General features: G+C 65.3%; 47 protein-coding genes. 27 read left to right on the top strand and 20 right to left on the bottom strand.

The window, feature by feature from the left end; translation table 11 throughout:
• Nucleotides 1-393 precede the first annotated feature (393 nt).
• The 3 genes from E4K09_RS05230 (at nucleotide 394) to E4K09_RS05220 (ending at nucleotide 6,050) form a co-directional block, all read left to right on the top strand.
• Nucleotides 394-810 (top strand): hypothetical protein, encoded by a 417-nt coding sequence (locus E4K09_RS05230; RefSeq protein WP_134495702.1) that lies wholly within the window; start codon nucleotides 394-396, stop codon nucleotides 808-810.
• 206 nt (nucleotides 811-1,016) lie between these two features.
• Nucleotides 1,017-3,731 carry an Ig-like domain-containing protein gene (locus E4K09_RS05225; RefSeq protein ID WP_134495701.1) on the top strand — a complete coding sequence of 905 codons (2,715 nt, stop codon included), beginning with the start codon at nucleotides 1,017-1,019 and terminating at the stop codon, nucleotides 3,729-3,731.
• Between the two features lie 135 nt (nucleotides 3,732-3,866).
• Nucleotides 3,867-6,050, top strand: a complete 2,184-nt coding sequence (locus E4K09_RS05220; protein WP_134495700.1) for a CHASE2 domain-containing protein — start codon at nucleotides 3,867-3,869, stop codon at nucleotides 6,048-6,050.
• 28 nt (nucleotides 6,051-6,078) lie between these two features.
• On the opposite strand, the gene ruvX is transcribed toward E4K09_RS05220, so the two are convergent.
• From ruvX to E4K09_RS05195, 5 genes are all read right to left on the bottom strand, one after another.
• Nucleotides 6,079-6,639, bottom strand: a complete 561-nt coding sequence (gene ruvX, locus E4K09_RS05215; protein WP_134495699.1) for a Holliday junction resolvase RuvX — start codon at nucleotides 6,637-6,639, stop codon at nucleotides 6,079-6,081.
• A gap of 198 nt (nucleotides 6,640-6,837) precedes the next feature.
• On the bottom strand, nucleotides 6,838-7,974 hold the full coding sequence (locus E4K09_RS05210; RefSeq protein WP_134495698.1) for an ABC transporter ATP-binding protein: 1,137 nt from the start codon (nucleotides 7,972-7,974) through the stop codon (nucleotides 6,838-6,840).
• 19 nt (nucleotides 7,975-7,993) lie between these two features.
• Entirely contained in the window at nucleotides 7,994-8,818 is an 825-nt protein-coding gene (locus E4K09_RS05205; protein ID WP_134495697.1) for a carbohydrate ABC transporter permease, read from the bottom strand.
• On the bottom strand, nucleotides 8,815-9,786 hold the full coding sequence (locus E4K09_RS05200) for a carbohydrate ABC transporter permease (RefSeq protein WP_134495696.1): 972 nt from the start codon (nucleotides 9,784-9,786) through the stop codon (nucleotides 8,815-8,817). Before E4K09_RS05200 ends, E4K09_RS05205 begins: the two co-directional genes overlap by 4 nt.
• A 2-nt stretch (nucleotides 9,787-9,788) precedes the next feature.
• Complete coding sequence (locus E4K09_RS05195; protein ID WP_134495695.1) at nucleotides 9,789-11,054, bottom strand: ABC transporter substrate-binding protein; 1,266 nt, start codon at nucleotides 11,052-11,054, stop codon at nucleotides 9,789-9,791.
• A gap of 236 nt (nucleotides 11,055-11,290) precedes the next feature.
• On the opposite strand from E4K09_RS05195, the gene E4K09_RS05190 reads away from it, so the two are divergent.
• The 7 genes from E4K09_RS05190 (at nucleotide 11,291) to E4K09_RS05160 (ending at nucleotide 16,040) form a co-directional block, all read left to right on the top strand.
• Nucleotides 11,291-11,992 (top strand): metal-dependent hydrolase, encoded by a 702-nt coding sequence (locus E4K09_RS05190; RefSeq protein WP_134495694.1) that lies wholly within the window; start codon nucleotides 11,291-11,293, stop codon nucleotides 11,990-11,992.
• 197 nt (nucleotides 11,993-12,189) lie between these two features.
• Nucleotides 12,190-12,477, top strand: a complete 288-nt coding sequence (gene gatC, locus E4K09_RS05185; RefSeq protein ID WP_134495693.1) for an Asp-tRNA(Asn)/Glu-tRNA(Gln) amidotransferase subunit GatC — start codon at nucleotides 12,190-12,192, stop codon at nucleotides 12,475-12,477.
• 106 nt (nucleotides 12,478-12,583) lie between these two features.
• Nucleotides 12,584-14,098: an Asp-tRNA(Asn)/Glu-tRNA(Gln) amidotransferase subunit GatA gene (gene gatA / locus E4K09_RS05180; RefSeq protein ID WP_134495692.1), complete on the top strand. Its 1,515-nt coding sequence runs from the start codon at nucleotides 12,584-12,586 to the stop codon at nucleotides 14,096-14,098.
• On the top strand, nucleotides 14,095-14,403 hold the full coding sequence (locus tag E4K09_RS05175; RefSeq protein ID WP_134495691.1) for a hypothetical protein: 309 nt from the start codon (nucleotides 14,095-14,097) through the stop codon (nucleotides 14,401-14,403). Before gatA ends, E4K09_RS05175 begins: the two co-directional genes overlap by 4 nt.
• 187 nt (nucleotides 14,404-14,590) lie before the next feature.
• Nucleotides 14,591-15,004 (top strand): NADH:ubiquinone oxidoreductase subunit NDUFA12, encoded by a 414-nt coding sequence (locus E4K09_RS05170; RefSeq protein ID WP_134495690.1) that lies wholly within the window; start codon nucleotides 14,591-14,593, stop codon nucleotides 15,002-15,004.
• Nucleotides 15,005-15,033: 29 nt separating this feature from the next.
• Entirely contained in the window at nucleotides 15,034-15,252 is a 219-nt protein-coding gene (locus tag E4K09_RS05165; protein ID WP_134495689.1) for a hypothetical protein, read from the top strand.
• A gap of 170 nt (nucleotides 15,253-15,422) precedes the next feature.
• Nucleotides 15,423-16,040 carry a DUF2155 domain-containing protein gene (locus E4K09_RS05160; protein ID WP_134495688.1) on the top strand — a complete coding sequence of 206 codons (618 nt, stop codon included), beginning with the start codon at nucleotides 15,423-15,425 and terminating at the stop codon, nucleotides 16,038-16,040.
• A 25-nt stretch (nucleotides 16,041-16,065) separates the two neighbouring features.
• Here E4K09_RS05160 and aat read toward each other — a convergent pair whose 3' ends face one another.
• From aat to E4K09_RS05135, 5 genes are all read right to left on the bottom strand, one after another.
• Nucleotides 16,066-16,731: a leucyl/phenylalanyl-tRNA--protein transferase gene (gene aat / locus E4K09_RS05155; protein WP_134495687.1), complete on the bottom strand. Its 666-nt coding sequence runs from the start codon at nucleotides 16,729-16,731 to the stop codon at nucleotides 16,066-16,068.
• A 178-nt stretch (nucleotides 16,732-16,909) separates the two neighbouring features.
• Complete coding sequence (accC, locus tag E4K09_RS05150; protein WP_134495686.1) at nucleotides 16,910-18,265, bottom strand: acetyl-CoA carboxylase biotin carboxylase subunit; 1,356 nt, start codon at nucleotides 18,263-18,265, stop codon at nucleotides 16,910-16,912.
• A gap of 8 nt (nucleotides 18,266-18,273) precedes the next feature.
• Entirely contained in the window at nucleotides 18,274-18,747 is a 474-nt protein-coding gene (gene accB / locus E4K09_RS05145) for an acetyl-CoA carboxylase biotin carboxyl carrier protein (RefSeq protein WP_134495685.1), read from the bottom strand.
• 25 nt (nucleotides 18,748-18,772) lie between these two features.
• Nucleotides 18,773-19,240, bottom strand: a complete 468-nt coding sequence (gene aroQ / locus E4K09_RS05140; RefSeq protein ID WP_134495684.1) for a type II 3-dehydroquinate dehydratase — start codon at nucleotides 19,238-19,240, stop codon at nucleotides 18,773-18,775.
• Between the two features lie 272 nt (nucleotides 19,241-19,512).
• Nucleotides 19,513-20,292 carry a DsbA family protein gene (locus E4K09_RS05135; protein WP_134495683.1) on the bottom strand — a complete coding sequence of 260 codons (780 nt, stop codon included), beginning with the start codon at nucleotides 20,290-20,292 and terminating at the stop codon, nucleotides 19,513-19,515.
• 178 nt (nucleotides 20,293-20,470) lie between these two features.
• On the opposite strand from E4K09_RS05135, the gene E4K09_RS05130 reads away from it, so the two are divergent.
• Entirely contained in the window at nucleotides 20,471-21,652 is a 1,182-nt protein-coding gene (locus tag E4K09_RS05130; RefSeq protein WP_244610366.1) for a pyridoxal phosphate-dependent aminotransferase, read from the top strand.
• Nucleotides 21,653-21,816: 164 nt separating this feature from the next.
• Here the strand turns inward: E4K09_RS05130 and E4K09_RS05125 are convergent, their stop codons facing one another.
• Entirely contained in the window at nucleotides 21,817-24,606 is a 2,790-nt protein-coding gene (locus E4K09_RS05125; RefSeq protein ID WP_134495682.1) for an Rne/Rng family ribonuclease, read from the bottom strand.
• A gap of 609 nt (nucleotides 24,607-25,215) precedes the next feature.
• Here E4K09_RS05125 and E4K09_RS05120 point away from each other — a divergent pair.
• The 3 genes from E4K09_RS05120 (at nucleotide 25,216) to prfB (ending at nucleotide 30,337) form a co-directional block, all read left to right on the top strand.
• On the top strand, nucleotides 25,216-26,460 hold the full coding sequence (locus E4K09_RS05120) for an N-acetylmuramoyl-L-alanine amidase (RefSeq protein ID WP_134495680.1): 1,245 nt from the start codon (nucleotides 25,216-25,218) through the stop codon (nucleotides 26,458-26,460).
• A 144-nt stretch (nucleotides 26,461-26,604) separates the two neighbouring features.
• Entirely contained in the window at nucleotides 26,605-29,040 is a 2,436-nt protein-coding gene (locus E4K09_RS05115; RefSeq protein WP_134495678.1) for a penicillin-binding protein 1A, read from the top strand.
• Nucleotides 29,041-29,208: 168 nt separating this feature from the next.
• Nucleotides 29,209-30,337, top strand: a protein-coding gene (prfB, locus tag E4K09_RS05110; protein WP_134495676.1) for a peptide chain release factor 2 whose coding sequence is annotated in 2 segments (ribosomal slippage) — nucleotides 29,209-29,277 and nucleotides 29,279-30,337 — 1,128 coding nt in all. Because the reading frame shifts where the segments join, the coding sequence is not laid out codon by codon here.
• A 145-nt stretch (nucleotides 30,338-30,482) separates the two neighbouring features.
• Here the strand turns inward: prfB and E4K09_RS05105 are convergent.
• Entirely contained in the window at nucleotides 30,483-30,947 is a 465-nt protein-coding gene (locus E4K09_RS05105) for a peroxiredoxin (RefSeq protein WP_134495674.1), read from the bottom strand.
• A gap of 157 nt (nucleotides 30,948-31,104) precedes the next feature.
• Here E4K09_RS05105 and E4K09_RS05100 point away from each other — a divergent pair, with 157 nt between their 5' ends.
• Nucleotides 31,105-34,578, top strand: a complete 3,474-nt coding sequence (locus tag E4K09_RS05100; protein ID WP_134495672.1) for a YhdP family protein — start codon at nucleotides 31,105-31,107, stop codon at nucleotides 34,576-34,578.
• Nucleotides 34,579-34,809: 231 nt separating this feature from the next.
• On the opposite strand, the gene tyrS is transcribed toward E4K09_RS05100, so the two are convergent.
• Nucleotides 34,810-36,072: a tyrosine--tRNA ligase gene (tyrS, locus tag E4K09_RS05095; RefSeq protein WP_134495670.1), complete on the bottom strand. Its 1,263-nt coding sequence runs from the start codon at nucleotides 36,070-36,072 to the stop codon at nucleotides 34,810-34,812.
• Between the two features lie 261 nt (nucleotides 36,073-36,333).
• Nucleotides 36,334-36,990 carry an alpha/beta hydrolase gene (locus tag E4K09_RS05090; RefSeq protein ID WP_134495668.1) on the bottom strand — a complete coding sequence of 219 codons (657 nt, stop codon included), beginning with the start codon at nucleotides 36,988-36,990 and terminating at the stop codon, nucleotides 36,334-36,336.
• Between the two features lie 234 nt (nucleotides 36,991-37,224).
• Here E4K09_RS05090 and E4K09_RS05085 point away from each other — a divergent pair, with 234 nt between their 5' ends.
• From E4K09_RS05085 to E4K09_RS05050, 7 genes are all read left to right on the top strand, one after another.
• Entirely contained in the window at nucleotides 37,225-38,397 is a 1,173-nt protein-coding gene (locus E4K09_RS05085; protein ID WP_134495666.1) for a cysteine desulfurase family protein, read from the top strand.
• Nucleotides 38,398-38,464: 67 nt separating this feature from the next.
• Nucleotides 38,465-39,937 carry a Fe-S cluster assembly protein SufB gene (gene sufB / locus E4K09_RS05080; RefSeq protein WP_134495664.1) on the top strand — a complete coding sequence of 491 codons (1,473 nt, stop codon included), beginning with the start codon at nucleotides 38,465-38,467 and terminating at the stop codon, nucleotides 39,935-39,937.
• A 114-nt stretch (nucleotides 39,938-40,051) separates the two neighbouring features.
• On the top strand, nucleotides 40,052-40,804 hold the full coding sequence (gene sufC, locus E4K09_RS05075) for a Fe-S cluster assembly ATPase SufC (RefSeq protein ID WP_134495662.1): 753 nt from the start codon (nucleotides 40,052-40,054) through the stop codon (nucleotides 40,802-40,804).
• A gap of 2 nt (nucleotides 40,805-40,806) precedes the next feature.
• Nucleotides 40,807-42,120: a Fe-S cluster assembly protein SufD gene (gene sufD / locus E4K09_RS05070; protein ID WP_134495660.1), complete on the top strand. Its 1,314-nt coding sequence runs from the start codon at nucleotides 40,807-40,809 to the stop codon at nucleotides 42,118-42,120.
• Between the two features lie 116 nt (nucleotides 42,121-42,236).
• Nucleotides 42,237-43,472 (top strand): cysteine desulfurase, encoded by a 1,236-nt coding sequence (locus E4K09_RS05065; RefSeq protein WP_134495658.1) that lies wholly within the window; start codon nucleotides 42,237-42,239, stop codon nucleotides 43,470-43,472.
• Between the two features lie 11 nt (nucleotides 43,473-43,483).
• Nucleotides 43,484-43,867, top strand: coding sequence for an SUF system Fe-S cluster assembly protein (locus E4K09_RS05060; protein ID WP_134495655.1), 384 nt, complete (start codon nucleotides 43,484-43,486; stop codon nucleotides 43,865-43,867).
• Nucleotides 43,868-44,115: 248 nt separating this feature from the next.
• On the top strand, nucleotides 44,116-45,336 hold the full coding sequence (locus E4K09_RS05050) for an FAD-dependent oxidoreductase (protein ID WP_134495651.1): 1,221 nt from the start codon (nucleotides 44,116-44,118) through the stop codon (nucleotides 45,334-45,336).
• On the opposite strand, the gene ybaL is transcribed toward E4K09_RS05050, so the two are convergent.
• Nucleotides 45,235-47,133 carry a YbaL family putative K(+) efflux transporter gene (ybaL, locus tag E4K09_RS05045; RefSeq protein ID WP_134495649.1) on the bottom strand — a complete coding sequence of 633 codons (1,899 nt, stop codon included), beginning with the start codon at nucleotides 47,131-47,133 and terminating at the stop codon, nucleotides 45,235-45,237. The two genes, E4K09_RS05050 and ybaL, sit on opposite strands and share 102 nt — an antisense overlap.
• Nucleotides 47,134-47,304: 171 nt before the next feature.
• On the opposite strand from ybaL, the gene E4K09_RS05040 reads away from it, so the two are divergent.
• Together E4K09_RS05040 and E4K09_RS05035 are read left to right on the top strand one after the other, a co-directional pair.
• Entirely contained in the window at nucleotides 47,305-47,685 is a 381-nt protein-coding gene (locus E4K09_RS05040) for a HesB/IscA family protein (RefSeq protein ID WP_134495647.1), read from the top strand.
• A 3-nt stretch (nucleotides 47,686-47,688) separates the two neighbouring features.
• Entirely contained in the window at nucleotides 47,689-48,081 is a 393-nt protein-coding gene (locus E4K09_RS05035; protein ID WP_134495645.1) for a TfoX/Sxy family protein, read from the top strand.
• Here the strand turns inward: E4K09_RS05035 and E4K09_RS05030 are convergent.
• Entirely contained in the window at nucleotides 48,078-49,541 is a 1,464-nt protein-coding gene (locus E4K09_RS05030) for a DEAD/DEAH box helicase (RefSeq protein ID WP_134495643.1), read from the bottom strand. The two genes, E4K09_RS05035 and E4K09_RS05030, sit on opposite strands and share 4 nt — an antisense overlap.
• Nucleotides 49,542-49,713: 172 nt before the next feature.
• Between E4K09_RS05030 and E4K09_RS05025 the strand changes: the two genes are divergently transcribed.
• Together E4K09_RS05025 and E4K09_RS05020 are read left to right on the top strand one after the other, a co-directional pair.
• On the top strand, nucleotides 49,714-50,412 hold the full coding sequence (locus E4K09_RS05025; protein WP_134495641.1) for an alpha/beta fold hydrolase: 699 nt from the start codon (nucleotides 49,714-49,716) through the stop codon (nucleotides 50,410-50,412).
• A 311-nt stretch (nucleotides 50,413-50,723) separates the two neighbouring features.
• Nucleotides 50,724-51,323 (top strand): outer membrane protein, encoded by a 600-nt coding sequence (locus E4K09_RS05020; protein ID WP_134495639.1) that lies wholly within the window; start codon nucleotides 50,724-50,726, stop codon nucleotides 51,321-51,323.
• Nucleotides 51,324-51,442: 119 nt separating this feature from the next.
• Here the strand turns inward: E4K09_RS05020 and E4K09_RS05015 are convergent, their stop codons facing one another.
• From E4K09_RS05015 to E4K09_RS05005, 3 genes are all read right to left on the bottom strand, one after another.
• On the bottom strand, nucleotides 51,443-51,793 hold the full coding sequence (locus E4K09_RS05015) for a DUF1236 domain-containing protein (RefSeq protein WP_134495637.1): 351 nt from the start codon (nucleotides 51,791-51,793) through the stop codon (nucleotides 51,443-51,445).
• A gap of 231 nt (nucleotides 51,794-52,024) precedes the next feature.
• Nucleotides 52,025-53,434 carry a type I glutamate--ammonia ligase gene (gene glnA / locus E4K09_RS05010; protein WP_134495635.1) on the bottom strand — a complete coding sequence of 470 codons (1,410 nt, stop codon included), beginning with the start codon at nucleotides 53,432-53,434 and terminating at the stop codon, nucleotides 52,025-52,027.
• A 65-nt stretch (nucleotides 53,435-53,499) separates the two neighbouring features.
• A complete protein-coding gene (locus tag E4K09_RS05005) occupies nucleotides 53,500-53,838 on the bottom strand; it encodes a P-II family nitrogen regulator (protein ID WP_009490961.1) in 339 nt (112 codons plus the stop codon).
• A gap of 179 nt (nucleotides 53,839-54,017) precedes the next feature.
• Here E4K09_RS05005 and E4K09_RS05000 point away from each other — a divergent pair, with 179 nt between their 5' ends.
• Nucleotides 54,018-55,502, top strand: coding sequence for an NAD(P)H-hydrate dehydratase (locus tag E4K09_RS05000; protein WP_134495633.1), 1,485 nt, complete (start codon nucleotides 54,018-54,020; stop codon nucleotides 55,500-55,502).
• Here E4K09_RS05000 and E4K09_RS04995 read toward each other — a convergent pair.
• Nucleotides 55,495-56,853 carry a multicopper oxidase family protein gene (locus E4K09_RS04995; protein WP_134495631.1) on the bottom strand — a complete coding sequence of 453 codons (1,359 nt, stop codon included), beginning with the start codon at nucleotides 56,851-56,853 and terminating at the stop codon, nucleotides 55,495-55,497. The genes E4K09_RS05000 and E4K09_RS04995 overlap by 8 nt on opposite strands.
• Nucleotides 56,854-57,016 lie beyond the last annotated feature (163 nt).

The following is a 57,016-nucleotide window of genomic DNA, read 5'->3' as shown; positions in this document are numbered from 1 at the left end:
TTTGTGTGACTCACATGCCACAGACAAAAAAATAGGCAGCCAAGCTGCCCTTTCGACATTGCCTCGTATGGGGGCAATCGTTACTTTTTGCATTGCAGCACAGCGATGGATGTCGCCCTGCTGCCGCCCTTCTTGGGCGTTTCCTCCCTAACCTTCGGGTCGCTGGCAACGGCGGCCTTTTTTCTTGTGATGGGAGATTAATGATCGGGCAGCGCCCGATCAACGCAGAAAATGCCCAACTTGTTTGTTAAAAAGTATTAGTGTTAAGGCGCAGCCCACCCAGGCACGGCGGTTCTCGCTCGAAGATGCGCTGCTTTCTCCACCCGCTGGCGAGACAAGCTCGACAGTTGCTGGTAGGTGATAATGCTCCTTCCGTTCGTCAGCGAGGAATCGATGGTCGGCCGAGCTTTATTCCCAGCCGTTGCGCTCATCCTGTCCCTGTCCGCCTGCGCGTCGCCCTCGGCACAGGGTTCATTGCATGAATACTGGGGCGTGGCCTACACGAACGTGAGCACCCGATGCGGCGGCGGGTATCAGGTGTATCGTAAGCCCGGGACATCGCGAATCCTCGTGAGAGCGTACGAACTCTCGGAGGCCCGCCAATCCTTTTGCGAGAGGTACAATGGAATCCAGCCGAGCGTTGGGGTCACCGGTGTGAGGCACGAGGAAGCCGTTGTGGAGTACATGGCCACGCGCGCGGATCTGAGAGAATGCAGGCTCGTGAGTGGGACCGAGATCACGTCGTTGCATTCCGAGTTCGTGATCGCATGCCCTGTCGCCCCGACGGGCGCGGTCAGGGCCAAGGGCTAGATCGTCCAGGCTGACGAAGACGGCATCCTGCTCATCCCGTTTGTTTTCGGAGCGGCGTTCATGCGGGACATCGGGCATGTCCCAAACTGACCCGCAGCCCGTTCGTGAGGGCTGCGAGCGGGAGAGTCTTCCGTGCCTAGGACTTCGTTCTATTAGGAAAGAACTGGCGAAAGGATTATGCTCGCAGGAGCCCAAAGGGGGTTGCTGTGTACCGATCCGGGGACGGCGCCAGTGTTCATCACATTCAGATCGACGCTGCCGAGGCGTCGAGGAGTGCGGCTGACCCGGACGCCGCAATCCTGTTCCCCGACAAGGATCTGCTGTTCAACGCTGGTTTCCGAAGGTCAGGAGCCGACCTTCTGCTCACAGGACCCGAGACGGATGCCGTCATCTCGGGATACTTCAAGGGCGAAAGGCGTCTCGGCATCACGACGCCGGAAGGGGCAAGCCTGACCGGCGCGACCGTCGAGGCGTTGGCAGGTCCGGATGCAGCAGGCCAGTACGCGCAGGCGGGCGGCGCGGCGGCAGTTCTGGCTCCGATCGGCCGTGTCGAGAAAGCGTCAGGATCGGTCACCGTCCTGCGGAACGGCGTCGCGATCACGCTGCGGCTTGGCGATGTCGTCGCGAAGGGCGACGTCGTGCAGACCGGGCCCAATTCGGCGCTGACGATCAAATTCAACGACGGAACGGTCTTCAGCCTATCGTCGAGCGCCCGAATGGTGCTGAACGACATGGTCTATTCTGCGGATTCCAGTGCGAATTCCGCGCTCCTGACGCTCGTTCAGGGCGTCATCGGGTTCGTGGCGGGACGCATCGCCAAGACCGGAGATCTCAAGATCGACACGCCGGTCGCGACGATGGCCATCAGGGGAACGGCCGTTCAGACGGAGATCGCCGCAGCCAGCGGAACCACGCGGGTTTCCCTGCTCACCGAACCGGACGGACGCGTCGGTTCAATCGTTCTTCTGGCCAAGAACGATCCATCCCGCGTGATCGCATCGGTATCGGACGCCCGCATCGCGACCCTCCTGACGCCGGTGTCCGGGTCCGATCCGCAGGTGACGCAAATCGCCAAGACGAATGACGAGATCCGGAGCGAAAACGACATCGTCAGGGAGTTGTTTCGGTTCTTCTCCACCGAGCTTCGGCAGAGGGGAGGCAGCAGCGATCCCGACGATGCTCTCATCGTCCCTGTGAACTTCTCCCAGCCCGTCGATCCGCCCGATCCTTTGGACTTCGCGTTGGTGCTTCCGACCTGGATGCGCAGCGTTGTCCCTAATGCGATTCCTCCTTCCCCCGTCGCGGTGCCGGCGCCGGCTGAGGGCAGCGCGGTGGAGGATGGATCCGTTGCCCAACTCAGCGCCCTGGCGGCTTTCGATCCATCAGCCGGGAGAACTCTCTCCCGTGTGGTCGTGCCCTCATCGTTACCCCCCGGGGTGACGTATCTCGAAAACACCCGGAGCTTTCGCCTGGACCCTGCGGATCCGGCCTACCAGCATCTGGGAGTCGGCGAAACGGAGACGGTGACCGTCAATTACAGCTTGGTGTTCGACAACGGCATCACAGTACCGACCTCGGTGAGCTGGATCATCGACGGCCGCAACGATGCCCCCGTCGCAAGGAACGATCGCATGGGCGCGGTTGACGAGAGCGGACGAACGGTCCTTGCCGTTCTCTCCAACGATCGCGACATCGATGGCGATTCCCTCCGGCTGGTTCGCTGGACCGATCCGAGCGAGGGTTCCGTCAGTCTGGATGCAACGGGTCGCCTCGTCTTCGATCCGGGCAGCGGCTTCGAGGCCCTCAGTGCCGGTGAGACGGCAACGGTCACGTTCACCTATACGGTGGCCGACGGCAACGGAGGAACCGATACGGCAACCGTGAGCCTGCAGGTCCGTGGAGAGGGAGCGTTCTCGTCGCCCCGTCAAGTCGCGTACGACAGCGACATCCTCGCGTTCAATCGTCAGGCCGTGTCGCTTTCGGTCGATGCGCCGAGGGCTACGACCTCTGCGACGGCGGATCTGGAATTGACCATCGGCCTCGGCCCGATCCTGCAGCCGCAGATGAACATCCTCTATCTGATCGACATCTCGGGAAGCACCTTGGACGGGTTCGAGGGAACACCCGTCGGCGATCTCAACGGGGATGGCCGCGCGAATACCGTTCTCGATGCGGAGATCGCCGGTCTGATTGCGCTCACCGAGCGGGTGAGGAGCCTCGGCTTCTCTTCCGCGGATGTCACGGTGACGGTCATACCCTTCAACGGGAGCGCCGATCCAGCCAGCTCCGGCGGCAATAATCAGAGCGGCGTGAATGCTGCAACCTTCAACCTGGGGCAGGCCGGCAACGGGGCCATCGCGACTTATCTCAGGGGCCTCGATGCCGGGGGCGCGACGAACTTCGCGAATGCCTTGAGGGCGGCCAATCAGCGCCTGGAGGGTCTCGACCAGGGAGGCGAGGCCAACTTCCTGTATTTCCTCTCGGACGGGAGGGGGCAGGGCTCGGTCGATGCCGAGACCGCAATCTTGGAGGACCGCTACGGAGCGAAGATCACCGCGCTTGGCGTCGGCGGGAATTCGGATGTGTCAGGACTGAACGAGATCGACAACACGGGTGGAGCCTCTCGGCTGACGTCGCCGGACCAGATCGACGTCTCGATCCTGGGATCGCCACTGCCACGCGGGACGATCGCCGATGTCGACGTGTTCGTGAACGGTCGAGAGATCGGCGAGATCGGTCCAGAGGATCTCGCTCTTACGTCAGGAGGATGGGTTCTCGACGCATCGGTCGGCGGCTTGGGACGGCGCGCAGGCGATCAGAACACCGTGTCGGCGACGGTCACGTTCGAAAGCGGTGAGGTGCTTGCGACCGAGCTGACGATCGCAGGCGCTCTGCCCCGCTCCACGGATAGCATCCTGTGAGGGAACATGCTCCGACAGCCGTCGCTTCGGTCCGCTCCATGAGGGCGTCAGCCGGCAGACCATGCGGCTGCGATCCGGCCGCTTTCAGGGCGGCCCAGCTCGATCACGAGACCCTGCTCCCATGGAACGACCCTCATGACGGCGATTCTCAATAGGACCCGGCGCTTCGGAACCGGCCGGATCGTCGGTCTCCTGCTTCTCGTCTGCCTGCTGGCGCTCCGGATCCTGGACCCGGGGCCTATCGAGACCGTTCGTCTGAAGTCGCTCGACATCTATCAGCTCATCTACCCGCGTGCCGAGCGCCAGGACCACGTGGCGGTCATCGATATCGACGAGCGGAGTCTGCGGGATCTGGGACAATGGCCATGGCCACGCACGATCATGGCCGAGATGGTGACGAGGATCGTCGAAGCGGGCGGAACGGTCATCGGGTTCGACGTGCTTTTTCCGGAGCCCGATCGCAGCTCACCGGAGGTCGCAGCCGAGGCCTTCCAGGGCTTGGACGACGCGACACGGGAGAAGCTCCGGCACCTGCCGAGCAACGACACCATCTTTGCCGAGACCATCCGATCCTCCGCGGTGGTTCTCGGACGTTCGGGGTATCGCGTCTCGGGCGCTTTGCCCACCGCGCAGGCAGGGATCCAGACGGGAATTGCCACCCTCGGGCCGGATCCGCGCCTCTTCCTGTTCGAGTTTCCGCACCTGCTGCGCAACCTCGCCGTTCTCGACGAAGCCGCGCGAGGCCATGGCATGTTCTCGGTGGCTCCCGACCGGGACGGTGTCGTTCGCCGCATCCCGGTCGTGGCAGTGGCCGACGGAACCATCGTTCCGTCGCTCTCCCTGGAGATGCTGAGGGTCGCGACCGGGTCGGAAGCCATTCTCGTCAAGACGGATCAAAGCGGCGTCCGAGGCGTCGGGGTCGGCGAATTCGAGATCCCGACGGACGGCAAGGGCCGGGTCTGGGTTCATTACGCACCTCCTGATCTGGACCGGTATATTTCCGCAATCGATCTTTTGCGCGGCAGAGTGCCGGCCGATGCCCTGGCGGGGAAAATGGTGCTCATCGGGACCTCGGCCGCCGGTCTTCTCGATCTCAAGGTCACTCCTGTCCACCCGGCGCTGCCGGGGGTGGAACTGCATGCGCAGCTTCTGGAGAGTGCTCTCGCGGGCTCGACCTTGAGCCGGCCGAGCTACACGGCCTTCATCGAGCTTGCGCTCGCGGCGCTGATGAGCGTGCTGCTGATCGCCCAGGCGCCCAAGGTGAATGCCGGAACTCTCTTCGTCCTCGGCGGCGTCACGGCCGGGGTGACACTGGGGGTGTCGTGGTACTGTTTCACAAGCCGCGGTCTTCTCATCGACTACACCTTCCCGTTGCTGTCGAGTTTCCTGGTTTATGCGGTGCTCGTGTGGACCAACTACATGACCGTTTCGGCCGATCGCTACCGGATCAGATCGGCCTTCAGCCAGTACCTTTCTCCCGACCTGGTCGAACAGCTGGCGCAATCGCCGGAGAAGCTGACCCTCGGCGGCGAACAGCGCGAGCTGACGGTCCTCTTCTCGGACGTGCGAGGCTTCACGGCCATTTCCGAACTCTACAAGGATGATCCGCAGGGGCTCACGGCGCTCATCAATCGGCTCTTCACCCCGCTGACACGGGACATCATGAAGCGCCGCGGCACGATCGACAAATACATGGGCGACGCGATCATGGCCTTCTGGAACGCTCCGCTCGCCGACCCCGATCACGAGGTGAACGCATGCGAGGCGGCGTTGGCGATGCTCGACAGTCTCACGGCGCTCAACGAGCAGCGACAGAAGGACATGGGCGACGGTCAGGAGGCTTTGCCGCTGAGGATCGGGATCGGGGTGAATACCGGTCGCTGCGTCGTCGGCAACTTCGGATCCGATCTCCACTTCAACTATTCGGTGCTGGGCGACACGGTGAACCTGGCGTCCCGTCTGGAAGGGCTGACGAAGCAGTACGGCGTTTCCATTCTGGTCGGCGAGAAAACCGCCCAGGCCGTCCGCGCGCGCTTCGCCGTGCTCGAGATCGACCACCTCCAGGTGAGGGGGAAGCGCGATCTAGAGCGGATCTTCACGATCCTGGGCGATGCCGATGTGCTTCGAAGCCCCGACTTCGCGGAGCTGGTCGAGCGAAACGGCGCCATGCTGGCGGCCTATCGCCGTGGCGACTGGCCGCGAGCCCTCGAATTGATCCTCCTCTGTCGGGAACTCGGCAAGACATTCGGCCTCGACGAGTACTACGAGCTCTCCATCCAGCGGATCCGGCATCGCGCCGATGCCGCGGCGTCGGGATGACGCGGCGCCGGTTGACGTTCGCTGGGGCTCAATCGTCCAGCGAGCCGCCCTCCGGGGGCTCGTCGAGACCGATGCGGGAGCGGTACTCGGCCTCGTCCTGCGCGGCTTCCGCATCCGCCGCGATCCGCTCGTAGCGGTCGAGCGCGCCCTGCAGGATGTAGGCGGCGGCCATCTTGTCCACGGCGTCGGCGCGCTTGGCGCGAGAGGCGTCTGCGTCGAGGAGCGTGCGGGTGACGACCATGGTGGACATGCGCTCGTCCCAGAACAGCACCGGAAGCGGGAGGAGGGGCTTGAGGTTGCGCACGAAGGCGCGGGTCGCCTGGGAACGGGGGCCCTCCGAGCCATCCATGTTGAGAGGAAGACCGAACACGAGCCCGCCGACCTCGTAACGCTCCGCCAGCGCCTTGATCTGCTGCGCGTCCGGGGTGAACTTCACCCGCTTGAGGGTTTCGAGCGGCGTTGCGATCCGCTTTTCCACGTCGGAGAGGGCAAGGCCGATGGTCTTCGTGCCGAGATCGACGCCCATGAGGCGCGCCCGGGGGCTCAGGGATTCGACGAAGGCGATCAGCTCGTCGTCGTTCGAGACCATGGGCGCCTCCTCATGCTACAGCATCCGACCCGAAGGTGGACTTGCACTTTTGGGATCAATCCGATGCTTCTTCTTAGGTTGAGAGCATCGTTCGTGCGGAAAACCGGATCCACTTTTCACTGACGTGGCCCTCTGGGTCCGCACGATGCTCTGGTGTCGCACGATAGCCACTATAGAGGAAGTCGCCTCGCGTCGAGATCAGGCGGCGTTGATGGCTCGGGCGGCGGGACGGCCCGTGGGTGAACCGGCGGGGGCGAGCAGGGGCAGGGCCCCCCCGGATTCCCGGAACAGGTGACAGAACGCCCCGTCGAGGGACAGGCCGATCTCCTGCCCGGCCTCGTGGCGCGAATCCCCCGGCTCGCGGACCGTCAGGGGGCGCTCCCGGCCGATATCCACATGGAGCAGGTGGCTCTCGCCCAGTTCCTCCACGAGCGCGATCCGCCCGGCGAGGGCGCCCTGGTCCAAGACCTTCACATGGTCTGGGCGGATGCCGAGCGTCACCGTCTCGCCCGCGCGCACCCCTGCCGGCGAGACGGGCACCGTGACCGTGCCGCCGTTCGGCAATTGCACCTGCACCCCGTCCGCATCGGTCCGCGAGACCGCGCAGGGGATGAAGTTCATCTGCGGCGAGCCAAGAAAGCCCGCGACAAAGAGATTGGCCGGGCGATGATAGAGTTCGAGGGGCGTGCCCACCTGCTCGACGCGTCCCGCGTTCAGCACCACGATCCGGTCCGCGAGGGTCATCGCCTCCACCTGATCGTGCGTCACATAGATCATGGTGGCGCGGGTGTCCGCGTGGAGCTTGGCGATCTCGATTCGGGTCTGCACACGCAGGGCGGCGTCGAGGTTCGACAGGGGCTCGTCGAAGAGAAAGACCTTCGGATCTCGCACGATGGCGCGGCCGATGGCGACGCGCTGGCGCTGGCCGCCGGACAGCTCGCGCGGCTTGCGGTCGAGCAGGCTCTCGATCTGCAGCATGCGCGCCGCCTCGCGCACCTTGGCGTCGATCGCGGATCTGGAGGACTTCGCCAGCTCCAGTCCGAAAGCCATGTTGTCGTAGACGTTCATGTGCGGGTAGAGCGCATAGGACTGGAACACCATGGCGATGCCGCGCTTGGCGGGCGCACGGTCGTTCACCCGCTCTCCGCCGATGAACAGATCGCCGGAGGTGACGTCCTCGAGACCCGCGATCAGGCGCAGCAGGGTGGATTTTCCGCAGCCCGAAGGGCCCACGAAGACCACGAACTCGCCGTCCGCGATGTCGAGGTCGACGCCGTGGATCACCTGAGCCCTGCCGAAGGACTTCCGGACGTTTTTGAGAACCACATCAGCCATTGCGCATGTTCCTCGAAGGCTATCCCTTGACCGCGCCCGCGGTGAGGCCCGCCACGATCTTGCGCTGGAACACGAGCACCAGCGCGATGATCGGTAGCGTCACGATCACCGACGCCGCCATGATCGTGCCCCAGGGCAGCTCGTAGGCCGTCGAGCCGCTCATGAGCGCGATGGCGGGCGGCACGGTGCGCCGCTCGTTCGTCAGGGTGAAGGTCAGGGCGAAGAGAAACTCGTTCCACGACACGATGAAGGCGAGGAGGCCGGTGGTCACGGCGGCGGGCATCATGAGCGGCAGGAAGACGCGGCGCACCACGATCCACGGCGTGGCCCCGTCGACGAAGGCCGCCTCCTCGATCTCCTTCGGCAACTCGCGCATGAAGGTGGTGAGCACCCAGACGGTGAAGGGCAGGGTGAGCATGAGATTCGCGAGGATCAGCCCGGGCAGGGTGTTGTAGAGCCCGAAGCCGCGGATCAGCTCGAACATGCCCGACAGCACCGCCACCTGCGGGAACATGGACACCGCCAGGATCGTCATGAGCAGCAGCGATCGTCCGCGAAAGCGGATGCGCCCGAACGCATAGGCGGCGGTGATCCCGAGCGCGAGCGACAGGGCCACGACCGAGGCCGCCACCACGATGGAGTTGAGGATGTTCGTGCCGAAGGGCTGGCGCTCGAACACCGCGACGTAGTTCGAGAGGTCGAGCCGCTCCGGCAGATAGGCCACCGAGAAAAGATCGTTTCCTGAGCGGAAGGACGAGATCACCGCGTAGTAGAACGGAAAAATCGAGAACAGGCCGATCCCCGCCACGAGAAGCCAGAATCCGATCCGGGCGAGAATCTTCATCGCGCCTCTCCGCTCGGGCGAACCCGGCCCGCCGCCATGGCGATCACGATCAGCAGGGCGATGATCAGAAAGATGAGGGTGGAGGCCGCCGAGCCGAGGCCCACCTCCTGGAAGTCCACGAGTTGCTGGCGCGCAAAGACCGACATCGACATGGTGTCGCGGGAGTTGGCGGTGAGCACGTAGATCAGGTCGAAGACGCGCAGCGCGTCGAGGGCGCGGAAGATCACCGCCACGACGAGGGCGGGCCTGATGAGCGGCAGCGTCACCCTGAAGAAGACCTTCACCGGATGAACGCCATCGACCTTCGCGGCCTCGTAGATGTCGCCCGGGAGCATCTGGAGGGCGGCGAGGATGAGAAGCGCCATGAAGGGCGTGGTCTTCCACACGTCCACCATCACCACGGTCCACAAAGCCGTATCGGGACTGGCCGTCCAGGTGATGGGCGCAGCGATCAGTCCAAGGCGCAGGAGCATGTCGTTGATCACGCCGAACTGGTCGTGCAGCATCCAGTTCCACATGCGGGCGGAGACGACCGTCGGGATCGCCCAGGGGATGAGGATGACGGCGCGCATGAGGCCGCGTCCCGGAAAGGACGCGTTGAGGATCAGGGCCACGATGGTGCCGAGCACGGTTTCGATGGACACGGAGACCCCTGTGAACCACACCGTGTTCCACACGGAATGCCACCAGTCGGGATCGGTGAGCAGGCCCAGCCACTCGCCGTCGTAATTGGCGAGGTAGTTCTCGAAGCCGATGAACTGGTAATCGTCGAGGCTGTTGAGGCTGGCATCCGTGAAGCTGAACCAGATGGTGCGCGCCAGGGGCCATCCGGCGATGAGCGCCAGCACGACAAGGGTCGGCGCGACGAAGATCCACGCGGAGCGGACCCGTGAGCGGGTGAGGGAGGAGCGGCCTCCCGGCACTCGCTCCTGCGCGGGGGCGGACGCCTGAAGGGCAGCGCCGGACATGCTCATTGCCAGCCGTTGCGCTTGATCCGTTTCAGGTCGCGGTCGAGGCGGTTGAGCGCCTGCTCGGGCTGGGCCCGCTTCGAGAGCACCGCATGGACCGTGTTGAAGAACTCGGTTGAGACCTTGTTGTAGTTCTGGCCCGTCACGCTCGCCGGGCGGGCGACCGCGTTCGAGAACACGTCGGCAAGCTCCCCGATGAAGGGGTTCGCCCTTGCGATATCGGCGTCGCCGTAGAGCGACACGATCGTGGGGTTGAACGAGCCCTGGACCGCCCGGCGCTTCTGCTCCTCCTGGCCCGTCAGGTACATGACGAGGTCGATGGCGGCATCGGCGTTCTTCGAATATTTCGAGACGGCGAGCAACTGGCCGCCCAGGGTGCCCACGTGGCGTCCGTCCGGGCCGCCTTTCGGCAGGGGCGCGATTCCGACCTTGCCCTTGATGCTGCTGTCGGCGCCCTGCGCCAACGCCCAGGCATAGGGCCAGTTGCGCATGAAGGCGGAATTGCCGGCCTGGAAAACGCCGCGCGCTTCCTCCTCCGTGTAGTTGAGCACCCCCTCGGGCGTGATGGTGCCGACCCAGCCCGCGGCGGTCTTCAGAGCCTCGGCCGCCTTGGGGTTCTCCACGGTGATCTCGCCCTTCTCGTCGACGATGGTGCCGCCGTTGGTGGAGGCGATCCATTCGAGGGCGACGGTGGTCAGGCCCTCATAGGCGCGGCCCTGCCAGACATAGCCCCAGAAGTCGCCCTTGCCGTCCTTCCTCTCGCCCTCCTGGATGATGCGCGCGGTCTCGGTTAGATCGGCCCAGGTCTGCGGCACCGGGCGCTTGTACTTGTCGAGCAGGTCCTGGCGGTAATAGAGCAGACCCGCATCGGCGAACCAAGGCATGGCCAGGACCTTGCCGTTCACCTGGCTCGTTTCGGCCATGGCGGGCAGGTGGCCGCCGATGTCGCCCCGGGCCTTCGCGGTGAGGTCATGAAGGTGATCGGCAAGGATGCCGGTCCACACCACGTCGATCTGGAACACGTCGATATCGCCCGCGCCGGCAGCCAGCAATTGCTGGTAGAGGGCGAGGCGCTCGGTGGCCGAATTGGGCGTCGAGACGATCTTGACCGTGTTGCCGGTTCTCGCAGCCCAGGCGTCGACGCCCTGCTTGCAGATTTCATATTCCTTGCCGAGTGCGCTGCACGAGATCGCGATTTCGACGGCAGATGCGCTCGCGCTGGCGATGAGGCCGGCGGCAAGGGCGAGACTGGCGATCAGGCGTGCCATGACTTTCCTCCAGCGTGATTCGTTTTTATTGCTGAGGTTGAAAAGACAAGGAGGCGCGTTTAGTTCCTCCAGGCGGTGGCCGAGTGCCGGCCGCGCCCCATCTTCATGCTCGCTCTCCCGCATCGGACGAGAAAAGTGGACCTGCTCTTTTGGAATCCATCCGATGCTTTCTTAAGGTAGAAGCATCGTTTGTTGCGGCCCTCCGGGTCCGCACGATGCTCTAGCGAAGGTGCCTCATGAAAATCACTTGGTTTGGACATTCGGCCTTCCGGCTCGATTTCGCCGACAATGCCGTTCTCATCGATCCGTTCTTCACCGGCAACCCGGCCTTCGAAGGGGACCGGGCGAAGGTCACCGAGGGCGTGAGCCATATCCTTCTCACCCATGGCCACGGCGACCACGTGGGCGACACGGTCGAGATCGCGAAGGCGACGGGCGCGAAGGTCGTCACCAATTTCGAGCTCTGCATGTACCTGGCGAAGCAGGGCGTTCAGAACGTCGATCCCATGAACACGGGCGGCACGACGGATCAGGACGGCTTCACCGTCACCCTGGTGCGGGCGGACCATTCCTCCGGCCTTGTGGAGATGGACGTGAACTTCCCCCTCGGCCCCGCCAACGGGATCATCGTGAAGGCTCCCGGAGAGCCGACCGTCTATCACATGGGCGACACGGACATCTTCGGCGACATGGCGCTCATCGCCGAGATCCACCAGCCGGAGATCGCCATGGTGCCGATCGGCGACCGCTTCACCATGGGCCCGGAGGTCGCGGCGCTCGCGGTCCAGCGCTATTTCGGCAACCTGAAGGCGGTGATCCCCTGCCACTACGCCTCCTTCCCGCCGCTCGTGCCGAACGCGGACCGGTTCGTGGCCGCCATGGAGGGCAAGGGCGTCCAGGTCGTGGTGCCCCACAAGACGGTGGCGGTGCGGATTTAGGCTCGTCGATCGTGGCGTTTCCCCGTCATGGCCGTCCCCGGACTTGATCCGGGGATAAGCCCCGGCAATCCCCGGATCAAGTCCGGGGTGACGATGAGCCGGATCCATGTCGGCCCGTGGCTTACATCCGCCGTTGCCCCCCGGCGCGGGCGGGTGCTATAGCCCGCCCATCGGAATTCCAAGGGGTATGACCATTCATGTCGGTCGATGAGAAAACGGTCCGCCGCATCGCCCATCTGGCGCGCATCGCCGTGACGGACGAGGAGGTGCCTCACCTCCAGGGCGAGCTCAACGCGATTCTGTCCTTCGTCGAGCAGCTCAACGAGGTGAACGTGGACGGCGTGGAGCCCATGACCTCCGTGACGCCCATGACCATGAAGAAGCGCCAGGACGGCGTGACCGATGGCGGCTATCCGGACAAGATCATCCGGAACGCTCCCGCCACCGAGGACAACTTCTTCCTGGTGCCGAAGGTGGTCGAGTAAGAGGCGGCCAGCCTTTTACGCGACCATCCCCGGGCAAGCGAAGCGCGCCCCGGGGATCTCCCGAAGAATATGGCGCTGTTCGCCGCCGAATAAGAGATCCAGCCCCGTGACCGAACTGACCCATCTCACGATTTCCGAGGCCCGTGACGGCCTGAAGGCCAAGACCTTCTCGGCTGCCGAGCTCGCGCAGGCCCATATCGCGGCCGTCGAGAAGGCGAGGGCGCTGAACGCCTATGTGCTCGAGACGCCCGAGAAGGCGCTCGCCCAGGCCAAGGCCTCCGACGAGAAGATCGCCAAGGGCGAAGCCCGTCCGCTCGAAGGCATCCCGCTCGGCATCAAGGACCTGTTCTGCACGGAAGGGGTGGTGTCCACCGCCGGCTCCAGGATCCTCGGCAACTTCACGCCGCCCTACGAATCCACCGTCACCCAGAACCTCTGGAACGACGGCGCGGTGATGCTCGGCAAGCTCAACATGGACGAGTTCGCCATGGGCTCCTCCAACGAGACCAGCGCCTTCGGGCCGGTCGTGTCGCCGTGGCGGCGCGAGGGCTCGAACGTGAGCGCGGGCGCGTCCGGCCAGATCGAGGGCACGCACCTCGTGCCCGGCGGCTCGTCCGGCGGTTCGGCCGCGGCGGTCGCCGCTCACCTGTGCCTCGGCGCGACCGCCACGGATACCGGCGGTTCGATCCGCCAGCCCGCCGCCTTCACGGGCACCGTGGGCATCAAGCCGACCTATGGCCGCGTCTCCCGCTGGGGCACGGTGGCCTTCGCCTCGTCCCTCGACCAAGCTGGGCCCATCACCCGTACGGTGCGCGATGCCGCCATCATGCTGCGCTCGATGGCGGGTCCCGACGCCAAGGACACCACCTGCGTGGACCTGCCCGTGCCCGATTTCGAGGCGGCGGTCACCCGTGGCGTGAAGGGACTCAAGATCGGCATCCCGAAGGAATACCGCGTCGACGGCATGTCGCCGGAGATCGAGGCGCTCTGGCGTCAGGGCACGGAATGGCTGCGCGCCGCCGGGGCCGAAATCGTCGAGGTGTCCCTGCCGCACACCAAATACGCGCTGCCGGCCTATTACATCGTCGCCCCCGCCGAGGCGTCCTCGAACCTCGCCCGCTATGACGGCGTGCGCTATGGCCTGCGCGAGAACGGCCGCGATATCGTCGACCTCTACGAGAAGACCCGCGCCGCCGGTTTCGGCCGCGAGGTCAAGCGCCGCATCATGATCGGCACCTATGTGCTCTCGGCGGGCTATTACGATGCCTATTACGTGCGCGCCCAGAAGATCCGCACCCTCATCAAGCGCGATTTCGAGGAGGTCTACGCCCAGGGCGTCCATGCCATCCTGACCCCCGCGACGCCCTCCGCTGCCTTCGGCATCGGCGAGAAGGGCTCCGGCGATCCGGTGGAGATGTACCTCAACGACATCTTCACCGTGACGGTGAACATGGCGGGCCTGCCCGGCATCGCGGTGCCGGCGGGGCTCGATTCGCAGGGCCTGCCGCTCGGCCTGCAGCTCATCGGCCGCGCCTTCGACGAGGAGACCCTCTTCGCCGCCGGCCAGGTCATCGAGGACGCGGCGGGCCGCATCGCCTTGCCCCAACCCTGGTGGGCGTGAGCCCGGTGGGACCGACCGTACCCGTCGTCCAGCTCTGGGACTGGCTGCCCGCCGCCTTCGATCCGGTGCTGATCGTCGTGGCCGTGCTGCTCGGCTGGAAGGCCGATCAGTTCGGCAAGGTCGCGATCGCCGCCATCGCGGCGCTCGGCCTGTCGATCCTGGTGTCCTACGGGATCGGCCTCCTGGGCCTCCCCTGGATCGCGCCCGTGCGGTCCGACGCCCTGACGCTGTTCCCCGTCCGCATCGCCGCGGCCCTGATCTGGGCGGGCGGGGCCTATGCCGCGCGGCGGGTCGTCCGGCGGTAGGACAGCCTCAAAGCTGAGCCAGTTTGAGGCCTACGGAGGCGTTAGGCTTATCCGAACTCGTGAGGGGCGCTCCACGCGCCCCTTTTGCGTGAGCACAGGAGAGCCGGGCGTGGGCGCAATCCTTCCTGGACTTCTCGGAAATCCGACGCCATATTCCGGCCAGCTTTCCGACCCCTATGGCAGACGCATGAAACAGTTTTGGACGCAGTTCTTCACCTGGTGGAACGGGCAGACCCTCGGCACCCGGTTCTTCACGTGGCGCAAAGGTCAGTTCGTGGGCCAGGACGAGTTCGGCAACCGCTATTACCGCTATACCCAGGCCGAGGCGATCGACACGAATGTAGGCGCCGAGCGCCGCTGGGTCGTCTACAACGGCGAGGCCGATGCCTCGAAGGTTCCTCCCGGCTGGCGCGCCTGGCTTTGCCATAACGGCGATGTGCCTCCGAGCGAGGAAAACTATCAGCCGCGCTCCTGGGAGAAGCCTTACGTGCCCAACATGACCGGCACGCCCCAGGCCTACCGTCCGCAGGGCTCCCAGCTCTCGACCGGCCAGCGCCCCGCCGCGACCGGCGACTATGTTCCCTGGACGCCGGGCGAGTGAGCCGCTGAGGCCTCGCTCCTGATCCTGTCATGCTGAAGCGCCTCGACATCCGCACCTGCATCGAGTGTGGCCTGCCCTATGGCCACGCCGCTTTCTCTTACCACGCCGGCAAGAGCGAGAACGGCCCTTCCTATTGGTCGGATCGCGGCATTCTATGCTCCGTCGTCTGCTCCACGGCTCATTTCGAGCGCCGGGAGCGTGAGGGCGACGTGATGAAGGCGCCCGCTCCCAATCCCCTGGAGCGGTGATTTCGGGACGAGGAGCCCCTCCGGACAAGGTTCGGGCGAAGGGGCTCCAAAGGGCCTCCATCTCCCGATTGCCCTTTTTCCATCACGGTTCGCGTGTTATCGCGTGGCCGGAACCCATAGGGAACGATCTTGGCTCCACAGCCGGCTCACAAGGGGCATGGATGACGACAATGAAGTTCGAATGGACGCGGGCTGCCCTGGTGCTCGCATCGACCATCGGCATGGCGGGTGCGGCCCAGGCGGACAGGATCAAGAACCCGACGGCGGTGTTTTCGGGCCTCGACAAGATCACCGGACGAATCGTCTCGTTCGAGGTGAGAATCGACGAGACCGTGCAGTTCGGCGCGCTTCAGATGACGCCGCACGTCTGCTTCACCAAGCCGGCGACGGAGACGCCGAACACCACCTCCTTCGTCGAGGTGGAAGAGACCGGCACCGACGGGAGCACCCGCAAGGTCTTCTCCGGCTGGATGTTTGCTTCGAGTCCCGGCCTGCACGGCATCGAGCATCCGGTCTACGACATCTGGCTCGTGGAGTGCAAAGGCGGCACCGAGGTGATCGCCGAGCCCAAGGAGACCCCGGAGGAATTGCCTCCGATCGAGCCGAGCACACAACGCACCTCGGCGGAGCCCGCCCGTCCCGGCGCCGTCGCGGCTCCGGCCGATTCCGCGCGACCCCTGCCGCCCGCGCCACCGCTCGGCGCCGCTCCGCAACAGCCCCGCCAGCCCGCCCGGCGAGCCACCCCGGATTTCAACCAGAACGCCCCCCTCATCAATACGGACCGCTAGTTGGATTCCCTCTGCGCCCGATGCGCTAGAGTGCGGCGAGGGCTTCCTCGCCGCTGACGGTCCGGCCCTTGGGCCAGGCGTACCAGTCGCCGTCGTGCTCCAGGGCCGTGCGCAGCATCTGCTTGTAGGCACGGCGGGGGATCTCGATCGCGCCGAACTGGGCGAGATGCGAGGTCACGAACTGCGTGTCGAGGAGGGTGAAACCGCCCCGCTTCAGCCGGGCCACAAGGTGAACGAGGGCCACTTTCGAGGCGTCGCGCTCCGTGTGGAACATGCTCTCGCCGAAAAAGGCTCCGTTGAGGCGCACCCCGTAGAGCCCGCCCACGAGGCGGTTATCCCGGTAGACCTCGACCGTGTGGCAGAAACCGGCATCGTACAACTGGCCATAAAGATCCCGGATGCGCCGGTTGATCCAGGTCTTCTCCCGGTCGGCGGCAGGAGCCGCGCAGCCGGCGATCACCGCATCGAAATCCCTGTCGACGCGAACCTCGAACTCATCCGAGCGGATCGTGCGGGTGAGCCGCTTGGGAACGTGGAAGGCGTCCAGGGGAATGATGCCGCGCTCCCGGGGCTCGACCCAGAACAGGGACGGATCGTCCGCGTCCTCCGCCATGGGAAAGATGCCGGCCGCATAGGCCTTGAGCAGGATCTCAGGCGTGATGGTGATGGTATCGTCGGCAGACCGGGTCATTCACCAACATGTCCAATCGTTCGGGCCTTGTCAGTAAACATAGAACGACCAGCACCCAAGGTTAGGCCGGGGCCCCGCAGATTTTGGGGCGCGATCATTCCCCCGGTTCGAGTCAGGGGCGACGAGGCCCGTGCCTGATCGCCTCGCCACCGTCGGCCGGGAGGAAGAGGGGGACCGGTCAGGCCTCCTCCAGCCCGCCCGTCTTCAGGAAGCTCTCGAGCCAGTGAATGTCGTACTGGCCGTTCTGAATGTCCGGGTTGCGCACGAGGGTGCGGAAGAGTGGCAGGGTCGTGTCGACGCCATCCACCACGAACTCGTCCAGCGCCCGGCGCAGGCGCATGAGGCACTCGTTTCGTGTGCGACCGTGCACGATGAGCTTGCCCACGAGAGAATCGTAATGCGGCGGGATGCGGTAGCCCTGATAGGCCGCTGAATCCACGCGCACGCCGAGGCCGCCCGGGGGATGGAAGTAGCTGATCGTACCGGGCGAGGGACGGAAGGTCGAGGGATGCTCGGCGTTCACGCGGCACTCGATGGCGTGGCCTTCGATCCTGATGTCGTCCTGCGTCACCGAGAGCGGGTGGCCTGCCGCGACGCGGATCTGCTCGTTCACCAGATCGATGCCGGTGATCATCTCGGTCACCGGGTGCTCCACCTGGATGCGCGTGTTCATCTCGATGAAGTAGAACTCCCCGTCCTCGTAGAGGAACTCAATGGTGCCGGCGCCGGCGTATTGCAGCTCCTGCATGGCTTTCGCCACGATGCCGCCGATGCGCTCGCGCATCTCCACGTTCAGGGCCGGCGAGGGGCCTTCCTCCCAAACCTTCTGGTGGCGCCGCTGGAGGGAGCAGTCGCGCTCGCCCAGGTGGATCGCGTTGCCCTTGCCGTCGCCGAGAACCTGGATTTCGATATGGCGCGGCTTCTCGAGATACTTCTCGATATAAACCGCATCGTCGCCGAAGGCGGCCTTGGCCTCCGTCTTGGCGGTCTGGAGCGCATGGACGAGATCGCCTTCGGTGCGGGCGACCTTCATGCCGCGTCCGCCGCCGCCGGCGGCCGCCTTGATGATGACGGGGTAACCGATGCTCTTGGCGACCTTCTTGGCCTCGTCCTCATCGGTGATGCCGCCCTCCGAGCCGGGCACGCAGGGAATGCCGAGCCGCTTGGCGGTGCGCTTCGCCTCGATCTTGTCGCCCATGATGCGGATGTGCTCCGCCTTGGGGCCGATGAAGGCGATGCGGTGATGCTCCAGCACCTCGGCGAAGCGGGCGTTCTCGGAGAGGAAGCCGTAGCCGGGATGGATGGCGTCCGCGCCCGTGATCTCGCAGGCGGCGATCAGGGCCGGGATGTTGAGGTAGCTGTCGCGGGCGGCCGGCGGGCCGATGCAGACGCTCTCGTCCGCGAGGCGTACGTGCATGGCGTCGGCGTCGGCGGTGGAATGCACCGCGACGGTGGCGATCCCGAGCTCCTTCGCCGCGCGCAGGATGCGCAGGGCGATCTCGCCTCGGTTGGCAATGAGGATCTTATCGAACATGTCGCGCCTTACTCGATGACGAGGAGGGGTTCGCCGTATTCAACAGGTGTTCCGTCTTCGACATAGATGGCGGTCACGGTGCCGGCGCGGGGCGCCACGATCTCGTTGAAGGTTTTCATCGCTTCCACGAGCAGGACCTTGTCACCGGCCTGGACCTTGGAACCGATCTCCACGAAGGCCTTCGCGTCGGGCGAGGGCTTGCGGTAGGCGGTGCCGACCATCGGGGAGAGCACAGTACCCGGATGCGGCGCGCCAGGCTTGGCAGCCGACGCGTCGGCCGCGGCCGGAGGCGGCGCGACCACCGGAGCCGGAGCCAGCGCCGCGGGAGCCGCGACCGGAACCGTCATGGCCGCATGGATCGTGCGCGCCACGCGGATGCGGAGGTCGCCCTTCTCCACTTCGATCTCGCTGAGATCCGTATCGGCGATCATATTCGCCAGCTCCCGGACGAGTTCGGGATCGAAAGGATTGTCCTTGGCCATGGGCTCACCTCTTTTTCTTGAGGAACTAGTGCTGGGAGGGCTTGGGAAGCCGGGCCCGCTCGACCATGACACGGTGAACCGCTTCCAGCCCGAGCAGGTAGCTCGTGGGACCGAAGCCGCAGATCACGCCGACTGACACGGGTGCAATGAGCGAGCGATGGCGAAAGCCTTCGCGAGCATGAACATTGGAAAGATGGATCTCGACCGTCGGAGCGCCGCTGCCGGCGATGGCATCGCGCAGAGCGATCGAGGTGTGGGTATAGGCGCCTGCATTGATGACGATGCCGGCACCCTGCGCTCCCGCCTCCTGGATCCAGTCGACCAGATGTCCCTCATGGTTGGACTGGCGGAACGTGATCGCCAGCCCCAGGGCCTCCCCCTTGTCGCGGACGAGCTTCTCGATGTCCGCCAGCGTGGTGCTGCCGTAAATCTGAGGCTCGCGGCGGCCGAGCAGGTTGAGGTTGGGTCCGTTCAGGACGTGGACGTTGATCATCGCGAAAGGAGCATTCCATGAAGCTCCGACAGGCGGAGCAGAGACGCCCTCTTAGCCAAAAGGCGAGCATGGGGGAAGGGGAAAACCAAGTCTTTCCAGAGCTTGGCGCCCTTTCCGTAAGGGCGTGCTGGAGGAAATGGCCCTCTTTCCCAGTCCTGACGCTCCGTCTCGTCATCCCCGGACTTGTTCCGGGGATCCCCGTTTCGGGCCGCTCAAGGCGTGGATGGCCGGGCCAAGCCCGGCCATGACGGGTCGTTCATGGCAGCGTGGAACTAGCCGCAGGTGGCCTTGCCACAGGAGCGGACATTGCCGATCAGCTGCTTGAGCGGCTCGATACCAACCGCGCCGGGGATCACGGCCTCGCCGATGATGAAGGCGGGAGTGCCGGTGAGGCTCAGCTTGTCGCCCAGCGCCATGTTCTCCTGCAGGGCGTTGCGCACCTCGGCGCTGTCCACGTCCTTCTGGAGCTTGGTCATGTCGACGCCCATCTCTTTGGCCACCGCCATGGCGCGCTCGCCGTTGACGCGGCCGCGGCTCTCCAGAACCTTCACGTGATAATCGAAGAGCTTCTGGCCCTGCAGCTGGTTCTTAACGGCGAGGGCCACGCGGCTGGCCTCCACGGAATCGGGCCCGAGAACCGGGAAATCCTTGAGCACGACGCGCAGCTTGGGGTCGCTCTTCATGAGCGTCTGCAGGTCGGCGAGGGCCTTTTTGCAGTAGCCGCAGTTGTAATCGAAGAACTCGACGAGGGTGATGTCGCCGGAGGGATTTCCGGTCACATAGGAATGAGGCGCGTTGAGAAGCGTCTGTTTCGTCTCCTGGACGGCGCTCGCTTGGGCGACCTGCTGGGCCTCGGCCTGGCGCTTCTCAAGCTCGCTGATGACCTCGGTCAGCACTTCCGGGTTCTTCAGAAGGTACTCCTTCACGATGTCGCCGATCGCCTGCTTCTGCTGCTCGTTGAAGACGGCGTTCTGGGCCTGGGCGGCCGGGGCGACGGCGAGGGCGCCCAACAGGGTCATGGCCCGGCAGGCGTTGAGAAGCGAGAAGCGCATATTCGATCCTTTTCGGCGTTTCCTATCCGAGCCCGGCCGGCGCGGTGGTTCGAGGCCCGGCTGGGCGACATATCTGGCGCGAGTTAGCGGCTTGGGGAGCGCGACGTCAAATCACGGCTTCGTTGCGCGGCTATGAAGCGTCTTGAGGCCCGCCTTCCAACGGGCTACGAGCCTTTTCATGATGAAATTGATCGCCGACTCGACCCAGCCCCTGGTGGCCCGCCGCATGGACCGGGTCTCTTCCTTCCTGGCCATGGATGTGTTGAGCGCTGCTGCGGCGAAAGAAAGGCGAGGGGACAGCGTGGTCCATATGGAGGTGGGCCAGCCCTCCGCCCCCGCTCCCCGCGCGGCCCGCGAAGCGGCCAAAGCCGCGCTGGATCTGGGACGGATCGGGTACACGGAAGCCCTCGGCGTTTCCACCCTGAGGGAGCGCATCGCCCGTCATTACCGTGACGCTTACGGCGTCTCGATTGCGGCCGAGCGCGTTGTCGTGACGACGGGCTCCTCGGCCGGATTCGTGCTGGCCTTCCTGAGCCTCTTCGATGCGGGCCAAAGGGTGGCCATCACCGCGCCGGGCTACCCGGCCTACCGCAACATCCTGGAGGCCCTCGGCATCGAGCCGGTCGTCGTTCCCCTCGCCAAGGCGGACGGCTGGATCATGACCGCGAAAGCCATCGAGAGGGCTCATGCGGAGAAGCCGCTCCACGGCATCCTGGCCATGAGCCCGGCCAATCCCTCCGGCACCATGATCGGGCGCAAGGCGCTGGCGGAGCTTGGCGAGACCTGCCGCCGTCTGGGGCTGTGGTTCGTCTCGGACGAGATCTATCACGGCCTGACCTATGGTGAGGACGCCACGACGGCGCTCGCTTCCGACGACGACGCTCTCGTCATCAACTCGTTCTCGAAATATTACTGCATGACGGGCTGGCGCATCGGCTGGATCGTGGTGCCGGAGCGGCTCGTGCGGCCCATCGAGCGGCTGGCGCAAAACCTCTACATTTCGCCACCTTATCTGTCGCAGGTGGCTGCGCTCGCGGCCTTCGACGCCACCGAGGAGCTGGAGGCGGTAAAGGCGGGTTACGCTTCGAACCGCGCCTTCCTGCTCGAGGAGCTGCCCAGGATCGGCCTCACCGAGATGCATCCGGTGGACGGCGCCTTCTACATCTATGCCGACATCGCCCGCTACACGAACGATTCCATCGGCTTCTGCAAGCGCATGCTGGAGGAGACGGGCGTCGCCGCCACCCCCGGCCTCGACTTCGATCCCATCGAGGGCTCGCATTACATGCGCCTGTCCTTCGCGGGCTCGGAAAACGATTGCCGCGAGACGGTGGAGCGGTTGAGAGGCTGGCTGAGGTAACGCCTCCTTCGTCATCGCCGGCCCTGTGCCGGTAATCCCGCCGCAGTGAGGCGCCGCGCCTCTCCAGGCAGGCGTAGCCGGACCTGTCCCGGCCATGACGTAAAGCAACGGCGACGCTCAAAAGAGAATGCCCGGCTTGCCGCCGGGCATTTTGCTTTGGGCTGTTACGATCCGCTCAGGACCGACTTGGCCTTCGACCACCAGCCGGCCCGCTTCGGGCGCTCCGGGTCGGGCGGGGTGAGAACCACCGCGACCGGTTCCGGCTCGGGCGTTACGGGGCGCGGCGCTTCCGCCGGCTCGGCGGCAGGCTGCGGCTCGGGCTTCATCTCGATGCGCTCTTCCGACGCGGCTGCCTCCGCGGCCGGGGCAACGGGCTCGGACGCAGCCAGCTCGGACGCAACGGGCTCCGGCGCCACCGGCTCGGGAGCGGAGGGCACGCCTGCCGGCTCATCGTCCAGCGTGCCGACGGCCTGAGCAACCGCCTCGGTCGCAGCCACGAAGCCTTCCTCGGTGGCGAAGGTTTCAATCGTCTCGTCGCGGCCACGGCCACGCCCGCCGCGGCGGCCCCTGCGGCGGCGACGGCGGCCATTGCCGTCAGAACCTTCGGAGCCTTCGGCGGTCTCGCCGTCCTCATCGGCCACTTCGACCTCAACGCCTTCCTGCTCGGCCCCCTCGAAGGCTTCGAGGGCGTCGCTGTCGGAACCGTCCTCGTCCTGGGCGGCGCCAGGGAAAGCCTCGCGGTCGCGTCCCCGACGACGGCGGCGGCGACGGCGACGGCGGCCATTGCCGTCGCCTTCCTCGCGGACATCATCGGAGGCGCGAGCCTCCTCGTCCACTTGCTCCTCGTCCTCCGCCTCGATCTCGGGCTCAACCTCCTCCGCGACATCGATCGGTGCGATCGCGTCGATCTGGATGCCGGTCGCGGCCGACTTGTGCTCGAGGCGCAGCGCGGGCTCGCCCCGGTCGATCACGTAGTTCGTGGTGCCGATCAGCGAGTCGTCCGCCACGATCGAGATGGCCACGCCGAAGCGGGTCTCCAGGTCGCGCAGGTGCACGCGCTTCTGATTGAGGATGTAGAAGGCCGCCTCCATCCGCGTGCGGACGACGAGGTTGTAGCCGGAATTCTTGATGAGGGTTTCCTCGATCGAGCGCAGCACATGGAGCGCAACGGAGGGCGTCGAGCGCACGAAGCCGGTTCCGGCGCAGTGCGGGCAGGGAACCGAGGAGGATTCGAGCACGCCGGTGCGGATGCGCTGACGGGACATCTCCAGCAGGCCGAAGGGCGAGATGCGGCCCACCTGGATGCGAGCGCGATCGTTCTTCAGGCACTCGTTCAGCTTCTTCTCGACCGCGCGGTTGTTGCGCTTCTCCTCCATGTCGATGAAGTCGATGACGATAAGGCCGGCCAAGTCGCGCAGGCGAAGCTGGCGGGCGATCTCCTCCGACGCTTCGAGGTTCGTGCGAAGCGCCGTGTCCTCGATGTTGTGCTCGCGGGTCGATCGGCCCGAGTTCACGTCGATGGAGACCAGCGCCTCCGTCGGGTTGATGACCAGGTAGCCGCCGGACTTCAGCGTCACCACATTGGAGAACATCGCGTCGAGCTGGGCCTCGACGCCGTATTTGGCGAAGAGCGGCTGCGGCTCGCGGTAGGGCTGGACGATCTTGGCATGGCTCGGCATGAGCATGCGCATGAAATCCTTGGCCTCCCGGTATCCGTCCTCGCCGGAGACCATGATGTCGTCGATCTCCTTGTTGTAGAGGTCGCGGATGGCGCGCTTGATCAGCGAGCCTTCCTCATAGACGAGCGCGGGGGCGGAGGAGTTGAGGGTCAGCTCGCGCACGCTCTCCCACAGGCGCATCAGATATTCGTAGTCGCGCTTGATCTCCGGCTTGGTGCGCGAGGCGCCCGCCGTGCGCAGGATGATGCCCATTCCCTCGGGCACCTCCAGCTCCTGGGCGATCTCCTTCAGGCGCTTGCGGTCGGCCGCGTTCGTGATCTTGCGCGAGATGCCGCCGCCACGGCCGGTATTGGGCATGAGCACCGAATAGCGGCCGGCGAGCGACAGGTAGGTGGTGAGAGCGGCGCCCTTGTTGCCGCGCTCCTCCTTCACGACCTGCACCAGCAGGATCTGGCGGCGCTTGATGACCTCCTGGATCTTGTACTGCTTGCGCGGGGTGCGGCGCTGGGGAACGTCCTCCATCGCGTCGCCGCCGCCGAGCTGCTCGACGTGGTCCTCGTCCTCGCCTTCAGTGTCCTCGCCCTCGGCGTCTTCGCCTTCGGCGTTCTCGTCCTCGGAGGCCGCTTCGTCCTCCTCGTCCTCTTCCTCGTCGCCGTCATCGGCAGCGTCGGAATCCTCGGACGAGGCCTCGTCGGCGGTCCGAGCCTCCGCTTCCTCGACGTCGGCGGAGGCCTGCGGCTCCATGGGGGAAGTGGACGCCTGGGCTGTCTCGGCGGGCTCGTCCGAAGCCGGTTCGAAGTCGCCTGCGGCGGCGATCAGGTCGATGGTCTCGTCCGTGCCCTCAGCGGGAGCGGGCGCCTCGACGCCTTCGGCCGTGCCGGCCTCGGCCTCGGAGGAGACGACCGTCTCGTGGCTGCTCGCGCGGCGCGGGGCCGACCGGCGCCGGCGACGGCGGCGGCGCTCCTCCTCACGCTCCTCCTCGGCCTGAGCCTCGGCTTCGGCCTCGAGCAGAGCCTGACGGTCGGCGACTGGGATCTGATAATAGTCGGGATGGATTTCGCTGAAGGCCAGGAAACCGTGACGGTTCCCGCCATACTCGACGAAAGCGGCCTGGAGGGACGGCTCTACGCGAGTGACTTTCGCGAGGTAGATGTTCCCGCGCAGCTGCTTCCGGTTAGCGGATTCGAAGTCGAATTCTTCGACCTTTTGACCACGTACCACCACGACCCGGGTTTCTTCCGGGTGGGAGGCATCGATGAGCATCTTGTTTGCCATGTTGAACTCTCGACATGGCGATCGAGGGCAGGACCTCAGGCATTGGCCGCAGTGAAGGCGGATGGCCACGCCGCGATAGGCGGCGGCGGGCTGGAATTGCGTTCGGAGTGCTGTCGATCGCCATCGTGCGCCTCGAAGGAGCGCATTCTGGGTTGAAACGGGTCGGCTGTGAGCCGGATGAGGTGAGGGAAGGGCGAGCACGAAAAGAAGCGCGCGCTTGGAACGGTGCCGGTACGAGAGTCAAAGCTGACTTCGTGTGCGCAACCATTCAAGACTGCCCTTTCTAGGAATCGATGGGCCGGACGAAATCCGGTCATCGGCAAATAAGCGGCGATCTGCATCGCCCACTGAACCCTTCCGAGCGCCTGTCGAGGGTGACGGGGTCCATGAGGACCGGTCAACACAACCATCTCCTCAGGTCCACCGTCAGATTCGGCCATGCCGGACGGGGTCATGATCATTACAGAGCGAATGGGGCTTTTGGCAAGACGTCGAGACCATGTGTCGTTAATGCAACACTATCTCGCTTTTAAAGATTTAGCGTGAACCTTCCTTAACCAAAAGCCGCTTAATGAGATAGGAAGGGAGCACGGAACTACCAGCGGCAGCATGAGACACAAACCCTTGATACGCTTGGTCTGCGCAGGTCTTCTGGCGATCTTCTTCGCCATGGCGGGCGGTCGCGCCTGGGCGAATGCCGATGTCGGGAAGACGGGTGCGCCGATCATCGCAGCCGACGTGACGGTCGAGGTGGACGGTCCCACGACCCGATTCAAGATCGCGCTGTCAAAGCCGGTGACGGCCCAGGCCTCGCTCATGGAGCGTCCCGACCGGCTCATCATCGACCTGCCGGAGGTGGCGTTCCACCTGCCGCCCGAAGCCGGGCGCCAGAAGGCGGGCCTGATTTCCTCCTACCGCTATGGCCTCTTCGCCCCGGGGCGGTCCCGGGTGGTGATGGAGCTGGCCCAGCCCGCCGTCGTCTCCGGCATGACCGTCGATGCGAACGCCCCCGGAGGCACGGCCCTTCTGACCCTCCAGCTCACGCGGGTCGAGCGCGACGATTTTCATCGCGCGGCGGTCGACAGCGCCGCAAAGGCCGCTCAATCCGCGGCCGCGGAGCCGGCTGCGGCGGCGAGGGACGCCCGCCCGGTCATCGTGATCGATCCGGGCCATGGCGGCATCGATCCGGGAGCCAATGCCTCGGGCGGGGTCTCGGAGAAGGACCTCGTCCTGTCCTTCGCCCAGAAGCTGCAGAAGAAGCTCGAGGAGGGCGGGCGCTACCGGGTCGTGATGACCCGCGACAAGGACGTGTTCGTCTCCTTGGGCGAGCGCGTGCGTGCGGCGCGCAGGGTTCAGGCGGATCTCTTCATCTCCATCCACGCGGATTCGATCTCCGGCGGGCAGCAGGTCCGGGGACTGACCGTCTATACGGGCGCCGATCGGGCGTCGGATGCCGACTCGGCCAGCTTGGCCGACCGCGAAAACAAGGCCGATGCCGTGGCGGGGCTCGAATCGTCCGACATGCCGGACGAGATTTCCGACATCCTTCAGGAACTGACCCTGCGGGAGACCCGAGGCTTCTCGCACAATTTCGCGACCCGCCTGGTCGGCGAGTTCGATTCGGTCGCCCGCCTGAACAAGAATCCGCACCGGCAAGCCCGCTTCCAGGTGCTGCGGGCCCACGACGTTCCCTCCGTCCTGGTGGAGCTGGGATATCTGTCCAGCAAGCAGGATCTCGACCTGATCATGTCCGAGGAATGGCGGGGAAAAATGGTGAACGCCATGAGCGTGGCCGTGGATCGCTTTTTTGCAACACGCCTCGCCCGGCAGGGCGCTGCCGCAGTTTTACCATAGATACAGTGTGGATACCCGTAGCGGGGGCGCGATTCCTCGGTTAACAGAGCGGGGCAGACTGGGCCGGCTTCTGTTCCGATGGAAACGGCGTTCGGGATATGCACAAACAGGTGCCTCGAGGCGCCGTCAACGGAATACCTTCGGATGCGCTTTGTCCTACGATTTTTCGGCTTCCTGTTCAGCGTCGGGGCGATCTTCTTCCTGATCGGCGCCGTGGCGGTGGCCTATGGCTTCTGGTTCTATTCCAAGGACCTGCCGGACCATGCGCAGCTCGCCACCTACGAGCCGCCGGTGATGACGCGCGTCCATGCCTCCGACGGCAGCCTGATGGCGGAATACGCCCGCGAGCGGCGTCTCTACGTGCCGATCCAGGCCATTCCGAAGCTCGTGAAGGTTGCCTTCCTGTCCGCCGAGGACAAGAACTTCTACAAGCATCCGGGCGTGGACCCGGAGGGCGTGGTCCGCGCGATCCTCGCCAACGTCAAGTCCGGCGGCCGGCGCGAGCAGGGCGCTTCGACCATCACGCAGCAGGTCGCCAAGAACTTCCTTGTCGGAAACGAGAAGAGCTACGAGCGCAAGATCCGCGAAGCCCTGATCGCCCTGCGAATGGAATCGACCTTCTCGAAGGACAAGATCCTCGAGCTCTACCTCAACGAGATCTATCTCGGCCTCGGCAATTACGGGGTGGCCGCCTCGGCCCTCAACTATTTCGGCAAGTCGCTCCATGAGCTGACCATCGCCGAGGCCGCCTACCTGGCCGCCCTCCCGAAGGCGCCGAACAACTATCATCCGTTCCGCCAGCGCCAGGCCGCCCTCGACCGCCGCAACTGGGTGATCGGACGCATGGTCGATAACGGCTACATCACGAAGGACCAGGGCGAGGCGGCCAAGAAGCAGCCTCTCGAGGTCACGCCGCGGGTCGTGTCCCCGAACAGCATCGCGTCCGGCTACTTCGCCGAGGGCGTGCGCCGCGACATCGCGGAGCGCTACGGCGAGGAGACGCTCTACGAGGGCGGGCTCCTGATCCGCTCGACCCTCGATCCCAAGATGCAGGCCATGGCCCGTAAGGCCCTGGTGGACGGCCTCGTGCGCTTCGACGAGGCGCGCGGCTGGCGCGGCGCCCCGCAGAAGCTCGATCTCGCCGGCCGTGAATGGGGTTCGGCCCTGGCCGAGGTGCCGTCCATGGGCGACGTTCAGCCCTGGCGTCTGGCCGTCGTGCTCGAGGTGTCCGGCGGACGGGCCCGCATCGGTCTGCAGCCGAAGAAGGAGGCCTCAGGCCAGCTCTCCCGCGACCGGGAGACGGGCTTCGTCACCGCCGACGGCGTGAAGTGGACCCGCCGCGCGGTGGAGAGGGCCCTGTCGGTCGGGGACGTGGTCTATGTGGAGCCCCTCGACGGCAAGCAGGGCCAGTACCGCTTGCGCCAGGTGCCCGAGATTTCCGGCGCCATCGTGGCCATGGATCCTCAAACCGGACGCGTCCACGCGATGGTCGGCGGCTTCTCCTTCGACCAGAGCGAGTTCAACCGCGCCACGCAGGCGATGCGCCAGCCGGGCTCCTCGTTTAAGCCCATCGTGTACGCGACGGCGCTCGACAACGGCTACACCCCCTCGTCGCAGATCATGGATGCCCCCTTCGTGCTCGACATGGGCCCGGGGCAGGCGGCCTGGGCGCCCTCGAACTACGACGGCAAGTCCGCGGGCCTGCGCACCCTGCGCTACGGCATCGAGCATTCGAAGAACCTGATGACGGTGCGCCTGTCCAACGAGATCGGGATGCCGGTCATCACCGAATACGCCCGCCGCTTCGGCGTCTATGACGACATGCTGCCGCTGCTCTCCATGTCGCTCGGCGCGGGCGAGACCACGGTCATGCGCATGACGGCCGCCTATTCCATGTTCGTGAACGGCGGCCGCCGCATCAAGCCGACCCTCATCGATCAGATCCAGGACCGCAGCGGCCGCACCATCTACCGCCACGACGACCGCAAGTGCGAAACCTGCAACGCGGACAAATGGGACGGCGGCGCCCCGCCCAAGCTCACCGATACCCGCGAGCAGGTGCTCGACCCGCTGACTGCCTACCAGATCACCTCGATCCTTGAGGGCGTGGTGCAGCGCGGCACGGCCCAGACGGTCAAGGCGGTCGGCAAGCCCCTGGCGGGCAAGACCGGCACCACAAACGACGCCAAGGACGTGTGGTTCGTGGGCTTCTCGCCCGACCTCGCCGTGGGCGTGTTCCTCGGCTACGACACGCCGAAATCCCTCGGCAATGCCGCCACGGCCGGCCAATACGCCGCTCCCGTGTTCCGCGATTTCATGCAGATGGCCCTGAAGGACAAGCCCGCGACGCCGTTCCGCGTCCCCCCGGGCATCAAGCTGATCCGCGTCAACGCTTCCACCGGCACCCGCGCCGGAGGCGAGGGCGGCGGCACGATCCTCGAAGCCTTCAAGCCGGGCCAGTCTCCACCGGAATACTATGCTGCCCAGGAGGAGGAGGTCCCGCAGGCCGAATATGCGCCGGCGCCTCCGGAGGCGATGCCCCGCAGGGCCGTGGGAGCGACTCCCGGCGGATTGTATTGATCCGCCTCCCGGCCCATATGAAACGCGCTTCCTGACAACGCATGAAGGCGCACGACCGCCGCGGGCCGATGCCCGCAGCGGTCGGCGGCCATGCGGGAAGAGCCGCTTTACACACCGGGGCGCTCCCCTTAAGACGCCCCCAACCCCAGGCACGGACCAAACGACGAAATGCGCGCCGAAATCGAACACCTCGTAGAAGAGACCAAGCAGTCAGTCGGGCTGCTGAGGAGGCATCTTTGACTGGGACAACGCCCAGCGCCGCCTCGCCGAACTGAACGCCCAAGCCGAAGACCCGAACCTCTGGAACGACGCGGAGGCCGCGCAGAAGATCATGCGCGAGCGCACGACGCTGGAGGATCAGATCTCCGCCATCAGGCGCCTCGAGCAGGAGCTCGATGACGCCATCACGCTGATCGAGCTCGGCGAGATGGAAGGCGACGAAGGCACGATCACGGAAGGCGAGGAGACCATCCGCAGCCTCCAGGAGGAAGCCGCCCGCCGCCAGGTCGAGACCCTCCTGTCCGGCGAGGCCGATGCCAACGACACCTATGTCGAAGTGCATTCGGGCGCCGGCGGCACCGAGAGCCAGGACTGGGCCAACATGCTCCAGCGCATGTATGCCCGCTGGGCCGAGCGCCGGAAGTACAAGGTCGAGCTTCTCGAAGTCACCGACGGCGAAGAGGCCGGGATCAAGAGCGCCACGCTTCTGATCAAGGGCCACAACGCCTATGGCTGGCTCAAGACCGAATCCGGCGTGCACCGCCTCGTGCGCATCTCGCCCTACGATTCCAACGCCCGCCGCCATACGAGCTTCGCCTCGGTGTGGGTCTATCCGGTGGTGGACGACCGCATCAACATCGAGATCAAGGAATCGGACTGCCGCATCGACACGTTCCGCTCCTCGGGCGCGGGTGGCCAGCACGTGAACACGACGGACTCGGCGGTGCGCATCACCCACATCCCGACCGGCATCGTCGTGGCTTGCCAGCAGGAGCGCTCGCAGCACAAGAACCGGGCGACCGCCTGGAACATGCTGCGCGCCCGGCTCTACGAAGCCGAGCTAAAGAAGCGCGAGGAGAAGGCGAACGCGGAAGCCGCCGCCAAGACCGATATCGGCTGGGGCCACCAGATCCGCTCCTACGTGCTGCAGCCCTATCAGCTGGTGAAGGACCTCCGCACGGGCGTGCAGTCGCAGACCCCACAGGACGTGCTCGACGGCGACCTCGATCCGTTCATGGAAGCTTCGCTCGCCCAGCGCGTCTTTGGCGGGGGCGAGGAGGTCGAGGACATCGACTAGAACTGTTTCCACTGACGTGGAAACAGCTCTCTTCTTTGGTTTGCCGCATTTTTGGTCAGCGAACCGGATCCACTTCGTCGAAAAATGCTCTAGCAAGGACAGGGGGCCGCTTCATCGAAGCGGCCCTTCTTCGTTGTCCAGCCTGTCAGAGCGCCCTGGCGGCGGACAGTACCTCCTCCGCGTGGCCCGGCACCTTCACCTTGTTCCAGACACGCGCGATCCTGCCCTCGCGGTCGATGAGCACGGTGGTACGCTCGACGCCCATGTATTTGCGGCCGTACATGCTCTTCTCGACCCACACGCCATAGGCTTCCAGCATGGCCTTCCCCTCGTCGGACGCGAGGGGAAAGTCCAGGTCATATTTCGCCCGGAACCTGTCGTGGCTCTTGAGGCTGTCGGGCGACACGCCGACGATCACGGTATGGGCCTCCTCGAATTCCTTGCGCAGGGCCTGGAAGTTCCTGGCCTCCAAGGTGCAGCCGCTGGTGTCGTCCTTCGGGTAGAAATACAGGACGACGTTCCTGCCCCTGAGGCTGTCGAGGGACAGCTCCGCCCCGCCGGTGGCCGGCAGAGAGAAAGCGGGAGCCTGAGTTCCGGGCGTCAGTTCCATCGTTCGCCTTCCTTTTGGCGGATTGTCCTGGTTGGAAACCTGTTGGTGTGCACGACGGGAAAGAGGCGGTCGCGGGAGGCCGCCGGGACGGTTAAGGTCCTGACTGATTCCTTCGCTGCCGCAATAGCGCAAGAACCGGGTTGCCGAAACCACAAGAATGAAAACATCGATCCGTACCATGCTGTCCCGGCAAGAACCGGCCCAACGAAGCCTTCTGAGGCGGCTGGTCCGTGGTACGCTCTACGTCAAGCTCGGGCTGATCGCCTTTCTCGTCGTGGCTGCGGGTCTGTTCTACCTGCGCCTGTCCATGGCGCCCCTCAGCTTCGGCCGCTTGCCGGAGCAGGTCGCGGAATCCCTGGCCTCGCGCATCGGACCGGGCTGGACCGTGGCGCTGCGCAACACGGCTATCGAGCTCCATGAGGGCATCCCGGCCCTGCGGGCCAATGGGCTCGATATTCGAGGGCCGAGCGGCGAACTCGTGGTCCGGGCTCCCTATGCCCTGGTGAGCGTCGATTTCCTGTCGCTCCTGACGGCCAATCTCCAGCCCAAGGCCATCCAGGTCCGGGACCTGCAGCTGCGGGTGCTGGTCAACCGGGACGGCTCGCTGACCTTCTCGCCCGTCCAGGCCTCGGACGAGGATCAGGCGCAGGCCGCTCCTGTGCCGGAGCCGGCGCCATCCCGGGAGGCCGCGGCCTCCCTGGCGGCCAGCGCCGACGGTCCATCCCAGGTGTCGGGCGCCGTCGGGTCCCTGTTCGACCTGATCGTGGGGCCTCGAAGCGTCCTGAACAGCCTCGGCCGGGCGCAGCTGACCAATGCGAGGCTCGTCTTCATTGACGCCGATTATCGCGAGCGAGCCCGCTTCGACCGGGTCGACGCAACCTTCGACTGGGACAAGAACGGTGGCCGGCATTTCTCCGCCACCGTCGAGGGTCCGCAGGGGCCATGGCGGCTCAGCGGTGATGCGAAGGCCGAGGGACAGGCGGCCTACCGCGGGGCTTTCTTGGCCGATTCCGCGCCGATCCAGGACATCCTGGTGCTGAGCGGCATGTCGAGCCTGCCCGCCGCCACCGACCTCGAATTCTCCGGTCGTTTCGACGTGGCCTATGCGGATGGCCGCGTGACCGAATTGAAGACCCGCCTCGACAGCAACGCGGGCGTCATCCAGATCGAGGACAAGGACACGTCTCCTCTGCCGGTGGATCAGGCGACCATCGTGGCCGAGTGGAACGAGGCCGAGAAGACGCTCAATCTGCCGACCCTCGAACTGAAGGGAGGCGACACCCGCGTCAGGCTCCAGGGGGCGCTGACGGTGCCGACGGCTCAGCACCCGTGGCGCCTGCGCCTCAGCGGCCGGGATCTCGTCTGGGCGGGCGCCGCTCCCGGCGATGCGCCGCTTCAGGTTGCCCAGATGGATGCGGACTTGTCCGGTCCGAACGGCGTCCTGCTCAACAGCATCAGGCTCCGAGGACCGGCCCTGCATGTGGATATCGGCGGCGCCTTGGCGGCCTCCGATGATCCGAAGGGCCTGAAATTCGATGTCACGGCCGCCAAGACCAATATCCGTTCCGCGCTCCGGATCTGGCCCGAGGCCGTCGCTCCTCCGGTTCGCCGCTTCCTGGTGGCCAACCTCAAGGGCGGCACGCTGGAGGATTTCAAGCTCAAGATCGCCATGACGGGAGCCGACGTCGAGCGGTCGATGGCGGGCGGTCCCATCCCCGACGAGTCGGTGAAGATCGATTTCGTGATCTCGCAGGGCACACTCCAGGCATCCGAAGGACTGCCGCCCGTCTCCCGGATGGACGTAACGGGCCGCGTGACCGGCACGAAGGTGACCTTGCGGGCTCCGACGGGCTGGGTGGACATGGCGGGCAACCGCAGCCTGAGTGCGTCCGAGGGTTCTTTCGCGCTCGACAATTACTGGGACGACAATGCCGTCGCTCGCATCGACTTTCGCCTCGCGGGAGGAGCGGACGGCGTCGGGGCCATGCTCCAGCAGCCGCTCGTCAAGGAAATTGCTGGGTTCGAGGTCGATCCGGCGGCCATGAAGGGCAGGGCGGACCTGCGGGTGGGCATCGGCCTTCCCGTCAACGACATTCCGGCCGTCGCCGACCTTCCGCTGAAGGTGGCTGGGACATTGAACGATCTCACGCTCGACAAGGTCTTCGGCAAGGAGAAGCTCGAAGGCGGCAACCTGACCATCGCCTATGACCGGGGCGACCTGTCGATCAAGGGGGATGGCAAGATCGGCGGCAGCGCAGCCGTCATCGACGTGCAAAAGAACCGGCAGGGCGGGCAGGCGAACGTTTCCTTCGCGCTCGATGAGGCAGCCCGCAGCAGGCGCGGCTTCTCGTTCGGCCCGCAGCTGACGGGCAGCGTCAATCTGAAGATCGGCGTGCCGCTGGGCAGCCCCGACGCAAGCGACGTGATGGTCGAGGCGGATCTGACGAAGGCCGGGATCGACCAGCTCATCCCCGGGTGGGTGAAGCCCGCCGGCAAGCCGGGCAAGCTCACCTTCACCATGCGCGAGGGACCGGAAACGGAAATCCGCGACCTGCAGCTCGACAGCGGAACCGTGCAGCTGCGCGGAACGGCGGCCTTGTCGAAGGACGGGGATCTCGAGAAGGCGGAGCTGTCCACCTTCAAGCTCTCGCCCGGGGACGACATGCGCGCCCAGATCGAGCAATCCGGCGGCGTCTACAAGGTTACCGTACGCGGCAATGTGGGCGATGCGCGGCCATTCGTGAAAGGCTTGAGCGCACAACCGTCGAGCAGGAACGGAAACGGGCAGAAGGAGCAGAAGGATTCCAAGGATTTCGACCTCGATCTCAGCCTCAACATCCTGACCGGCTACAACAACGAGGCGATCACCAACGCGGTGGTCAAGGCCTCGATGCGCAAGGAGGTTCTCCGGAACCTCGACATGAAGGGTCGCCTCGGCGCGACGAATGTCGCGGCCCGAACGGATACTCAGGGCAGGAACGGCTCCATCATCATCGTCCAGGCCGAGGATGCGGGTGCGCTGCTGCGCTTCACCGACGTGTACAAGCGCATGGTCGGCGGCAACCTCATCATCAACATGGCGACCGGGGAGGGGCAGCAGCCCGGAATCCTGCTGCTGCGCTCCTTCACCCTGGTGAACGAGCCGGCCCTGCGCCGGATCATCCCGACCCAGACCCAGATGGTCGCCGGCCAGGACAGGTCGGGCAATCCGCAGCTGGTGCGCGTGGATGTGAACGAGGTGACCTTCTCCAGGGCGCGGGCCGAGTTCACGCGCACCTCCGGCCGCCTCGATTTCCGCGATGCGGCGATCTACGGAAACCAGATCGGCTTCACCCTCGACGGGTTCGTCGATTACGGCCGCGATCGGATCGATATCTCGGGCACGTTCGTTCCGGCCTATGGCCTGAACAATGCGTTCGCCAAGGTGCCGCTGTTCGGGCCCCTGCTCGGCGGCAGCCAGTATGAGGGGCTGTTCGCCGTCAACTTCCGCGCCGCAGGGCAGGCGAGCGCGCCGAACCTGACGGTCAATCCGCTCTCGGCGGTCGCTCCGGGATTCCTGCGCAAGCTGTTCGGCGTCGGGACGGAGCCGCAGCAGAGCGATGCGCTGCCCACGGTCTCTCCCGATCGGTAGGGCGCGGAGCAACGGGCTGAGCCGGAGGCGCGCGCCAGCGGAAAAGGAAGTGGGCCGTCTGCCAGGGTGGCGGTGACGGGGGAGAGGCGCCCTGATCCCCTCAATCGTCATCCCCGGACTTGTTCCGGGGATCCGCCTCGACGGGCGTCTTGCTACCTAAGGCGTGGATGGCCGGGTCTGATCCCCGGGACGGCCATGACGGGGGAACGGGAGCATCGTCGATCCGACGTCCTACACCGCGCGCAGGAGCACGTGCTTCTTCTTGCCGAAGGACAGCTTGATGACGCCTTCGCTCGTGAGGTCCGAGAGGCCCAGGCTGCCGCGTTCGTCGGAGACCGTTTGATCGTTCACTTTCAGGCCGCCGCTCTTCACCTGGCGACGCGCCTCGCTCGATGAGGGAACGAGTTTCGCGTAGTCCGGACCGAAGGCGGTCAGCACCCCGAGACCTTCCTTCAGGACGCTGGATGGGACCTCGATGGTTGGGAGGCTTTCCGCGAGCGTGCCCTGCTCGAAGGTCTTCTGCGCCGTCTCGGCCGCCAGTTCGGCGGCCTCGCGGCCATGGAGAAGGGCGGTGGCTTCCGTCGCCAGCACCTTCTTCGCCTCGTTGATCTCCGCGCCTTGCAGGGCCGCGAGCTTGGCGATTTCATCCATCGGCAGGATCGTGAACAGCTTCAGGAAGCGGGCCACGTCCGCATCCTCGGTGTTGCGCCAGAACTGCCAGTAATCGTAAGGGCTGAGCATGTCCGCGTTGAGCCAGACCGCGCCGGAGGCGGTCTTGCCCATCTTGGCGCCGGAGGCCGTGGTCAGAAGCGGGCAGGTGACGGCGTAGAGCTGCGGGGTGCCGAGGCGGCGACCAAGGTCGATGCCGTTGACGATGTTGCCCCACTGGTCCGACCCGCCCATCTGCAGGATGCAGCCGTAACGCTTGTTGAGCTCCACGAAATCATAGGCCTGGAGGATCATGTAGTTGAATTCCAGGAACGACAGTTCGTGCTCCCGCTCCAGGCGCAGCCTGACGCTGTCGAAGGACAGCATGCGGTTGACCGAGAAGTGACGGCCCACATCGCGCAGGAAGTCGATGTAATTGAGCTTGGTCAGCCACTCGGCGTTGTCCACCATCATGGCATCGGCCTTGCCCTCGCCGAAGCTGATGAAGCGCGAGAAGACGGTCTTGATGCTGTCCTTGTTGCCCTCGATCTGCTCCACGGTCAGGAGCTTGCGGCTCTCGTCCTTGCCCGAGGGGTCGCCCACGCGGGTGGTGCCGCCGCCCATGAGGGTGATCGGCTTGCCGGCCCCGGTCTTCTGGAGCCAATGCAGCATCATGATCGAGAGCAGGTGGCCCACATGCAGGGACGGGCCCGTGCAGTCATAGCCCACATAGGTGGTCAGCCGGTTCTCGAGCGCCGCAGCATCCACGCCCTCGACGTCCGAGGTCTGGTGGATGAAACCACGCTCGGTGAGCACTTTGAGGAAATCGGATTTAGGCGCAGTCATGGCGATACTCGGTTGGGGCCAGAAGACCGCATCCCTGTACCAGTTTTGCCTGCTGCCGCAACCGCGCAGCGCTCATCCGGGCTGAAGTTTTCCGCTCCGCAACCACAAATCGTGTTCGTCGGTGACAAGCCAGGGCTTCAGTTCAGGATCGCGAACTACGCTCTTGCGAGCCTCACGGCCGATCATTCCCGTTCGTCTAGCCGCGCGGTCAAACGAAAAGGGCAGGCGCTAGGCCTGCCCTTTTCGTTTCGTGCTCACCTGTCAGGCAGCTTCTTCCGTCTTGCCCAGGCGCTTGTCGAGATACTCGTCCACGGCCACCATCAGCTCGTCGACCTTGCCGTCGAAGAAGTGATTGGCGCCCTCGACGACTGCGTGCTCGAGCTTCACGCCCTTCTGGGTCTTCACCTTCTCGATGACGCTGACCACGTCCTTGACCGGAGCCACCCGGTCCTCGGAGCCGTGCACGAAGAGGCCGGAGGACGGGCAGGGGGCGAGGAACGAGAAATCGTAGCGGTTGGCCATGGCGGCGATCGAGATAAAGCCCTCGATCTCCGGGCGGCGCATGAGAAGCTGCATGCCGATCCAGGCGCCGAAGGACACCCCGGCGATCCAGCAGGCGCGGGCGTCCGGGTTCATGGACTGAGCCCAGTCGAGCGCGGCCGCGGCATCGGACAACTCGCCCTGGCCATGATCGAAGGAGCCCTGGCTCCGGCCCACGCCGCGGAAGTTGAACCGCAGGACCGAGAAGCCGCGCTTCACGAAGTCGTAGTACAGGTTGTAGACAATCTGGTTGTTCATCGTCCCGCCGAATTGCGGGTGAGGATGCAGGATGATGGCGATGGGAGCGCCCTTCTCCTTGGCCGGCTGATACCGCCCCTCGATTCGGCCGGCGGGACCCGTGAAAATGACTTCAGGCATATACGCGAACCTCTTGATCGCCTCTCTATAAGGAGAGGGAAACCCCCGTGCGACCTTGACTCCAGGTCTCGGATTCCCTTAAGAAACCCTTAGAATATTTCTAAAATGTTCCGATGTTTCATTTCTATCCGACGGCTACGGCCTTCGGCGAAACATGGGCACATGTGGTTGCGGTGCTTTAACACGGCAACCAGGGTCAATTGCAAGAATTTCGTGAGGCCTGAGACGGCAGCCATGGCGACGAGCCTGCGCACATATCTCGACCACAATGCCACGTCGCCCCTGCGGCCCGAGGTGGCGGAGGTGGTGCTGCGCGTGCTGCAGCTGCCTGGGAACGCTTCCTCCGTGCATGCGGAGGGCCGTGCGGCCCGGGCCGAAATGGAAACGGCGCGGGCTGCCATTGCCAGGCTCGTCGGCTCCAAGGCGAAGAACGTGATCTTCACCAGCGGCGGAACCGAAGCCGCGAATCTCGTTCTGACTCCATCCTTCCGTCGCCTCGGGCAGACCGGCGCGACGCGCCTCCTGATCGGAGCGACCGAACACCCTTGCGTTCTCCATGGCCATCGCTTTGCTGCGGAGAGAACCGGAATCATCCCGGTCGACGGGCGCGGAATCCTTGATCTGGCTTGGCTCAGGGCCCATCTGGAGGCTGCTGGCGGCGAACGGGTTCTGGTTTCTGTCCAGTTGGCCAACAACGAGACCGGCGTTCTGCAGCCGATCGCCGAGATGGCCCGCCTGGTTCACGAGCATGGCGGGCTCGTCCATACGGACGCGGTGCAGGCGGCGGGCCGGGTGCCGGTCGATCTCCAGGATCTCGGCGTCGACGCGCTCACCCTTTCCGCCCACAAGTTCGGCGGGCCCAAGGGAGCAGGGGGCCTGGTGCTGGCCTCCGATCAGTATGAGATCGGCGAACGGCTGATCCGTGGGGGCGGCCAGGAGAAGAATTACCGGGCGGGCACCGAGAACGTGGCCGCCATCGCAGGTTTCGGCGCCGCGGCCGAGCTCGCCCTTGCGGGGCTGGAGCAGGAGGCCGCGCGGCTCCGGGAACTACGCGACGAGGCGGAGGCTCATGTGCGCCGGATCGCGCCGGACGCTCTTGTTGTGGGTGCGGGCGCTGAACGGTTGCCTAACACCTTGGCCTTTGCCATACCCGGTCTCAGGGCCGAGACGGCATTGATCGCCTTCGATCTGGCGGGGATTGCCCTGTCCTCCGGTTCGGCCTGCTCGTCCGGAAAGGTCAAGCGATCGCATGTGCTCGACGCCATGGGCGTGGAGCCTGCCCTCGCAGAGGGGGTCTTGCGTGTGAGTTTGGGGTGGTCGACCACGAAAGAGGACGTCTTTCGCTTCGCGGAGGCGTGCGAAAAGGTGGCCGGCACCTTATATAAGCGGAAGGCGAGCGCGGCCTGAAAGCCCCGCCGGTTTCCATGTCATATCAACCCGCGGCCCTTGAAGCCGTGAGTGGTGGGAGAGACAGATGCCTGCAGTGCAGGAGACGATCGATCAGGTTCGATCGATTGACGTCGATCAGTACAAGTACGGCTTCGAGACCGAAGTCGAAATGGAAAAGGCCCCGAAGGGCCTCTCCGAGGATGTGATCCGCTTCATCTCGGCCAAGAAGGGCGAGCCCGAGTGGATGCTCCAGTGGCGCCTCGACGCCTACAAGCGCTGGCTTACCATGAAGGAGCCGAACTGGGCGCGCGTGTCGTACGACAAGATCGATTACAACGACATCTATTACTACGCCGCTCCGAAGAAGAACCCGGCGCCCAAGTCCCTCGACGAGGTGGACCCCGAGATTCTCAAGACCTACGAGAAGCTCGGCATTCCGCTGCGCGAGCAGGAGATCCTGGCGGGCGTGGAGCCCTCGAGCCGTGTCGCCGTGGACGCGGTGTTCGATTCCGTGTCGGTCGCTACCACCTTCAAGGAAGAGCTGAAGAAGGCGGGCGTGATCTTCATGCCGATCTCGGAAGCCATCCGTGAGTATCCCGACCTCGTTCGCCAGTATCTCGGCTCGGTCGTGCCGGTGACGGACAACTTCTTCGCGACGCTGAACTCGGCGGTCTTCACCGACGGCTCGTTCGTCTATATCCCGCCGGGCGTGCGCTGCCCGATGGAGCTGTCCACCTACTTCCGCATCAACGAGAAGAACACGGGCCAGTTCGAGCGCACCCTCATCATCGCCGACAAGGGCTCCTACGTCTCGTATCTCGAGGGCTGCACCGCGCCGAAACGCGACGAGAACCAGCTCCACGCCGCCGTGGTCGAGCTGATCGCCCTCGACGATGCCGAGATCAAGTACTCGACGGTCCAGAACTGGTATCCGGGCGATGCCCAGGGCCGGGGCGGCATCTACAACTTCGTGACGAAGCGCGGCGATTGCCGCGGGAAGAACTCGGTCATCACCTGGACCCAGGTGGAAACCGGTTCCGCCATCACCTGGAAGTATCCGTCCTGCATCCTGCGTGGCGACAACTCCCGCGGCGAGTTCTACTCGATCGCCGTGTCGAACGGCATGCAGCAGGTCGATTCCGGCACCAAGATGATCCATCTGGGCAAGAACACCACGAGCCGGATCATCTCGAAGGGCATCGCGGCGGGCAAGTCCGAGAACACCTATCGCGGCCTGGTTTCCGCGCACCGCAAGGCGACCGGCGCGCGCAACTTCACGAACTGCGACTCGCTTCTCATCGGCAATCAGTGCGGCGCGCACACGGTGCCTTACATCGAGTCGAAGAATGCGACCGCGGTGTTCGAGCACGAGGCGACCACATCGAAGATCTCGGAAGATCAGATGTTCTATTGCCAGCAGCGCGGCCTCTCCGAAGAGGAAGCGACGGCGCTCATCGTGAACGGCTTCGTGAAGGACGTGCTGCAGCAGCTCCCCATGGAGTTCGCGGTGGAGGCTCAGAAGCTCATCTCGATCTCGCTGGAAGGCTCGGTCGGCTAGTCAACGGACGAAACGTGGATGCCCGGGACAAGCCCGGGCATGACGCGAAACCTTCATGGCCCGTCGTGGCCGGACGCGATCCGGCCGTCCACGCCCAAACAACGGAACACTCAAATGCTCGAAATCAAGAATCTTGTTGTCCAGATCGAGGACAAGCGCATTCTCAACGGCCTCAACCTCACCGTGAACAAGGGCGAGGTCGCTGCCATCATGGGCCCGAACGGTTCGGGCAAGTCGACCCTGTCCTATGTGATCGCCGGCAAGGAGGACTACGAGGTCCTCGACGGCGAGATCCTGCTCGACGGCCAGAACCTTCTGGAAATGGAGCCGGACCAGCGCGCCGCCGCCGGCGTGTTCCTGGCCTTCCAGTACCCGCTGGAGATCCCCGGCGTCGGCACCATGACCTTCCTGAAGGCCGCGCTGAACGCCCAGCGCAAGGCGCGCGGGCAGGACGAGCTGACCACGCCGGACTTCATCAAGCAGGTGAACGCCGCCGCCGCCAAGCTCGAGATGCCCAAGGACATGCTCAAGCGCGCTCTCAACGTCGGGTTCTCCGGCGGTGAGAAGAAGCGCATGGAGATCCTGCAGATGGCGCTGCTCCAGCCGTCCTTCTGCATCCTCGACGAGACGGATTCCGGCCTCGACATCGACGCGCTGCGCATCGTGTCCGAGGGCGTGAACTCGCTGCGCTCGCCGGACCGTGCGTTCCTGGTCATCACGCATTATCAGCGCCTCCTGAACCACATCGTGCCCGACACCGTGCACGTGATGCATGGCGGCCGCATCGTGCGCACCGGCGGCAAGGAGCTCGCCCTCGAGCTCGAGGCCAACGGCTACGCCGATTACCGGGAAAGCGAGGCCGCGTAGCCATGGCCGACGTGACCCTCATGAAGACGCCGGCCGAAACCGCGCTGGCGCAGGCTTTCGAGAGCGCGAAGACGGTGCTTCCGGGCAGCGTCGAATCGCGCGCCCAGGCCTTCGAGCAGTTCTCCGCGCGCGGTCTTCCGCACCGCCGGGTGGAGGAGTTCAAGTACACGGACCTGCGCGCGCTCCTGCGCGAGGTGGCGCCTTTCGCCAACGTGCCCTCGGCCGAAGAGGCCAAGGCCGCGCTGGAGGGATCGAAGGCGTTCGCCGACGTGAGCGCGCTCCAGGTGCCCTTCGTGAACGGCCATTTCGTGCGCGAGGCGGTGGATTTCCACAACCTGCCGGAGGGCCTGGAGATCGTGCCGCTGCGCGAGGCTCTGGCCAACGGCCACGAGTGGCTGGCGAAGCTCAGCCCGGTTCCGTGGGCGAGCGACAATCCGATCTACCAGCTCAACACGTCCTTCATGGCCGATGGGGTGATGATCCGTGTCGCCGGCGCCGTGGAGACCCCCGTTCATCTGCGCTTCGTGACCGCTGCCGGTTCCGCCGTGGCCACCGCCACCCGCGTTCTCGTGGTGGTGGAGGACGATGCCAGCGTGACGCTCCTCGAATCCCACGAGAGCACCGACGGCGCGAACCATCAGCCGAACGATGTGGTCGAGATGATCGCGGGCGACCGTTCGAACGTGCAGCACGTGCGCTTGAACGCCGAAGGCGACAAGACCCTGGCCCTGTCCACGCTCGCGGCGAGGATCGGCGCCGAGGTGACCTTCAACAGCATCAATGTCGTGGCCGGCGCTGCGACGTCGCGCCATCAGGTCTATGCCGTTCTCGATGGCGAGAACACGAACCTGCGGGTCAACGGCGCGAACCTGCTGAAGGGCTCCCAGCACGGCGATTCCACACTCGTGGTCGAGCACAACGCGCTCCACTGCGAGAGCCGCGAGCTGTTCAAGACCGTGATCGACGATGAGGCCACGGGCGTGTTCCAGGGCAAGATCATCGTTCCGCATCATGCGCAGAAGACCGACGGCCGCATGATGTCGGCGGCGCTCCTTCTCGCGGAGGGCGGCTCGATGAACAACAAGCCCGAACTCGAAATCTTCGCCGACGACGTGCAATGCGCCCACGGTGCCACCTGCGGCCAGCTCGACGAGGATCTCCTGTTCTATCTCATGGCCCGCGGACTGCCGAAGAAGGAGGCCGAACGCCTCCTCGTCCAAGCGTTCCTCGGCGAGGCCATCGAGTTCGTCGAGAACGAGAGCGCCCGCGACGCCCTGGTCGGCACGGTCGAGGAATGGCTGAGAGCGAGGGCGTAACACTCTTCGTCATGGCCGGGCTTGTCCCGGCCATCCACGTCTTAAGAGCCGCAGCGGATCAAAGACGTGGATGCCCGCAACACGTGCGGGCATGACGATAGAGGGAGCAACAAGCGATGAACATGCCAGTAAAGCCCTACGACGTCGAAGCCGTCCGGACACAGTTCCCGATCCTGTCGCAACAGGTCTATGGCAAGCCCCTCGTCTATCTCGACAATGCCGCATCGGCCCAGAAGCCGAAGGCGGTGATCGACGCCATGGTGAACGCCATGGAGACCGGCTACGCCAACGTCCATCGCGGCCTGCACTACATGGCCAATGTGGCGACCGAAGGCTTCGAGCGCGCACGAGAGACGGCGCGCGAGTTCATCAATGCCGGATCGACCGACGAGATCGTCTTCACGAAATCGGCCACGGAAGCCTACAACCTCGTGGCGGATTCCTTCGGCCGCATGAATATTGGGGAGGGCGACGAGATCATCCTCTCCATTATGGAGCATCACTCCAACATCGTGCCGTGGCACCTCCTGCGCGAGCGTAAGGGGGCGGTCATCAGGTGGGCCCCGGTGGACGACGAGGGCAACTTCCTCGTCGAGGAGTTCGAGAAGCTCTTCTCGCCTCGCACGAAGATCGTCGCCATCACGCACATGTCCAATGTGCTGGGCACCACCACGCCGATCAAGGAGATCATCCGCATCGCCCACGGCCACGGGGTTCCCGTGCTGGTGGACGGCGCCCAGGGAGCGGTGCATCTCGACGTGGACGTGCGCGACCTCGACGCCGATTTCTACGTGTTCACGGGCCACAAGGTCTATGGACCGACCGGCATCGGCGTTCTCTACGGCAAACGCGAGCTTCTCGAGAAGATGCCGCCTTATCAGGGCGGCGGCGAGATGATCCGCGAGGTGCGCGAGGACGCGATCACCTACAACGATCCGCCCCATCGCTTCGAGGCCGGCACGCCCGCCATTCTCGAGGCGATCGGCCTCGATGCGGCCCTGCGTTTCATGATGAGCATTGGCCGTGAGAACATCCGCGCCCATGAGGAGGCTCTTTCGGCCTATGCCCATGAGCGTCTGGGAGCCATGAACTCGATCCGCATCATCGGCCGGGCCAGGGGCAAGGGCCCGATCCTCGCCTTCGAGATGAAGAACGCCCATGCCCATGACGTGGCCACGATCATCGACCGGCAGGGCGTGGCGGTTCGGGCGGGCACCCATTGCGCCATGCCGCTCTTGAACCGCTTCGGCGCGACCTCCACCTGCCGTGCATCGTTCGGCCTCTACAACACCATGGAAGAAGTCGATAAGCTGGCGGACGCCTTGCAGAAGGCGGAAGCCCTGTTTGCCTGAAGGATAGACCTGTGAACGACCAGACCCCCATCCAAGACGGGCCCAATGCGCCGCAGGTGTCGCCCGGTTCAGGGATCCCGCCGGAAGAGCTTGACCGCATGACGGACGACATCATCGCGGCTCTCAAGACCGTCTACGACCCGGAGATCCCCGCCGACATCTACGAGCTCGGCCTGATCTATCGGGTCGACATCGACGACGACCGCAACGTCGCCATCGACATGACCCTCACGGCTCCGGGCTGCCCGGTCGCCGGAGAGATGCCCGGCTGGGTCGAGAACGCGGTGGCGTCGGTTCCGGGCGTTCAGAACGTCAAGGCGACCATCGTCTTCGATCCGCCATGGGACCAGAGCCGCATGTCCGACGAGGCGCGCGTCGCCCTCGATATGTGGTAGCCGCGGGCGCTCTTACGAACCGTTCCACGCTCTTTCCCGTCATGCCCGGCCTTATGCCGGGCATCCACGTCTTACCGCCGCTGAGATTCTCAAGACGTGGATGGCCGCAACACGTGCGGCCGTGTCGGCCCAGGGCATATCCCCGACCAAGTCCGGGACATGACACATCCTGTCGGCGCGCCCGGTCACAACATCGCCGCGGGAAATGTGCTAAGCGTACAGTCTGATCATGCCGGAGAGGCCCGATCATGGACGCGCCTGGACCCTCTGAAACCCTCCACACCCGCTGCTGCATCGTCGGCGGCGGGCCGGCCGGCATCATGCTGGGTCTGCTCCTGGCGCGCCAGGGAATCGACGTCGTCGTCCTTGAGAAGCACGCCGATTTCCTGAGGGATTTCCGCGGCGACACCATCCATCCCTCCACGCTCGAGCTCATGCACGAGCTCGGCCTTCTCGATGATTTCCTCTCCAGGCCCCATCAGGAAGCGCGTACCGTCAGCCTCAGGATCGGCGACACCCTGCTCAAGCTCGGCGATTTTTCGCACCTGCCGACCCGCTGCAAGTTCATCGTCTTCATGCCGCAATGGGATTTCCTGGACTTCCTGGTCGGACACGCCCGGGCCTATCCGCATTTCCATCTGCGGATGCAGGCCGAGGCCGTGGACCTGATCGAGGAGGAGGCACGCATCGCGGGCGTGCGCGCATCGACCCCGAATGGACCCCTCGACGTGAGAAGCGACCTTGTCGTGGCGGCCGATGGCCGGCGCTCCATCGTGCGCGAGAAGGCCGGACTTCAGGTTCTCGATATCGGTGCGCCGATGGATGTGTTGTGGATGCGCGTGTCCAAGCGCCCGGGGGACCCGGACAATCTGCTGGGGCATGTCGCGGCCGGCCGGATGCTCGTGATGATCGACCGGGGCACGTATTGGCAATGCGCCTACCTCATTCCCAAGGGGGCCTTCGAGGCGGTGAAAGGGGAAGGCCTGGCCGCGCTGCGGAACAATCTGGCGAGCCTCGCGCCCTTCCTCGGGGAGCGGACACAGGAGCTTCGCGGCTGGGACGACATCAAGCTCCTGTCGGTCGCCGTGGACCGGCTGAAGCAATGGTCCCGGCCCGGCCTGCTGTGCATCGGCGATGCCGCCCACGCCATGTCGCCCGTCGGCGGGGTCGGCATCAACCTCGCCATCCAGGATGCCGTGGCCACGTCCAATATCCTCGGGCCTGCCCTCAGGCAGGGACCCGTCGGGCCGGACCGGCTCGCTCTCGTCCAGAAGCGGCGGGAAGCGCCGACGCGCCTCACGCAAGGGCTGCAGGTGCTCGTCCAGAAGCGGATGATCGATCCCGTGCTGCGGAGCAGGGGGCCCGTCTCAGCGCCCTGGCTCATCCGCCTGCTGGCGCGATGGCCGTGGTTCAGGCGCATTCCCGCCCGCATCATCGGCCTCGGCTTCAGGCCGGAGCACGTACGGTGAACCCTGGTTGCCAGGCCGGTCCGCGCCTGCTCGCTCGGGTTCGTCCCCGGCGATCCCGTCCGCCTCCTCGACCGACGAGAGAATCGGCTCGCGCGGAGCGTCCGGAACGGCCGCCACCATGGCGCGGGCGATTTCCTGCTCACCCATGACGACCCGTGACGCGCCGTACTTCATGATGTGGTCCTCCTGCGCGGAGGAGTGGACGCGCACGACGATCGGCAGGCCCGGGTTGATCTTGCGGGCCTGCTCGACGACCTGGCCGCTCTCGAAGGCATCGGGTATCGCCACCAAAAGGCAGCGGGCTTCGCCGATATTGGCAGCCGCCGCGACCTCCGGATCCGCCGCATTGCCGATGATGGTTTCGACACCATCCGCCTGCAGTTCGGCGAGCTGTGTCTTGTTCGTCTCGATGATCACGAACGGAGTTCCGCTCGCCGCGAGCTTCCGGCTGATGAACTTGCCGACCCTGCCATGGCCGACAAGGACCACATGGTCCGACAGGGAGATCCTGGGCAGGGATTCTCTCGCGACCGCAGCCGATTCCGCGGCCGCATCTGCGGCCGCTTGGGCCTCCGTTGCCGCCTTCTCGGCCTTCGCGGTTTCCCGCGCGGTTTCCCGCTTGGCAAACCATCGATCGAGGAGGGTGAACAGGAACGGGTTCACCATGATCGACAGAATCGCGCCCGCCAGAACAAGGTCGCGTCCCTCGTCGGGCAGCAGCTGGAGCTCCACGCCGAGGCCGGCGAGAATGAACGAGAACTCGCCGATCTGGGCCAGGCTCGCCGCAATCGTCAGCGCGGTGGAATTCGGATGGCGGAACAGGCGGACGATGCCGTAAGCCGCCAGCGACTTGCCGATGGTGATGATCAGGAACGTCGCGAGGACCGGGCCGAAACTGTTGATCAGGATCATCGGATCGAACAGCATGCCCACCGAGACGAAGAACAGCACCGCGAAGGCGTCCCGGAGCGGAAGGGTTTCGGAGGCGGCCCGATGGCTGAGCTCCGACTCGCTCAGCACCATGCCGGCGAAGAACGCTCCGAGCGCGAAGGAGACGCCGAACAGCTCCGCTGCGCCGAAGGCCGTACCCAGGGCGATCGCGAGAACCGAGAGCCGGAACAGCTCGCGCGAGCCCGTATGGGCCACATAGTGCAGGATCCACGGAATCACGCGGCGGCCCACGATCAGCATCACGGCCACGAAGGCGACGACCTTGCCAAGGGTGAGGCCGAGCGAAAGGGCGATCGATCCGGCGTCGGCGGAGGCTCCGGAGGTCGCCTCCGCGAAGGCTGGAAGGAGAACCAGGGTGAGGACCATGGCGAGGTCTTCCACGATCAGCCAGCCGACCGCGATGTGCCCCCGCTCCGTCTCCACGAGGCGGCGCTCCTGCAGGGCGCGCAGCAGCACCACCGTACTGGCGACCGAAAGGGCGAGGCCGAAGACCACACCAGAGCCGAGACTCCAGCCCATGAGCCAGGCGAGACCCATGCCGAGCAGCGTCGCGCTGGCGATCTGAACGACGGCGCCCGGCACCGCGATGGCCCGGACGGAGAGAAGGTCCTTCAACGAAAAGTGAAGACCCACGCCGAACATCAGCAGGATCACACCGATTTCGGCAAGCTGGTTGGCGAGGCCCTGATCCGCCACGTAGCCGGGCGTGAAGGGACCGACGAGAACGCCGGCCAGGAGATAGCCGACAAGGGGAGAGATGCGAAGCCGCTGGGCGATCGCCCCGAGAACGAAGGCCAGCACGAGGCCGACGACGATCGTGGATATCAGCGGCATATGATGCGGCATCTGTTCTCCTTCATGGAATTTCGGTTCGGGGGAAGCATACCCGATATGAGGCAGCGGGGCCGTAATCACAACCCCGTTGATCTCGACGTTTGCCGACGGATCTCTTATCTATGGATCGTATCGTACTCGTTCTGCCCGGGCCTTGAACCCGGCCGTCAGGAGAGAAGGCTTATGGCTCTACCCGGTTTCAAGGTCGTCACCTTGACCGACGCGGCGGCGACCCGCGTCAAGGACATCATCGCCAGGGCGGACCGTCCCATCGTGGGCGTTCGCGTGGGCGTGAAGAACGGCGGCTGCGCCGGCATGTCCTACACCATGGAATACGCGGAAAGCGTCAACCCGCTCGACGAGGTGGTCGAGGACAAGGGCGTGACCGTGCTCATCGACCCCAAGGCGGTGCTGTTCCTGCTGGGCACGGAAATGGATTTCCAGACGACGAAGATGTCGTCGCAATTCGTCTTCAACAATCCGAACCAGACCTCGGCCTGCGGTTGCGGCGAATCCGTCGCGATCACGCCGGCTACGCCCCCCGCGCTCCACACCACGGGCTAGGCGATGGACGCCGAGGCGCTCCGCGACATCTTTCAGGCGTTCGGCCCGGTCAGCATCCGCCGTATGTTCGGCGGATCCGGGATCTACCGCGAGGGCGTGATGTTCGCTCTCGAGAGCGACGGCGCGCTCTACCTGAAGGTCGACGACGAAAACCTCGGCCGCTTTCGCGATCTCGGCTCGCAGCCTTTCAGCTATCAGACGAAGGATGGCCGAACCACGATCATGAGCTACTGGCTCATGCCCGAATCGGCTCTCGACGACCCGGAGGAGGCGGCGGATCTGGCTCGCACGGCTCTGGGCGCGGCGTTGCGCGCCAAAGCGGCGGGCGCGAGGAAGGCTACGAGATTCCCGCCTGCCCGGAAGCCCCGAAAGGCCGGCCGGGAACCCGCCCTCTAGGACTTTTTGATCGTGACCGGCCGCATCAGGAACGCCGGCACATGGTCGCCCATGCCTTTGACCGGAGCGTCATCGTCGTCACGACGGGACCGGCCCGAATTCCCCCTCGCCGCGGAGCGATCCCGCTCGGGGCGCTCCCGTTCGGGGCGCGGCTTGCGGGCGGGCTGCTCCGGTTGGGGAGCGGGCGCCTCGCGCGCGGGTGCCGCTTCGTCCTGCGCCTGGTCGCCTCCGGAGCGTTGACGGCCGGTCCGGACCTTGACCTTGCGCCCACGGGAGGAGCGCTCCTCGCCCCGGCCGCTGCGGCGGGACGATCTTTCCGACGGCGGAAGATCGGCGAGAGTGGGGCCCTCCCACTCGACGGGGGTGGTGATCAGCTTCTCGATCGCAGCGAGCGATTTCTCGTCTCCAGGGCTGACGAGGGTGAAGGCTTGGCCGGCGCGACCGGCGCGGCCCGTGCGGCCGATGCGGTGGACGTAATCCTCCGCGTGATGAGGAACATCGTAGTTGAACACATGGCTGACCGTGGGAATGTCCAGGCCTCGGGCCGCCACGTCGCTCGCCACCAGAATGGGCATCTCCCCGCTTCTGAAGCTGTCGAGGGCCGCCATACGGGCGTGCTGGTCCATGTCGCCGTGGAGCGCCACCGCATCGAAACCGTGCTTCTGCAGGGAGCGGTGGAGCACGGCCACGTCGCGCTTGCGGTTGCAGAAGACCACGGCGTTCTGCAGGTCCGTTGCGTTGCGGATCAGGCCGCGCAGGGTCTCGCGCTTCTGCCAGTCCTCGCGGCCCGTCGCCACGAGGCGCTGGGTGATGGTCGCCGCCGCCGTGGCGGCGCGGGCCACTTCGACCTTGACCGGGTTGTGCAGGAAGGCATCCGCGAGGCGCTGGATTTCCGGCGGCATGGTCGCCGAGAAGAAGAGGGTCTGGCGGGTGAAGGGGACGAGCTTCACGATACGCTCGATATCCGGGATGAATCCCATGTCGAGCATGCGGTCCGCCTCGTCGATCACGAGGAGTTCGACGCCCGTGAGAAGCAGCTTGCCTCGCTCGAAATGATCGAGGAGACGGCCGGGCGTCGCGATCAGCACGTCCACCCCCCTGGTGATCTTGGCGTCCTGGTCGCCGAAGGACACGCCTCCGATCAGGAGTGCCACCGAGAGCTTGTGGTTGATGCCGTACTTGTCGAAATTGTCCTCGACCTGGGCGGCCAGCTCGCGGGTCGGCTCCAGGATCAGCGTGCGCGGCATGCGGGCCCTGGCCCGGCCATGCTCGAGCATCGTGAGCATCGGCAGCGTGAAGGCCGCCGTCTTGCCCGTGCCGGTCTGAGCGATCCCGAGCACGTCCCTGCGGGCGAGCACATGGGGAATGGCCTGGGCCTGAATGGGCGTCGGCTCAGTATAACCGGCGGCGGCAACAGCCTGTTGCACTTTATCGCTTAGTCCGAGTTCGGCGAACGACATGAATCTCTATACCGTTGGGCAGGGTGCGCTGACGATGCCGGCCGCGCTCTACGGCAACAAACAGGCGCGAGACTGGTTTCACCTGAGGCTCTTGCTCAAGTTGAGGCGTGGCGGGACCATAGGACAAGGTATGGGCTTGTCAATACAAGCAAACTTGCAAAGGGATGAGGATATGGCCGAAACGTTGGTTCTGATTCCGGGTTTGGCCTGCACGGCGCGTCTGTTCGAAGCTCAGATCGACGCCTTGTCCGGAAGCAGGAACGTTGTCGTGGCCGATCATGGGCAGGATGATTCGATCCCCGCCATCGCCGCGCGCCTCTTGAAGGATGCACCGGAGCGCTTCGCCCTCGCCGGGCTCTCCATGGGCGGCTACGTGGCCCTGGAGGTCATGCGCCAAGCCCCTGAGCGGGTTCAACGGCTTGCCCTGCTCGATACGAGTCCTAAGCCCGATACGCCGGAGGCGAGCCAGGACCGGGAGCGGCTCATCGCGCTGGCGCGGGCCGGGCGATTCGAGGACATCCATGCGAAACTCTGGCCGCGCCTGGTTCATCCCGAGAACCGGTCCGACCAAGTTCTCCAAGGCATCGTGTTCGGAATGATGCGGGAGACCGGTGCCGACGCTTACATCAAGCAGCAGCGAGCCATCATGGCGCGCGCCGATTCACGCCCGCTGCTGCCCGGCATCGAGATCCCGACGCTGATTCTCGTCGGCGAGGGCGACGCCATCACGCCTCCCGAGATCGCCCGTGAAATGGCCGACATGATCGAATGGGCGTCCCTCGCGGTCGTGCCCGGGGCCGGCCACCTGTCCACCCTGGAGCAGCCGGAGCGGGTCGCGCAGGCCATGCGCCTGTGGCTTGAAGAGGGCTGAGCCGAGCAGCGAAAAGGCATTCCTTCTCGGCATGGTCAACGATTTATTACCGGGTCCGAGAGGGGATTCGGAGTCCTTTCCAAGGCCCGGGATGTCGAGAATACCACAAATATTTCAGCTATATAGACATTCGGTGGAGACTGCCTCAAGGGAGCGCGCTCGTGCGCCGTTCTCGCCGATGATCCGCATTCTTCCTGAGCGGAAAGCAGTCGATCGCCTTCCCTCCTTCAGTGTTGCGGAAAAGTGACAGACGTCGCCGCGACCCTGAGCTAGAAGCGGGGCCATAGCGTTCTTCGCGAATGGAAAAACAAATGAAAAAGATTCTCCTCTCTTCGGTTGCTCTGCTCGGCCTCACCGCTGGCGCCGTGGCTGCTGACCTCCCCTCCCGCCGCGCTCCGGCTCCGATCGTGGCCGCTGTTCCGCTCTTCACCTGGACGGGCTTCTACGTCGGTGTGAACGCTGGCTACGGCTGGAACACGGACGACGAGGTCACCATTGGTGGCATCACCTATGACCTCGACGACGAGGGTGGCTTCGTGGGCGGCGCTCAGGCAGGCTACAACTACCAGTTCGGCTCGTTCGTGGTCGGCGTCGAGGGCGACATCCAGTACGCCGATTTCGGCAACGACGACGACGTGTTCGAGTCCAGCGACTGGTTCGGCACGGTCCGCGCTCGCGCCGGTGTGGCCTTCGATCGCGCTCTCGTGTACGCCACGGGCGGCTTCGCTTTCGCTGACGAGGCCAACGGCTGGACGGTCGGCGGCGGCGTCGAGTACGCCTTCACCAACAACCTCTCGGCCAAGGTCGAAGGTCTGTACGTGAACCTCGACACGGATACCGCAGTCGGCAACTACGACGCCGAGTTCGGCGTGGTTCGCGCCGGTCTGAACTTCCGCTTCGGCACCTACTAAGATCCGTCGCATCCGCGACAGAAAAGGCCCGGGGAAACCCGGGCCTTTTTCGTTGGATGTGTCTCGCTGAAGGGCAATGCCGCTCGGCTTTGGGGCGGCATTGTCCGAGGGGAGCTGCCTTACTCGACGATGGTCACGACCTTGCGGGTCTTCGGGTCCACCAGGACCACGTCGTCGTTGTAGACGAAATAGCTGTATCCCTTCACGGTCGGAATGTCGGACACGATGGTGTCCGGGACGGTGTTCAGCTCGACCGTATCGGGCACCGTCGCGCCTACCGTGACCTTCTCCTTCACGGTCACGGGCTTCGCCGTGCTCAGGCGCTGGCGGATGACGGTGCGCTTTTCCGGAGCGATCGTGATGGAGCCGGTCGATTCCGTCGTGGTGGTCGTCACGGTGGTCTGGGCGCCGGCTGGAACGGCGGCGAGCAGGCCGACAGCGGCCGCGGTCGCGATCATGATGCTCTTCATTTCCTCTACTCCTCTTAAAGCTTCTTGCTTGAGCATGGCTCAAGCGCGCGGTCACTCTGGATCGACCGCGTCGGGCTGGGTAACTCGGAGGAGGGGTTAAGCGTTCCCGCTTCGTGACCGCTTTTTCCTAGATGGGCCTCTTAATTCCTGGGAATCCAAACAAAAATGCCGGAGCCCTGGGGCTCCGGCAGGAAGGCTGCGATGAAAAGCAGCCGGGAGGAACGGTGTCGATCAGACCGAGTAGTACATCTGGAACTCGACCGGGTGCGGGGTCATCTCGAAGCGGGCGACCTCGGTCATCTTCAGCTCGATGTAGCTGTCGATGAAGTCGTCGTTGAAGACGCCGCCGGCCTTGAGGAACGCGCGGTCCTTGTCGAGGCTGGCGAGAGCTTCGCGCAGCGAGCCGCAGACCGTCGGGATCTTCTTGAGTTCCTTCGGGGGCAGGTCGTACAGGTCCTTGTCCATGGCCTGGCCGGGATCGATCTTGTTCACGATGCCGTCGAGACCGGCCATCAGCAGCGCCGCGAAGGCGAGGTACGGGTTGGCGGTCGGATCGGGGAAGCGAACCTCGACGCGCTTGGCCTTCGGCGAGGTCGTCCACGGAATGCGGCACGAAGCCGAGCGGTTGCGGGCCGAGTAGGCCAGCAGAACCGGAGCCTCGTAGCCCGGGACGAGACGCTTGTAGGAGTTCGTCGAGGGATTCGTGAAAGCGTTCAGGGCCTTGGCGTGCTTGATGATGCCGCCGATGTACCACAGGCATTCCTGGGACAGGTCGGCATACTTGTTGCCCGCGAAGAGAGGCTTGCCGCCCTTCCAGAGGGACTGGTGCACGTGCATGCCCGAGCCGTTGTCGCCGTAGACCGGCTTCGGCATGAAGGTGGCCGTCTTGCCATAGGACTGGGCGACGTTGTGGATGCAGTACTTGTAGATCTGCATCTCGTCGGCGGTGCGGACGAGGGTGTTGAACTTCGTACCGAGCTCGTGCTGGGCGGAAGCCACCTCGTGATGGTGCTTTTCGACGGTCACGCCCATGGCCTTCATGGCCGCCAGCATTTCGCCGCGCATGTCCTGGGCCGAATCCAGCGGGGGAACCGGGAAATAGCCGCCCTTGGTCGGGATGCGGTGGCCGAGGTTGCCGCCCTCGTAGGGCGTGTCGCCGTTGATCGGCAGCTCGGCCGAGTCGAGCTTGAAGCCCGTGTTGTAGGGATCGGCCATGAACTTCACGTCGTCGAACACGAAGAACTCGGCCTCGGGGCCCACATAGACCGTGTCGGCGATGCCGGTGGACTTCAGGTAGGCCTCTGCCTTCTTGGCGATGCCGCGCGGGTCGCGGTTGTAGGGCTCGCCCGTGGCCGGCTCGAGAATGTCGCAGTTGATCGACATGGTGGACGCCGAGAAGAAGGGGTCCATCTGGGCCGTGGTCGGATCGGGCATGAGGGTCATGTCGGATTCGTTGATCGCCTTCCACCCGGCGATGGAGGAGCCGTCGAACATGATCCCGTCGGCAAGCAGGTCCTCATCGACCATCGAGACGTCGAACGTCACGTGCTGCCACTTGCCGCGCGGATCCGTGAAACGGAAGTCGACGTATTTGACGTCGTTATCTTTGATCGCCTTGAGCACATCCTTGGCGGTCTGCATGATGTTAGGTCCTCTTCTGCCCTTGAAATTGTCCTCGGCTCGCGCCTCGGCTTGAGATGGCGAGATCAGATCGCGTCGGATCCGGTCTCGCCTGTACGGATGCGGACGGCCTCTTCGACCGTCGACACGAAAATCTTTCCGTCTCCGATGCGGCCGGTCTGGGCGGCCTTGCGGATCGCCTCGATGGCGCTTTCGGCCATGTCGTCGTTCAGGACGATCTCGAGCTTCACCTTGGGCAGGAAGTCGACGACGTATTCCGCCCCACGGTAAAGTTCCGTGTGGCCCTTCTGACGGCCGAAACCCTTTGCCTCGATGACCGTGATGCCCTGGAGGCCGACCTCCTGGAGGGCTTCTTTGACTTCATCGAGCTTGAAAGGTTTGATGATGGCTTCGATTTTCTTCATCGGATAACCGTTTCGGTTCGGGACTTGCCGCTTTTAGCACCAGCACTGGGCGCCTTCCATGGATTCAACGATTCAAATCGGGCGCAATTGCACCTCTGGAGAGCAGTTCCTGCTCAAAGTTTGTGCAAGTGCGGTTTTCAGCGGCAAAGCCTCGATTTGAGGTCATTTTGAGGGCTCGGATGGCTCCTGAACTCGTTCTTCGCCCCCGGGACATGCGGCAAGCCGATGTCTGGACCATCGAGTCGGGGGTTCCGGGCATCGAACTGATGCGGCGCGCAGGACAGGCCGTCGCCCGTGCTGCAACGGAAATGCTCACGAAAGAGGCGCGGGTGATCGTCGCCGCCGGACCTGGGCAGAACGGGGGCGACGGGTTCGTCGTCGCGGCCCGCTTGGCGGAGCAAGGGCATCGGGTCTCCCTCGGGCTTCTCGGGGGCATCGACCGCCTCTCGGGCGATGCCGCCCTGGCGGCGAAGGACTGGAAGGGGGCCGTCGCTCCGGTGGAAGCCCTGCCTTTCGCCGAGGCCGACCTGATCGTGGACGCGCTGTTCGGGACCGGCCTCGCGCGGGACCTCGGCGGGGCCGCCCGCGTCGCGGTCGAGCGCATGAATGCCTCCGGGAGGCCCATTCTGGCCGTCGATCTGCCGTCGGGACTGGACGGGGAGACCGGCCAGGTGAGGGGTGTCGCCGTCAGGGCCGTCCGGACGGTGGCCTTCGCGGCCTGCAAGCCTTGCCACTTGCTGATGCCGGGCCGGGCTTTCTGCGGGGAGGTGGAGGTCGCCGACATCGGCATCGCCCGGTCGACCCTTGAGGCGACGGGCGGCAGGCTCTTCGCCAATGCTCCGTCCCTGTGGCGCGACACGCTGCCCAGGCCGGGACTCGGCTCCCACAAATACGAGCGCGGCCATACCCTCGTGGTCTCGGGGGGCGCGACCCGGACCGGGGCCGCGCGGCTGGCCGCGCGGGCGGCGTTGCGGATCGGGTCCGGCCTCGTCACCGTGGCGTCGCCTCCGGAGGCGATCGGGATCAACGCGGCCCATCTCACGGCCGTCATGCTGCGCGGCTGCGACGGGCCGGAGGGCCTGCACCAGATCCTCCAGGACGCGCGGCTGAACGCGCTCGTGCTCGGGCCCGCCCTCGGGGTCCATTCGGGCACCCGCGCGATGGTGGCCGTGGCGGCCCATGCCCGCCGCAGCCTCGTCCTCGACGCGGATGCGCTGACCGCCTTCGAGGGACTGGCCACGGAGCTCCAGGGGGCTTTCGGCCACGCTCCGACCGTGCTGACACCCCATGACGGCGAGTTCAGGCGCTTGTTCAAGGGGCACCCGGATATCCTTGATCCGGAATCCAAAATCGAGCGAGCGCACCGCGCCGCCGTCTATACCGGCGCCGTGGTGGTGCTGAAGGGCCCCGACACGGTGATCGCGGCGCCCGACAGGCGCGCCGCAATCAACGGGAACGGCACGCCCTATCTCGGGACAGCCGGTTCGGGCGACACTCTCTGCGGCATCGTAGCGGGCCTCATGGCCCAGGGGCTGCCCGCCTTCGAGGCCGCCTGCGCCGGGGTTTGGATCCACGCGGAAGCCGGCGCGAGCTTCGGGCCGGGGCTGATCGCGGAGGACCTGCCCGAGCTGGTCCCGGGCGTTCTGCGCGCGCTCCTTACGTAACCTCGATCCAGGTCCACAGGCCCGCGTCGAACCGCTCCATGACGGTCGAGGCGAGAAGCCACTTGCCGGGATTGTCGGCCACGAAGGCGATGCGGATTGTCTTGCCCTCCGGAACCTGCACGGTGTCGAGCCAGTAGGGCTCCCAGCCGTCGTCGAGCGCGTGGAGGAGCCGGAAGGAATGGCCGTGCAGATGGACGGGCTGCATGAACGCGGTCTCGTTCTTGAGCGCCAGGACGACGGGCGTGCCGCGTTTGACCTTCACGAGCGGTGCACTCGAGACATCGCCGGCCGCTCCATTGACCGTCCAGGGAGCGTTCGTCTTGGGATCGCCCTTGATCACCACGTCCTTACGGGAGGCGTCCTGAAGCCGGATGGCGTCCGGAAGCTTGGGGTTCGGGGGCAGCGGGGCGACATCGGGCAGGGCCTCCCGCCGGTCGCCTTCGGTCGTTATCTCGGCGAGGGGAAAACCATTCCCGATCGCTGCCGTCACGGCGCCGGTCTGCCCCGCTTCGGTTGGAAGGTCGATCAGGAGGTCGTACCGGTTGCCGGGCGCGAAGGGCAGCGTGGCCTTCAGCGGTTCGAAGGTGCTGGAGGGCTGCCCGTCGACGGCGATCACGTAAGCCTTCAGCCCGTCGAAGCGCAGGCGCATGGCCCGCGCGTTGCAGGCATTGGCGAGCCGAAGCCGGATGCGTTCGCCCGGCCGGGCCTTGATCGGCTGCGGTGTCGGCTTGCCGTTCAGCGTGAGGAAGCTGCCGAGACGACCTGCAGGGGCTGGTTGAGAAAGAGCAAGGCTGCCGTCGTCCGAGAGGGCCCAATCGTCCAAGAGCAAAGCGATGTCTTGGTCGACCTGGGGCGGATCGGCTTCCTCGACGATCAGCAGCGCGGACAAGCCCCGTTCCGTCGGCTCGGCGCTGCCACCCAGGGGGCAGGGGCGGATCAGGAAGGTGCCGGGATCGGGTGGGGTGAAGGTGTAGTCGAAGCTCTCGCCAGGGGCGACAGGCTTCTGGGTCAGGCCACCGACCCCGTCCATGGCATTGGGACCACGCATTCCATGGAAGTGCAGCGACAAGGGCAGGGCGGTTTCATTCGTGAGGGACAGCCGCACGTCCGCCCCGTGCTTCAGCCGGAAGACCCGTGCCAGTTCGCCATTGAAGGCCCAGATTTCGGCGTCCCTCGTGGCGTCGTGGCGCAGCCGGAGCGGCTGGGACCTCGCGGTCACCGTCCAACGCGGACCGTTGCCTTTCAGACCCTCGACGGCCGCGGAAGGCGAGGCCGTCTGGGCTGCGGTCCGGTTGCTCAATCCGATCAGGGTTGCGGCGAGGCCGGCGGTGGCGGCGCGGCGGGTGATCATGCGGGAGGGCTCGCGGCTGTGGCTTCAGGCTTACGGGTATCCTTTTGAACCGGAAAGGCCAAGTCCGGTTGCCTTGCGCCGGCGCACGAACTTTTTTAATGCATGGCGCGCCAAGCATGCTATAGAGCCGCGTCCCGGAAGAGGGGTGCGTGTATCGTGCTGC

Source organism: Microvirga pakistanensis (assembly GCF_004458765.1).
Classification (GTDB): domain Bacteria; phylum Pseudomonadota; class Alphaproteobacteria; order Rhizobiales; family Beijerinckiaceae; genus Microvirga; species Microvirga pakistanensis.
Note: the sequence above shows the minus strand (reverse complement) of the source record. Positions and strands in the feature narration are given on the sequence as shown.

Excerpts from the sequence above, each read along its gene's own strand:
- E4K09_RS05195 (WP_134495695.1), bottom strand. The coding sequence starts at position 11,054 with ATGGCACGCCTGATCGCCAGTCTCGCCCTTGCCGCCGGCCTCATCGCC.
- E4K09_RS05170 (WP_134495690.1), top strand. The coding sequence starts at position 14,591 with ATGAAACAGTTTTGGACGCAGTTCTTCACCTGGTGGAACGGGCAGACC.
- E4K09_RS05090 (WP_134495668.1), bottom strand. The coding sequence starts at position 36,990 with ATGCCTGAAGTCATTTTCACGGGTCCCGCCGGCCGAATCGAGGGGCGG.
- E4K09_RS05025 (WP_134495641.1), top strand. The coding sequence starts at position 49,714 with ATGGCCGAAACGTTGGTTCTGATTCCGGGTTTGGCCTGCACGGCGCGT.
- E4K09_RS05120 (WP_134495680.1), top strand. The coding sequence starts at position 25,216 with ATGAGACACAAACCCTTGATACGCTTGGTCTGCGCAGGTCTTCTGGCG.
- E4K09_RS05030 (WP_134495643.1), bottom strand. The coding sequence starts at position 49,541 with ATGTCGTTCGCCGAACTCGGACTAAGCGATAAAGTGCAACAGGCTGTT.
- E4K09_RS05230 (WP_134495702.1), top strand. The coding sequence starts at position 394 with ATGGTCGGCCGAGCTTTATTCCCAGCCGTTGCGCTCATCCTGTCCCTG.
- sufC (WP_134495662.1), top strand. The coding sequence starts at position 40,052 with ATGCTCGAAATCAAGAATCTTGTTGTCCAGATCGAGGACAAGCGCATT.
- E4K09_RS05125 (WP_134495682.1), bottom strand. The coding sequence starts at position 24,606 with ATGGCAAACAAGATGCTCATCGATGCCTCCCACCCGGAAGAAACCCGG.
- glnA (WP_134495635.1), bottom strand. The coding sequence starts at position 53,434 with ATGCAGACCGCCAAGGATGTGCTCAAGGCGATCAAAGATAACGACGTC.
- E4K09_RS05015 (WP_134495637.1), bottom strand. The coding sequence starts at position 51,793 with ATGAAGAGCATCATGATCGCGACCGCGGCCGCTGTCGGCCTGCTCGCC.
- E4K09_RS05035 (WP_134495645.1), top strand. The coding sequence starts at position 47,689 with ATGGACGCCGAGGCGCTCCGCGACATCTTTCAGGCGTTCGGCCCGGTC.
- accB (WP_134495685.1), bottom strand. The coding sequence starts at position 18,747 with ATGGCCAAGGACAATCCTTTCGATCCCGAACTCGTCCGGGAGCTGGCG.
- E4K09_RS05020 (WP_134495639.1), top strand. The coding sequence starts at position 50,724 with ATGAAAAAGATTCTCCTCTCTTCGGTTGCTCTGCTCGGCCTCACCGCT.
- E4K09_RS05165 (WP_134495689.1), top strand. The coding sequence starts at position 15,034 with ATGCTGAAGCGCCTCGACATCCGCACCTGCATCGAGTGTGGCCTGCCC.
- ruvX (WP_134495699.1), bottom strand. The coding sequence starts at position 6,639 with ATGGTCTCGAACGACGACGAGCTGATCGCCTTCGTCGAATCCCTGAGC.
- E4K09_RS05210 (WP_134495698.1), bottom strand. The coding sequence starts at position 7,974 with ATGGCTGATGTGGTTCTCAAAAACGTCCGGAAGTCCTTCGGCAGGGCT.
- aroQ (WP_134495684.1), bottom strand. The coding sequence starts at position 19,240 with ATGATCAACGTCCACGTCCTGAACGGACCCAACCTCAACCTGCTCGGC.
- E4K09_RS05085 (WP_134495666.1), top strand. The coding sequence starts at position 37,225 with ATGGCGACGAGCCTGCGCACATATCTCGACCACAATGCCACGTCGCCC.
- E4K09_RS05160 (WP_134495688.1), top strand. The coding sequence starts at position 15,423 with ATGAAGTTCGAATGGACGCGGGCTGCCCTGGTGCTCGCATCGACCATC.
- E4K09_RS05040 (WP_134495647.1), top strand. The coding sequence starts at position 47,305 with ATGGCTCTACCCGGTTTCAAGGTCGTCACCTTGACCGACGCGGCGGCG.
- tyrS (WP_134495670.1), bottom strand. The coding sequence starts at position 36,072 with ATGACTGCGCCTAAATCCGATTTCCTCAAAGTGCTCACCGAGCGTGGT.
- E4K09_RS05115 (WP_134495678.1), top strand. The coding sequence starts at position 26,605 with ATGCGCTTTGTCCTACGATTTTTCGGCTTCCTGTTCAGCGTCGGGGCG.
- E4K09_RS05190 (WP_134495694.1), top strand. The coding sequence starts at position 11,291 with ATGAAAATCACTTGGTTTGGACATTCGGCCTTCCGGCTCGATTTCGCC.
- accC (WP_134495686.1), bottom strand. The coding sequence starts at position 18,265 with ATGTTCGATAAGATCCTCATTGCCAACCGAGGCGAGATCGCCCTGCGC.
- E4K09_RS05220 (WP_134495700.1), top strand. The coding sequence starts at position 3,867 with ATGACGGCGATTCTCAATAGGACCCGGCGCTTCGGAACCGGCCGGATC.
- E4K09_RS05130 (WP_244610366.1), top strand. The coding sequence starts at position 20,471 with ATGATGAAATTGATCGCCGACTCGACCCAGCCCCTGGTGGCCCGCCGC.
- E4K09_RS05005 (WP_009490961.1), bottom strand. The coding sequence starts at position 53,838 with ATGAAGAAAATCGAAGCCATCATCAAACCTTTCAAGCTCGATGAAGTC.
- E4K09_RS05100 (WP_134495672.1), top strand. The coding sequence starts at position 31,105 with ATGAAAACATCGATCCGTACCATGCTGTCCCGGCAAGAACCGGCCCAA.
- sufD (WP_134495660.1), top strand. The coding sequence starts at position 40,807 with ATGGCCGACGTGACCCTCATGAAGACGCCGGCCGAAACCGCGCTGGCG.
- aat (WP_134495687.1), bottom strand. The coding sequence starts at position 16,731 with ATGACCCGGTCTGCCGACGATACCATCACCATCACGCCTGAGATCCTG.
- E4K09_RS04995 (WP_134495631.1), bottom strand. The coding sequence starts at position 56,853 with ATGATCACCCGCCGCGCCGCCACCGCCGGCCTCGCCGCAACCCTGATC.
- E4K09_RS05105 (WP_134495674.1), bottom strand. The coding sequence starts at position 30,947 with ATGGAACTGACGCCCGGAACTCAGGCTCCCGCTTTCTCTCTGCCGGCC.
- E4K09_RS05065 (WP_134495658.1), top strand. The coding sequence starts at position 42,237 with ATGAACATGCCAGTAAAGCCCTACGACGTCGAAGCCGTCCGGACACAG.
- E4K09_RS05200 (WP_134495696.1), bottom strand. The coding sequence starts at position 9,786 with ATGTCCGGCGCTGCCCTTCAGGCGTCCGCCCCCGCGCAGGAGCGAGTG.
- E4K09_RS05000 (WP_134495633.1), top strand. The coding sequence starts at position 54,018 with ATGGCTCCTGAACTCGTTCTTCGCCCCCGGGACATGCGGCAAGCCGAT.
- ybaL (WP_134495649.1), bottom strand. The coding sequence starts at position 47,133 with ATGCCGCATCATATGCCGCTGATATCCACGATCGTCGTCGGCCTCGTG.
- E4K09_RS05135 (WP_134495683.1), bottom strand. The coding sequence starts at position 20,292 with ATGCGCTTCTCGCTTCTCAACGCCTGCCGGGCCATGACCCTGTTGGGC.
- E4K09_RS05205 (WP_134495697.1), bottom strand. The coding sequence starts at position 8,818 with ATGAAGATTCTCGCCCGGATCGGATTCTGGCTTCTCGTGGCGGGGATC.
- sufB (WP_134495664.1), top strand. The coding sequence starts at position 38,465 with ATGCCTGCAGTGCAGGAGACGATCGATCAGGTTCGATCGATTGACGTC.
- E4K09_RS05050 (WP_134495651.1), top strand. The coding sequence starts at position 44,116 with ATGGACGCGCCTGGACCCTCTGAAACCCTCCACACCCGCTGCTGCATC.
- gatC (WP_134495693.1), top strand. The coding sequence starts at position 12,190 with ATGTCGGTCGATGAGAAAACGGTCCGCCGCATCGCCCATCTGGCGCGC.